The sequence below is a fragment of the Asaia sp. As-1742 genome (assembly GCF_011753235.1).
Classification (GTDB): Bacteria; Pseudomonadota; Alphaproteobacteria; order Acetobacterales; family Acetobacteraceae; genus Asaia; species Asaia bogorensis_B.
Window position 1 is genome coordinate 1 of record NZ_VWWA01000015.1, and the last position, 56718, is coordinate 56718.

54 protein-coding genes and 8 pseudogenes are annotated in these 56718 nt (G+C 63.5%); 16 read left to right on the plus strand and 46 right to left on the minus strand.

The genetic code is table 11. The features are described 5' to 3' along the window. Both F3J08_RS14710 and F3J08_RS14715 read right to left on the minus strand, forming a co-directional pair. Positions 1 to 434 (minus strand): DJ-1/PfpI family protein (locus F3J08_RS14710; protein WP_166930987.1); only part of this gene is annotated, 434 nt, incomplete at its 3' end. A 58-nt stretch (positions 435 to 492) separates the two neighbouring features. Further along, positions 493 to 1320: a cupin domain-containing protein gene (locus F3J08_RS14715; protein WP_205207051.1), complete on the minus strand. Its 828-nt coding sequence runs from the start codon at positions 1318 to 1320 to the stop codon at positions 493 to 495. 209 nt (positions 1321 to 1529) lie between these two features. On the opposite strand from F3J08_RS14715, the gene F3J08_RS14720 reads away from it, so the two are divergent. Next, positions 1530 to 1988: an ATP-binding protein gene (locus F3J08_RS14720; protein WP_304488588.1), complete on the plus strand. Its 459-nt coding sequence runs from the start codon at positions 1530 to 1532 to the stop codon at positions 1986 to 1988. Positions 1989 to 1990: 2 nt separating this feature from the next. Here F3J08_RS14720 and F3J08_RS14725 read toward each other — a convergent pair. Continuing rightward, positions 1991 to 2256: pseudogene (locus F3J08_RS14725) on the minus strand (IS21 family transposase); the annotation flags it as partial. 65 nt (positions 2257 to 2321) lie between these two features. Here F3J08_RS14725 and F3J08_RS14730 point away from each other — a divergent pair. Then, positions 2322 to 2528, plus strand: a pseudogene (locus F3J08_RS14730) (transposase); the annotation flags it as partial. A gap of 86 nt (positions 2529 to 2614) precedes the next feature. Here F3J08_RS14730 and F3J08_RS14735 read toward each other — a convergent pair. The 14 genes from F3J08_RS14735 to F3J08_RS14795 all read right to left on the minus strand — a co-directional run bounded on the left by F3J08_RS14735 (position 2615) and on the right by F3J08_RS14795 (position 11896). Next, positions 2615 to 4357 (minus strand): VirD2 family relaxase/mobilization nuclease, encoded by a 1743-nt coding sequence (locus F3J08_RS14735; RefSeq protein ID WP_166930990.1) that lies wholly within the window; start codon positions 4355 to 4357, stop codon positions 2615 to 2617. Positions 4358 to 4604: 247 nt separating this feature from the next. Next, on the minus strand, positions 4605 to 5192 hold the full coding sequence (locus F3J08_RS14740) for a lytic transglycosylase domain-containing protein (RefSeq protein ID WP_205207061.1): 588 nt from the start codon (positions 5190 to 5192) through the stop codon (positions 4605 to 4607). A gap of 74 nt (positions 5193 to 5266) precedes the next feature. Then, entirely contained in the window at positions 5267 to 5863 is a 597-nt protein-coding gene (locus tag F3J08_RS14745) for a hypothetical protein (RefSeq protein ID WP_166930994.1), read from the minus strand. Beyond that, complete coding sequence (locus F3J08_RS14750; RefSeq protein ID WP_166930997.1) at positions 5860 to 6201, minus strand: DUF736 domain-containing protein; 342 nt, start codon at positions 6199 to 6201, stop codon at positions 5860 to 5862. Before F3J08_RS14750 ends, F3J08_RS14745 begins: the two co-directional genes overlap by 4 nt. A gap of 54 nt (positions 6202 to 6255) precedes the next feature. After that, positions 6256 to 6885 (minus strand): S26 family signal peptidase, encoded by a 630-nt coding sequence (locus F3J08_RS14755; protein ID WP_166930999.1) that lies wholly within the window; start codon positions 6883 to 6885, stop codon positions 6256 to 6258. Continuing rightward, the gene (locus F3J08_RS14760; RefSeq protein WP_166931002.1) at positions 6882 to 7358 is read right to left on the minus strand and encodes a DUF2840 domain-containing protein; all 477 of its coding nucleotides are present in this window, start codon (positions 7356 to 7358) and stop codon (positions 6882 to 6884) included. Before F3J08_RS14760 ends, F3J08_RS14755 begins: the two co-directional genes overlap by 4 nt. Beyond that, positions 7355 to 8098 carry a site-specific DNA-methyltransferase gene (locus tag F3J08_RS14765; protein ID WP_166931004.1) on the minus strand — a complete coding sequence of 248 codons (744 nt, stop codon included), beginning with the start codon at positions 8096 to 8098 and terminating at the stop codon, positions 7355 to 7357. Before F3J08_RS14765 ends, F3J08_RS14760 begins: the two co-directional genes overlap by 4 nt. Positions 8099 to 8354: 256 nt before the next feature. Then, a complete protein-coding gene (locus F3J08_RS14770; RefSeq protein ID WP_166931007.1) occupies positions 8355 to 9170 on the minus strand; it encodes a replication initiator protein A in 816 nt (271 codons plus the stop codon). An 8-nt stretch (positions 9171 to 9178) separates the two neighbouring features. Continuing rightward, a complete protein-coding gene (locus F3J08_RS14775; RefSeq protein ID WP_166931009.1) occupies positions 9179 to 9445 on the minus strand; it encodes an AlpA family transcriptional regulator in 267 nt (88 codons plus the stop codon). A gap of 154 nt (positions 9446 to 9599) precedes the next feature. Continuing rightward, the gene (locus F3J08_RS17005) at positions 9600 to 10154 is read right to left on the minus strand and encodes a DUF2285 domain-containing protein (protein WP_370458749.1); all 555 of its coding nucleotides are present in this window, start codon (positions 10152 to 10154) and stop codon (positions 9600 to 9602) included. Positions 10155 to 10200: 46 nt separating this feature from the next. Continuing rightward, positions 10201 to 10413, minus strand: a complete 213-nt coding sequence (locus F3J08_RS14785; RefSeq protein ID WP_166931012.1) for a transcriptional regulator domain-containing protein — start codon at positions 10411 to 10413, stop codon at positions 10201 to 10203. Between the two features lie 133 nt (positions 10414 to 10546). Then, entirely contained in the window at positions 10547 to 10870 is a 324-nt protein-coding gene (locus F3J08_RS14790; RefSeq protein ID WP_166931014.1) for a hypothetical protein, read from the minus strand. A 258-nt stretch (positions 10871 to 11128) separates the two neighbouring features. Then, a complete protein-coding gene (locus F3J08_RS17425; protein ID WP_255493494.1) occupies positions 11129 to 11254 on the minus strand; it encodes a hypothetical protein in 126 nt (41 codons plus the stop codon). 315 nt (positions 11255 to 11569) lie between these two features. Next, positions 11570 to 11896, minus strand: a complete 327-nt coding sequence (locus F3J08_RS14795) for a DUF736 domain-containing protein (protein WP_166931017.1) — start codon at positions 11894 to 11896, stop codon at positions 11570 to 11572. Positions 11897 to 12820: 924 nt separating this feature from the next. Between F3J08_RS14795 and F3J08_RS14800 the strand changes: the two genes are divergently transcribed. Further along, the gene (locus tag F3J08_RS14800; RefSeq protein WP_166931020.1) at positions 12821 to 13228 is read left to right on the plus strand and encodes a nucleotidyltransferase family protein; all 408 of its coding nucleotides are present in this window, start codon (positions 12821 to 12823) and stop codon (positions 13226 to 13228) included. Then, positions 13221 to 13685, plus strand: coding sequence for a HEPN domain-containing protein (locus F3J08_RS14805; protein ID WP_166931023.1), 465 nt, complete (start codon positions 13221 to 13223; stop codon positions 13683 to 13685). The genes F3J08_RS14800 and F3J08_RS14805 overlap by 8 nt, the downstream gene beginning before the upstream one ends. 32 nt (positions 13686 to 13717) lie before the next feature. Here F3J08_RS14805 and F3J08_RS14810 read toward each other — a convergent pair whose 3' ends face one another. From F3J08_RS14810 to F3J08_RS14845, 8 genes and pseudogenes are all read right to left on the minus strand, one after another. After that, the gene (locus tag F3J08_RS14810; protein ID WP_166931026.1) at positions 13718 to 14641 is read right to left on the minus strand and encodes a DUF2493 domain-containing protein; all 924 of its coding nucleotides are present in this window, start codon (positions 14639 to 14641) and stop codon (positions 13718 to 13720) included. Positions 14642 to 14978: 337 nt separating this feature from the next. Beyond that, on the minus strand, positions 14979 to 16016 hold the full coding sequence (locus F3J08_RS14815) for a toprim domain-containing protein (RefSeq protein WP_166931028.1): 1038 nt from the start codon (positions 16014 to 16016) through the stop codon (positions 14979 to 14981). 14 nt (positions 16017 to 16030) lie between these two features. Then, the gene (locus tag F3J08_RS14820) at positions 16031 to 17215 is read right to left on the minus strand and encodes a DUF932 domain-containing protein (protein ID WP_166931030.1); all 1185 of its coding nucleotides are present in this window, start codon (positions 17213 to 17215) and stop codon (positions 16031 to 16033) included. Positions 17216 to 17334: 119 nt separating this feature from the next. Continuing rightward, the gene (locus F3J08_RS14825; protein WP_166931033.1) at positions 17335 to 17685 is read right to left on the minus strand and encodes a type II toxin-antitoxin system PemK/MazF family toxin; all 351 of its coding nucleotides are present in this window, start codon (positions 17683 to 17685) and stop codon (positions 17335 to 17337) included. Further along, on the minus strand, positions 17672 to 17899 hold the full coding sequence (locus F3J08_RS14830; RefSeq protein ID WP_166931036.1) for a TraY domain-containing protein: 228 nt from the start codon (positions 17897 to 17899) through the stop codon (positions 17672 to 17674). The genes F3J08_RS14825 and F3J08_RS14830 overlap by 14 nt, the downstream gene beginning before the upstream one ends. 143 nt (positions 17900 to 18042) lie before the next feature. Next, positions 18043 to 20106, minus strand: a complete 2064-nt coding sequence (locus tag F3J08_RS14835; protein ID WP_166931039.1) for a ParB/RepB/Spo0J family partition protein — start codon at positions 20104 to 20106, stop codon at positions 18043 to 18045. Positions 20107 to 20278: 172 nt separating this feature from the next. Next, positions 20279 to 20878, minus strand: coding sequence for a glutathione S-transferase family protein (locus tag F3J08_RS14840; RefSeq protein ID WP_166931042.1), 600 nt, complete (start codon positions 20876 to 20878; stop codon positions 20279 to 20281). Between the two features lie 619 nt (positions 20879 to 21497). Next, a pseudogene (locus F3J08_RS14845) lies at positions 21498 to 22491 on the minus strand (IS630 family transposase). 44 nt (positions 22492 to 22535) lie between these two features. On the opposite strand from F3J08_RS14845, the pseudogene F3J08_RS17255 reads away from it, so the two are divergent. The 4 genes and pseudogenes from F3J08_RS17255 to F3J08_RS17260 all read left to right on the plus strand — a co-directional run. Next, positions 22536 to 22783: pseudogene (locus F3J08_RS17255) on the plus strand (IS110 family transposase); the annotation flags it as partial. A 483-nt stretch (positions 22784 to 23266) separates the two neighbouring features. Then, the gene (locus tag F3J08_RS14850) at positions 23267 to 24139 is read left to right on the plus strand and encodes a hypothetical protein (protein WP_166931045.1); all 873 of its coding nucleotides are present in this window, start codon (positions 23267 to 23269) and stop codon (positions 24137 to 24139) included. Between the two features lie 7 nt (positions 24140 to 24146). Continuing rightward, complete coding sequence (locus tag F3J08_RS14855; protein ID WP_166931048.1) at positions 24147 to 25394, plus strand: MFS transporter; 1248 nt, start codon at positions 24147 to 24149, stop codon at positions 25392 to 25394. A gap of 239 nt (positions 25395 to 25633) precedes the next feature. Beyond that, positions 25634 to 25946 (plus strand): annotated as a pseudogene (locus tag F3J08_RS17260) (IS481 family transposase); the annotation flags it as partial. Positions 25947 to 26044: 98 nt separating this feature from the next. On the opposite strand, the gene F3J08_RS14860 reads toward F3J08_RS17260, so the two are convergent. The 11 genes from F3J08_RS14860 to F3J08_RS14910 form a co-directional block, all read right to left on the minus strand. Beyond that, positions 26045 to 26308 carry a DUF2274 domain-containing protein gene (locus F3J08_RS14860; protein WP_166931051.1) on the minus strand — a complete coding sequence of 88 codons (264 nt, stop codon included), beginning with the start codon at positions 26306 to 26308 and terminating at the stop codon, positions 26045 to 26047. Further along, complete coding sequence (locus F3J08_RS14865; RefSeq protein ID WP_166931054.1) at positions 26301 to 27533, minus strand: TrbI/VirB10 family protein; 1233 nt, start codon at positions 27531 to 27533, stop codon at positions 26301 to 26303. Before F3J08_RS14865 ends, F3J08_RS14860 begins: the two co-directional genes overlap by 8 nt. Next, a complete protein-coding gene (gene trbG, locus F3J08_RS14870) occupies positions 27530 to 28534 on the minus strand; it encodes a P-type conjugative transfer protein TrbG (protein WP_166931057.1) in 1005 nt (334 codons plus the stop codon). Before trbG ends, F3J08_RS14865 begins: the two co-directional genes overlap by 4 nt. Next, positions 28531 to 29214: a conjugal transfer protein TrbF gene (gene trbF, locus F3J08_RS14875; RefSeq protein ID WP_166931060.1), complete on the minus strand. Its 684-nt coding sequence runs from the start codon at positions 29212 to 29214 to the stop codon at positions 28531 to 28533. The genes trbG and trbF overlap by 4 nt, the downstream gene beginning before the upstream one ends. 5 nt (positions 29215 to 29219) lie before the next feature. Further along, complete coding sequence (trbL, locus tag F3J08_RS14880; protein WP_166931063.1) at positions 29220 to 30605, minus strand: P-type conjugative transfer protein TrbL; 1386 nt, start codon at positions 30603 to 30605, stop codon at positions 29220 to 29222. A gap of 5 nt (positions 30606 to 30610) precedes the next feature. Then, entirely contained in the window at positions 30611 to 31345 is a 735-nt protein-coding gene (trbJ, locus tag F3J08_RS14885) for a P-type conjugative transfer protein TrbJ (protein WP_370458750.1), read from the minus strand. Then, entirely contained in the window at positions 31342 to 33777 is a 2436-nt protein-coding gene (gene trbE, locus F3J08_RS14890; RefSeq protein WP_166931069.1) for a conjugal transfer protein TrbE, read from the minus strand. The genes trbJ and trbE overlap by 4 nt, the downstream gene beginning before the upstream one ends. A gap of 11 nt (positions 33778 to 33788) precedes the next feature. Continuing rightward, positions 33789 to 34064 carry a VirB3 family type IV secretion system protein gene (locus F3J08_RS14895; protein WP_166931125.1) on the minus strand — a complete coding sequence of 92 codons (276 nt, stop codon included), beginning with the start codon at positions 34062 to 34064 and terminating at the stop codon, positions 33789 to 33791. Between the two features lie 2 nt (positions 34065 to 34066). Next, positions 34067 to 34351 carry a TrbC/VirB2 family protein gene (locus tag F3J08_RS14900; protein WP_240149389.1) on the minus strand — a complete coding sequence of 95 codons (285 nt, stop codon included), beginning with the start codon at positions 34349 to 34351 and terminating at the stop codon, positions 34067 to 34069. A gap of 68 nt (positions 34352 to 34419) precedes the next feature. After that, positions 34420 to 35439: a P-type conjugative transfer ATPase TrbB gene (gene trbB / locus F3J08_RS14905; RefSeq protein ID WP_166931072.1), complete on the minus strand. Its 1020-nt coding sequence runs from the start codon at positions 35437 to 35439 to the stop codon at positions 34420 to 34422. 174 nt (positions 35440 to 35613) lie between these two features. After that, a protein-coding gene (locus F3J08_RS14910) for an IS630 family transposase (RefSeq protein WP_166931075.1) occupies positions 35614 to 36671 on the minus strand; the annotation gives its coding sequence in 2 pieces (ribosomal slippage) (positions 35614 to 36176 and positions 36176 to 36671; 1059 coding nt in all). A gap of 166 nt (positions 36672 to 36837) precedes the next feature. Here F3J08_RS14910 and F3J08_RS14915 point away from each other — a divergent pair. After that, a pseudogene (locus F3J08_RS14915) lies at positions 36838 to 37707 on the plus strand (winged helix-turn-helix domain-containing protein). A 219-nt stretch (positions 37708 to 37926) separates the two neighbouring features. Here F3J08_RS14915 and F3J08_RS14920 read toward each other — a convergent pair. Next, the gene (locus tag F3J08_RS14920; RefSeq protein ID WP_166931078.1) at positions 37927 to 38643 is read right to left on the minus strand and encodes an SDR family oxidoreductase; all 717 of its coding nucleotides are present in this window, start codon (positions 38641 to 38643) and stop codon (positions 37927 to 37929) included. A 120-nt stretch (positions 38644 to 38763) separates the two neighbouring features. On the opposite strand from F3J08_RS14920, the gene F3J08_RS14925 reads away from it, so the two are divergent. The 5 genes and pseudogenes from F3J08_RS14925 to F3J08_RS14945 all read left to right on the plus strand — a co-directional run. Then, the gene (locus tag F3J08_RS14925) at positions 38764 to 39705 is read left to right on the plus strand and encodes a LysR family transcriptional regulator (RefSeq protein WP_166931081.1); all 942 of its coding nucleotides are present in this window, start codon (positions 38764 to 38766) and stop codon (positions 39703 to 39705) included. Between the two features lie 11 nt (positions 39706 to 39716). Beyond that, complete coding sequence (locus F3J08_RS14930; protein ID WP_166931084.1) at positions 39717 to 40607, plus strand: LysR substrate-binding domain-containing protein; 891 nt, start codon at positions 39717 to 39719, stop codon at positions 40605 to 40607. Positions 40608 to 40754: 147 nt separating this feature from the next. Further along, positions 40755 to 41543, plus strand: coding sequence for an SDR family oxidoreductase (locus F3J08_RS14935; protein ID WP_166931087.1), 789 nt, complete (start codon positions 40755 to 40757; stop codon positions 41541 to 41543). Between the two features lie 41 nt (positions 41544 to 41584). Continuing rightward, a complete protein-coding gene (locus F3J08_RS14940) occupies positions 41585 to 42985 on the plus strand; it encodes an acetolactate synthase large subunit (RefSeq protein WP_240149385.1) in 1401 nt (466 codons plus the stop codon). Between the two features lie 41 nt (positions 42986 to 43026). Next, positions 43027 to 43905, plus strand: a pseudogene (locus F3J08_RS14945) (IS256 family transposase); the annotation flags it as partial. A 136-nt stretch (positions 43906 to 44041) separates the two neighbouring features. On the opposite strand, the gene F3J08_RS14950 reads toward F3J08_RS14945, so the two are convergent. The 5 genes from F3J08_RS14950 to F3J08_RS14970 all read right to left on the minus strand — a co-directional run bounded on the left by F3J08_RS14950 (position 44042) and on the right by F3J08_RS14970 (position 49466). After that, on the minus strand, positions 44042 to 44320 hold the full coding sequence (locus F3J08_RS14950) for a transposase (RefSeq protein WP_166931089.1): 279 nt from the start codon (positions 44318 to 44320) through the stop codon (positions 44042 to 44044). Positions 44321 to 44407: 87 nt separating this feature from the next. Continuing rightward, the gene (locus tag F3J08_RS14955) at positions 44408 to 45130 is read right to left on the minus strand and encodes a 3-keto-5-aminohexanoate cleavage protein (protein WP_166931092.1); all 723 of its coding nucleotides are present in this window, start codon (positions 45128 to 45130) and stop codon (positions 44408 to 44410) included. A gap of 165 nt (positions 45131 to 45295) precedes the next feature. Continuing rightward, positions 45296 to 46015 (minus strand): Fis family transcriptional regulator, encoded by a 720-nt coding sequence (locus tag F3J08_RS14960; protein ID WP_166931095.1) that lies wholly within the window; start codon positions 46013 to 46015, stop codon positions 45296 to 45298. After that, entirely contained in the window at positions 46012 to 49056 is a 3045-nt protein-coding gene (locus tag F3J08_RS14965; RefSeq protein ID WP_205207057.1) for an N-6 DNA methylase, read from the minus strand. Before F3J08_RS14965 ends, F3J08_RS14960 begins: the two co-directional genes overlap by 4 nt. Positions 49057 to 49115: 59 nt before the next feature. Beyond that, complete coding sequence (locus tag F3J08_RS14970) at positions 49116 to 49466, minus strand: hypothetical protein (RefSeq protein ID WP_205207059.1); 351 nt, start codon at positions 49464 to 49466, stop codon at positions 49116 to 49118. Between the two features lie 563 nt (positions 49467 to 50029). Here F3J08_RS14970 and F3J08_RS14975 point away from each other — a divergent pair. Then, positions 50030 to 50817, plus strand: a pseudogene (locus F3J08_RS14975) (IS5 family transposase). Positions 50818 to 51096: 279 nt separating this feature from the next. After that, the gene (locus F3J08_RS14980; RefSeq protein ID WP_166931101.1) at positions 51097 to 51768 is read left to right on the plus strand and encodes a MucR family transcriptional regulator; all 672 of its coding nucleotides are present in this window, start codon (positions 51097 to 51099) and stop codon (positions 51766 to 51768) included. 19 nt (positions 51769 to 51787) lie between these two features. Here F3J08_RS14980 and F3J08_RS14985 read toward each other — a convergent pair whose 3' ends face one another. The 4 genes from F3J08_RS14985 to F3J08_RS15000 all read right to left on the minus strand — a co-directional run bounded on the left by F3J08_RS14985 (position 51788) and on the right by F3J08_RS15000 (position 56320). Next, positions 51788 to 52240 (minus strand): CopG family transcriptional regulator, encoded by a 453-nt coding sequence (locus tag F3J08_RS14985; protein ID WP_166931104.1) that lies wholly within the window; start codon positions 52238 to 52240, stop codon positions 51788 to 51790. Beyond that, a complete protein-coding gene (locus F3J08_RS14990; RefSeq protein WP_166931107.1) occupies positions 52237 to 54258 on the minus strand; it encodes a conjugal transfer protein TraG in 2022 nt (673 codons plus the stop codon). Before F3J08_RS14990 ends, F3J08_RS14985 begins: the two co-directional genes overlap by 4 nt. Before the next feature lie 166 nt (positions 54259 to 54424). After that, positions 54425 to 54988: a TetR/AcrR family transcriptional regulator gene (locus F3J08_RS14995; RefSeq protein ID WP_240149386.1), complete on the minus strand. Its 564-nt coding sequence runs from the start codon at positions 54986 to 54988 to the stop codon at positions 54425 to 54427. 219 nt (positions 54989 to 55207) lie between these two features. Then, positions 55208 to 56320 (minus strand): iron-containing redox enzyme family protein, encoded by a 1113-nt coding sequence (locus tag F3J08_RS15000; RefSeq protein ID WP_166931113.1) that lies wholly within the window; start codon positions 56318 to 56320, stop codon positions 55208 to 55210. Between the last annotated feature and the right edge of the window lie 398 nt (positions 56321 to 56718).

Genomic DNA, 56718 nt, shown 5'->3' on the forward strand with positions numbered 1-56718 from the left:
ACGTTCGCACCCGAGTTGACCATGTCGTCTTTCAGACCGACATAGGCACAAGCAAGCTTGTCGCGCATGATACCGGCCGAGATCATGATCCAGGGGCCATGACAGAGACCCGCGACGACCTTGCCCGAGTCATACATTGCCTTTACGAAAGATTTGACGCGCACGTCCTGCCTTACCCGGTCGGGAGCTTCGTGGCCGCCTGTCAGGATGACCGCATCGAAATGGTCGACAATCAGGTCGTCGAACGAGATATTATCGAGCGATCTCTTGTCCATGGGCACCGTAATGCCGTACTTGCCGGTGACCGGCGCACCATCTTTGGTCGCGATGCGTACATCGTCGCCCTCTTCGATGGTACGATAGTATGTATAGACGATATCATGGTCCTGAAATCCGGGCCCAGTGATGATGACGAATTTACGACCATTGGACATAGATATTCTCCATTTTGTCTATGATGTTACCTTGGCGGCCTTCACCCTGATGACGAATTCAGGACGGAAATATGGCCAAGTACGTATGTTTCCGGCGGACTTGAGCCTGTCCGTTGGAATTCATGAGACGAATGCGGCCATCAACGTGATGGCGTAGATCCAGGGAGATGACAGATATCGGAGCTTCGAGCAGAGGGGCATATATTCCCTCGAAGAGTTGAAATCGGAACTTACGTTCCGTATCCTGTCGCCGCATGAACCGCCCCGGACCGAGCCCCTCCATCGGCTCGATGCCGGTTTCAGCGTCATCGTCTCCCTCATAAGGAGCAAGTTTTCGGCCATAGGGATCCGAAATACGCAGCAGATCGAATTTATTGCGCGGATTCTCGACCTCCACGAGATGGAGTGCGTTACCGCGATCTGCCGCCGTCTGATGGAATACTCCCCGAGGGATGTAGATGTGCGACCCTGGGGTGACATAGTGAACCGCCCCGTCGATGAACGTCGTGGTACCCGTCCCTCCGAGACAAAGAAGGACGGTATCCTTGTGCAAGTGGCAATGCATGGATGTCGTTTGTGCTTGGTCGATTCGCAACTTCCATACGTCAAACATTGAATCGCAATATACTCGATATTCGTGCCCCCATGGCTTTTTAATAAAGTCGTTCAGATATGTGTCTTCGTCGAATCTTTCGTTGCCATTGATCTGCCTCGCCAACGTATAGCGAATTGCATAAATGTCTTGCGAACATGGTGTTTTGACAATTTTCTGCATGACTTCCTCCGCCTTGGGCAGGATCGACATAAAGATCGAGAGATTTGCCTTACGGCCTCGCATAATACGTATCGGTACGTCGTATATGGAAATAAACTTTTCGGCGATCACCCATCATCTCTTTTATTTCTGAATTGTCGTTCGAAGGTAAGCGTCCGATCACCTCGGCCTTGGACAGGCCAATGATCGTCTCGCCTACAGTCTCACAGTCGTACAGGTTCCCGACGCTGCCGCCGGAGGGCCCAATGCCCGCCTCGGCGACCCGCGCCGACCACGAGAGGCGCCTGCGCGAACGCATCCGCTACCTGTGCCGCACGCAGATGCTCATCATCGACGAGATCGGCTACCTGACCTTGGGCGCCGCGGCCAGAGACCTGCTGTTCCAGCTGGTCAACGCCCGCTATGAGCGGGGCGCCATGATCCTGACCTCCAACCGGGGCTGCTCGGGATGGGGCAGCCTGTTTGGCGATCCCGTGACCGCCACCGCCCTGCTCGACCGCCTGCTGTGCACCATGCCGTCGTCGTGCAGATCGAGGGTTCCAGCTACCGCATGCGCCAGCACGCCGAGCTGCTGTCCCAGGCTCAGCGCCCTCCGCCATCCCCGTCGATCCGCAGCCACGGCGCCGCGGACGACCACCCAAAACAGCGACCAGCACCAGCCAGGCAAACTGACAGGCTGCGGACGCCCTCATTCGCCTCCTCCCGAATGCCCTGCACCAGACGGCGATGAGTGGAGAAAATTACTCCGCCCAATCCGGGGAAATTGCAGGCGTCGTTGACAATTGCCGCCCACCGAGATCATGCCGTCGCGCGAGATGCGACGTTCCAGCGCCAGCACGACGTCGTAGGGGCCGACCGGCAATGGTCGCGGCGCTGGCTTCTCCTCGGCGAAGTGCTCTGCCACAACCCGGTGCGTAGTGGCGTGGGCGCGCGCGTTGGCAACCTGATCGAGCCATTGGCGGGAGTGGCCGTTAAGGTCGTCGAGGCGCGGAAGCTGCGCGCCAGGAAGAAACCCTCCCGCACGTACCGGAACGGCCGCTCGACTTTTCTATCCGGCATGATGACTTCGGTGCCCTGACGTTCTTGCTGCTCCATGGTGGAGCGGCGCTATGGTGAACAAGGAGGTGAAGCGCCGGGCCGATGTCGTCGGCATATTCCCCAACGAGGGCGCCATCGTCCGCCTGATCGGCGCGGTGCTGCTGGAAGCCAACGACGAGTGGCAGCTCCAGCACCGCTACATGCAGACCGAGGTGATGGCCGAACTCGCACCACCGCTGATCGACGTCGTTCCACCACAGATCACCACCGTGGCGGCCTGATCCATGGCCACCTCAACTACACCGCAGATTCCACCACGTTGACGGACATGACCCAATTTCCAAACGGGCTCTATCAGCGTCCGGGTTCATATCGAAATGCCAGACTGCCGATGACGCGAAAACTCCCAACCAACAGACCCTGTGCTTTGAACGACGCCCGAGACTGCTTTTCCGACATGCTTATCCAAAGGCGGCGTCCATAGCACAAGCTGGAACCCCAGCCCATTATCAATCATCGCATATCGTCCGGACGCGAGCGTGACGCGCTTGCGATAGACGCCGGCCACGTTGTCACCCGACGCAACGGGATCGAACGTCTTGCCCTCCTGCCGTGCGAGCTTCTCCCCGGCAGCCCCTACCTCGCGCTCACGCAACGTGGACAGCAAGCCACGCTCGAACCTCACACGTTCCCCGTCCCGCTGCGCGATCCCTTCCCGCACGAGATGATCCACACGCTGGCGCATCGCGTCCCGCACCTCCGCCCCGAAGCCGCCACCCAGTTCTGGCGGTTCCTTGGCCAAGGCCTGCCGGTCCAGCCATGTGGAACCCTGTGCTTCTATCTGCTGCTCCAAGGTGAAGTCCGACCGCACCGCCAGCGCGACACGCTGGCGACCCTTCGCGTCCTCGAAGCGGCGCAACTCGACGATCGCACCCATCAGGGCGTCCGTGGTCGCTTCCAGGCTGGGGAGATGGACGTGATGCGTACGCCCATCGATCCCGTCCACGACTGCAAAAGCCGTGCCCTTCAGTTCATCGTCAAGCCCGCGCCCGACCAGCCTGCCGATGACGGGATGCTCCGTTTCCTCGCTCGCCAGCACCCATGACGCCTGCGACCGCTCGACGCCCTGCTCGGCAAGACCACGGTGGATCCGCTTGATGATATCGTTGCGCTGTCCCATCTCGCGCAATGTCGCCTCGGCATGCTCCTCCAGCGCCCAGCGGCCCGGCTCGATCTGCCGCGCCAACCCGAGCCCTTCCAGGCGACGGAGACGGCCGACCTTGAGCACTTCGAACGTGTCGGGCCGCCGATCCGGTGAGGGACGCATATCGATGATGCCATGTTCGCCCGCATCGCGCTGAATCTGCCGATCAAGCTGCGTCCAGCGATCGGCCTCGATCTGGCGCTCGACGGCGCGCCGGATCTCGACATCGTTGCGGATCCCAAGTTCGCGGGTCACGAGTTCCTGCGCACGCCCCCGCATACCTTCGCGGATGTAATCGCGCGCGATCACCAGGTCTTCACCGTCCTGGGCCTTACCGCGCACGATGACGTGGATGTGCGGATGCTCGGTGTTCCAATGATCCACGGCCGCCCAATCGAGCTTTGTACCCAGATCGTGCTCGGCCTGCGTCATCAGGTCGCGCGTGAAGCGCTTCAGATCCTGCATCTCTACGGCATCATCCGGGGAGACGATGAAGCGGAAATGATGACGATCATCGGCGCAACGCTCGGCAAAAGCTTTGGGATCGACCTCCTCCTGCTCCAGACCGAACAGCTTCGCCTTCTCGCCATCCTGCGTCACACCCTCGCGACGCAAATACCGCAGGTGGGGCGTCAAAGGTGCCACGCGCGGTCCATGCCTCACCACGCGCGCCTTGATCACCACCCCACGCGAGCGGCTGGTGAGGAAACGATTGGCATGCGCGCTGGCGACGCGACCGCGGCCGAAGGTCGAGCGACCACCGCCGCCGCTTCCCTGGCGCCCCCGTCCCATGCCACCGGCCCGCTGGGTGGCGGCCAGGGCCTGGGCGATAAAGGGACGCGCCCGCTGGGCACCAGACGAACGGACACGGCCCGGTCGAACCCGGAAATCATCGTCTTTCGTCATGATAACCCCCGCGAGGTGCGCAAAGTGGCGGGAAACCGCCAGAAACGGGGAGCCGCAGGCCTCAGAGCGGCACGCACCTCGCAGAGGGAACCAGAAATCTGCAGAAATCCGCCACAAAACCACCCTCGACCGTGCCGCACCTCGCGGCTTTTATCCTGCCTATCCGCTACCCCCTCCCCCAGCGTCCCCCTGCGTCCATCCAAACCCGGAACCTGCAGCCCGGCGGGGCTCGACACGGCGGACCCGTTCATGGTTCGTCCCTCCAGCCGGCCGGGACGAAAAGTCCCTTGGGTGCAGCCGGGACCAGACCCTCGCCAGCCAGAGCCACACCTCTCGCGGGGCTCTGTGCGGGGCTGGCGAATAGTCTATCGGCGGATACACGGGCGACCGGTGCGGTGTCCGGCGACTGACGAGGAGAGGTCGGGACAGCGTCGCCCCCCATCCTCCGTACGACCGAGGCCACATAGGCCCGCGTCTCGTTGGGCAGCGGTCGGCCGGTCGCCAGATGGTCGTCATACCGCCCGGGACCGGCGTTGTAGGCGGCCAGAAACCCGGCATCGCCATAGCGGTCGTACAGCCAGCGCAGATAGGCGGCGCCGGCGACGATATTGTCATGCGGGTCGAACGGATCGGCACCGAGATCGAGGGCATGGCGCAGGTCACGCCAGGTGCCGGGCATGAGCTGCATCAGCCCCATGGCGCCCGCCGACGATATGGCCTGCCGATCGCCGGCACTCTCGGCACTCAGCACGGCTCGGATCCACGACGGCGGGATAGCGGCCTCCCGGGCGGCCTCCCGCACCAACGCGTCGACATCCTGGGCGTGACCGCGCATCGGCGAGAGCGCCAGCCCAAGACCGATCCACACGGCGACCAGCGCCTGCCGAGGACACAATGACCGCGAGGGCATCACAGATCCTCCGGTATCAGCACGTCCAGCGGCGAGTCGTCCGGACGATGTATCGGCGGCGAGAGGGAGCGCTGTGGCAGGACGAATTGTCGACGCCACGACTCCCATGCCCGGGTCACGGAACCGGTGCCGGGGTAGAGATCGTCCAGCCCGTCGTCCGGGCGGGCGCCCAGCAGTTCGAACGCCCAGTGGCACACCGCCTCGGGCTTCGCTCCGGTCAGTCCCCGACGCAGGGTGATGCTCTCCAAAATCCAGTCCCGCATGACAAGACGACGGCTGACGACAGGACGACGGGCTGCCTTGATAATGACCGGCTCCCACGCATAGGCGACCGGAACATTGCGCTTGAAAGCGGCGAAGCCCTTGACCCAGACCATCCAGCGCGCGCCCGTGTCCATGACGAGCGGCGCCAGCGTGGCGATCGACGCCGGTGTCGCGGCGGCGTGCAGCACCCAGCCATCATAGGTCGCGTCGAGTTGTCGGATCAGCGCCGCATGATCGACCTCGTCCGCGTAGTCCGGCTGTCCGCGATAGAGCCGGGCGCAGTTCACGTAGGGCGGATCGGCATAACCGAGCCGGAAATGGACGCGCGTCATTCACGGCCTCCCTGACGCCTGACGGCGCGCGTCCAGACGAGGTTCCAGACACGGCCGCCACGACCGGCCTGGAACAGGGTGGCGCGGATCGGCTGGGCGAGCGACGGATCGTCCAGCAACACCGAGACGTATTCGCCGGCGCGTTCCCCGGTACGGGTCCACCCTGCCCCGATCTCGGGCGCCTCGGCGTCGTCACCGAGATGGACGCGATAGTCGGGCGCGTTCTCCGCATCCGTGTTCTCGACACGCGCGAAGGTCAGTTCCGCGTCGAGGGAGAGTGTGCGCAGGCGACCGGCGAAGCCGTTGGCCGTACGCGTGAAGACACCGATCTGACTCATGGTTCGAGAGCTTTCCTGTCAGGGATTGAGAGAATGGATGGCAGCGTCACGACGTCACTCCAGCGGCGGGCCGGGCGGTCCCTGAACAGCGTGACGCACCGGCATGGTCGGTGGCCGTGGATGCAGTTCCGGCATTTCTGGGAGTGGTTGGAGACGCGGGAGTGGCGGTTCGGCGTCACCCATCCGCAGGTAGACGGGGGTGGCGCGGCCGATCACGGCGTCGGCCGAGAGGACACCGAAATAGCGCCCGTCGAGACTGGCCGGGACCGCCGGGTTCATGACGAAGACCTGCCCCGGCGCGAGATGATGGCACCCCCGCCACGCCGGTAGCGGACGCCCCCTATGGTCGACGGCTTTGGCATCGCCGACCGCCTTCCCGTCGATGGTGACGCGCAGGCCGAGACGACAAACGGTCTGACCGGAGAGTGCTGCAACCGGCTTGAGCAGCGGCACGCCGAAGGGCAGATAGCCGCGCATCGCCAGCAGCGTCGTGTCGCGCTCGGGCAGATGCAGCGCGACGATGTCACCGACATGCAGGGCGCTCGTTGGCGTCAGGCGATACAGCCCGACCGGCACGCTGGCGGTGGCGTTCCACACCCAGTGCGGGGCGGGTTCGACGCCTGTCGTCGCCAGGGTCGCGAGTGCGGCGACATAGGTGGTGAAGAACCAGGCGCGGCGGGTCATGACGCGGCCCTCCGCCAGAGCCATGCCTCATGGCGGGCGCGGCCATAAGGCGGCACGGGCCGACTGGCCCGCAGCCGCGCGTCGAGATCGCGCCAGTAGTCCGGGCAGACGGCGCGGGGATCGAGCCTTTGTCGTTCGATGCGGGTGATCGTGTCGAGCACCGCGCGAACCGGCCCGTCGCCGGTCTGACGCAGTAGCCGGTCGGCGGCCCCCGTGATCCAGGGCAGAACGGTCTCTGGTCGGTCGGAGGGCAAGGCACGGATGATATCGATCGATACGGTGACGGCGCCGGTGTCGCTGGCGACCCAGCGCATCAGGGCAAACACGTCGCCCGGCGCGAAGCTGACGCGACGGCGGTAGCGGTCGATCGCGACACTGGTCTCGGGAGCGCCGAAGCGCAGCCAGTGCTCGATGCGGGTCTCGATCCAGACCAGATCGAGCTGCGCGCCGGCGGGGGAGCGAAGATCGTTCATGACCGTTCTCCGACGGGAAAGGGAAGGATGGCGGCGAGGCGATCGCGGGCGCGCCGCGCCATGTCCGGGTCGATCTCGCAGCCGATGTAGCGACGGCCGGCCAGCCGGCAGGCGACGCCGGCTGCGCCGGACCCGGCGAACCAGTCGCCGACGAGGCCATCGGGCGGGCAGCTCACGCGCACCAGCAGGTCCAGCAGCGGCACCGGCTTCTCGGTGGGGTGGATGGCGCGCCCATGAACGTTGCGGAAACGCTGGACCGAGCGGGCGAGCCGCGGGCCGCCGTCGAGGCTGCGATAGGTGCCGGACGCGATCGCACCGGTATGCGGCGGGCGGCGCTTGCGGCGCACCGTCCGTGCCCTGGCGTCGTCCGTGGTGGCCACTGCGTTGTAGATGTCCTGCCAGCGGGCGGTCGCGGGATAGAACTGCACCACCAGTTCATGGACGCGCCGGAAGCGGTCGGCGTGAAACACGCTGCCGTTCTGCTTCTCCCAGACGATCTCCTGCGCGTGCCGCAGACCGGCCGCCCGGAAGTCCGCCTCGGTCGCCATGAAGCTGCGCAGGGAGCCGAACACCCAGAGCGAACCCGACGGCGTCAGGGCTTGTGCTGCCAGCGCCAGCCAGCCCTCGACGCGCCGATCCCACGACAGGGAGGTCTCGCCGTAGGGCGGGTCGGCGAGGATCAGGTCATACGGACCATGAGCCGGCATGAGGTCGCGGCAGTCGCCGCGGAGCAGCGTCATAGCCGCGCCTCCCCGACCGTCGGTCGACCCGACACCGTCATCAGGCGAGCTATCCGGGGATATGGAGCGCTGGGATTGCAGACGTCGCCCGGGAGTCTGGCCTTTTGGCAAATGCCCGATGGCACGCGGCATAAGGGCGCCGACGCGGTCTTCCTGGACAAGGAACCGCGCACGCGCGCGCTCGCGGTATTCAAGTACAAAGAGTCTTTCTTTAGACTCTTTAGAAAGGCTAGTTTTCTCATTATTCACCAATGCCTTATCGATCGTTTTCGAGGGCGATAGGCGTGGATTCCCGCAGCGATAGGCGTGCGGCCATGAAGTTATCGACAGGGATGTCCACGGAATTATCCACAGAGCCGTCGATAACGGGGCGCATGCGCACCCTCTCGGGCCAATTCCCGCCAGACAGTTCGATCCGGTATCCGGGCAGACGATGGCTCCGGGCCAGACGACGCAGGAAAGCCATGAAGGCGGTCAGCGTCTGGGTCGTAGCGGTCTTGCGATGGAGATGGGCAACCTCGAAGATCCACCCGCCCGGTTGTCGTCCCGCATGGCGCCGGGCGACCAGATAGAGCAGGCGCTCAAGGCCACTCGTCAGGGTGAAGTAGGCGGGATCGAGAGCCAGGACAGCCCGTGGCGCGAGGATGGCGTCCCGCAGCCAGGGCGCGAGACGGATCTGCACGTAACCTGCGGCAATCCGCCAGTCCTCGATCCACGGCCCGGCGTCTTGTTCTTCGGTCCAGGGCGTTCGGCTCAAAACGACGCGGGTATGGCTCAGACGCTCGAGACTGTCAGGCAGACGCTCGTAATAACCACCCGACACGTGGCGGCCGGAAAAGCCCAAGATCTCGTGGCGTTTGCCCTGGAGCACGGCGGGAACAGGCGCACCACACCGTCTGGCCGCCACCATGGCCGACGTCGCCCAGATCAGGATATCGGCGTCCCAGATCGTCGCGATCGCCCTGGGAGAGGAGACCAGAATGTGCTGGCCCCCTTGCTTGAAGCGCAATGGTCCCCGGCGACGCCCCTTTCCCAGCGCAAAGAACGCATTCGACATGAGCAGGTGTGGCATGCAGGGGGTCATGACCGCCCCTTTCCGCGCCGTGCGACGCCGGCCCGCATCAGGATATAGTTCTGCGAGAAGATCGACTTCGAAATGCCGTTCTCAACCCACTCTCTCAGATCGGCGACCGTATAAGTGACGCGATTGCCGAGCTTATGAAAGACGGGACCACCTCCGATGACGCGATAGCGCTCGAGTGTTCTTGGTGAAATACCGAGCCATTCGGCCGCCTGGGGCGTTCTCAGGTGCCGGGCGGGTTTTGTCCTGAGCCTTTTCGTGACCATGACTGTTCTCCGCTGTGGACGAACACGGCGTAGCGCCGCGTACGGGGGCGGAGACTGGCGGAGAAAAGCCGCTGGGGTGGTGGACGAAGACAGGGGGTGTTCCAAGGAATCGTCCACCCCTCATGCCCGTGACCTCGCGACTTCACGCGGACGGTCAGCCGACGGGCGCGGACCGAGGCAACGGTCGATGACCATATTGCAGGAGGGCCAGATATCCGCCGCCAGCCAGATGTTCCGCGAGCGTCAGAAGACGTTCCACGCGGGCGCGCTGGTGCGCATCCTTCCAGATCGAGCCGCTCAATGTCCTGACACCCGCATCGGTCAGGGCGGCGATGTCGCGCACGTTCGCACCCGCGCGCTTGGCCGTCAGCGCCTGCAGGGCGCACGCGAGCCGCGTTATCCTGTATCGTGTGGGGCGGAACGTGTTGGGCAGCGGCCCGACGACGCGTCCGTAGAGCCGTTCGAGAAGCCGCCGCAGATGGTGGAGGCGGATCCAGCACGCCTCGTCGAGCGGGATGACCACGGCGGCGCGCTTGTCGGCGCCCGTGGCGATCCACAGGCGCATCGGTCCGCTCCTGTCACCGATGACGAGGTGGAGACCGTCGTCGGCGAGCCCCCTGTTGAGCTGTGGCGTAAAGCGCAGCGGAAAGAACGGCGATGTGCCGTAGATTTCGGGAGCCGGAATGAGAGCAATGATGGCGGAAAGCACGTCCTGCGCCCAAAGCGCGGGCACCGACCAGGCCGGTATGTTTGGGTCAACAGGGAAATCGCAGCCCCCAAGGTCGCGCGAAGGTCGCGAAATTTCGCTGGCGCGCTGCCGCGTCCGTGTCGTCCTGGCTCACGAGAGCCTGATAGCCACGCACATAATCATCGTTGAGAGACAGGAACTCCTGCGCGAATTGGGAAAGATCGAGCGAGAGCGCCTTGTCGAGAAATCCCGGTGCATACCAGTCGAGCCGTGTCTTCATTATGCATCTGCCTCTCTGCCTTGATGTCGTTGCGCCGGTTGGTCCGGCAGACGGACCCGCGACCGTGTTTCAGTGATCCGGCGCGCACGAGGCGGCAACGACCCGCGTGTTATTCATGTCGATACAAGAATGTTCAGGTCTCTCGAGACATCTCGGGGGCGAGACGCGCGAACGACGCCGCGCCCAAAGCGCCCGCGCCGATGACGACCAGGACGTGCTGCCGGATCGGTGATGGTATGCCTACCCGGGCAAAGCCGAGCGTGGCTGAATACCCGGCGATGAGGGCAGGAAGACAGAACGCAATCACCAGCGCGAGTCTGACCACGGGCTGCCGGCTTGCCGTCAGGCCCATGCGGAATAACCAGAGCGCGAGACTGCCGGCGACGACGCCGAGGAAGACCGACGCCAGCCCGGCTCCCACGCGATACGCCCAGAAGAACACGATCAGCCCTGCCATGGCGGGCACGACGGATCGATAACAACGTAAAGCAGACCCGACAGAGCAGTCCGATCCCCACGACCCAAGAGGTGAGTCCGAGCACGATCATCGCCACCTCCAGCATACAGGCGCAATGTTACACTACGTACTGGTTTGTATTCTTTTCAAGAAGAATCACGCTTGGGTTGTGGACGGGTTCGTGCCATCTGCCCTTCGAATGCGACGAAGCGAGAAACCTCCCGCCTTATCCGGCGGGAAGTCCGGTTTCGCGCCGTGCTACTCGTCGCGTCGCGCAAGCGCCTCTTTCAATTCGCGTTCGATCTGCCTGCGCTCGCAACGGCTGAGGTGATAGCTGGTCAGTTCGGCGCGCAGCATCTGGATCTGGTCGTGCAGCGTGGTCATCGTCCTGCTCCTTTCGTTTGTCGAAGACAGGACGCCGCCCGCATGCACGCGGAAGCCGGGTCCAGGATCGCCGCAGGCGACCGGCCTGCCGGCGCGCGGAGGTGCCGAAATGCGCAGCATTTTGGAGGGGCCGCGCGTCCTTGAGGCGGCTTTCGTGGGCATGGTACAATGGAGAGACTGAGGAAAAGCCCCTCTCCCCAGCCCGCACGTCTGCGGCCGGCAGCGCGATAGGCACCGACCGTCATCTGTCTTTCGGACAGAAAGAATACGCCGCAGGCCCGCCCGGGCGAACCCGGGCGGGTGATCGGGGAGCCCTCAGTCGCCGTTGCGGTTGGTGCGGGGGCGCGTCCAGATCAGGGTGTGGCTCTCGCCGTCCTCGTCGGCGAAGAGGTTGGCGAAGATCGGCGCGGCGAAGGACGGATCGTCCAGCTTCAGGCTGAGGTAATTCCGCCCCTCGTTGGAACGCCGGGACCATGCCGCTCCGAGTTCGACCCGCCCGAGATACACGCGGTAGTCGGGAGCGTTGTCATTGCTACGGTTGGTTTCGGGCACCAGGCGGACGTTGCGAGCCTGGAGTGCGAGGGTGATGATCTCACCTTCGAAACCCTCACCCGCCTTCTTGAAGGAACCGATGTTAGCCATTGTCGTCTCTCCTTGCTGTATCGGGCCGCGACTACCGTGGCCTCGATGGCGATCGACCAGCCGGAGGCGAGCGGCAGAGCACCCTTCAGGGCCGCAGCGAAGCGGAGGACGGCAGGGCCGGAACTTTCTTGCCGCGCGAGGAATGACGGCGCCCCCGGAGCCCCCGCGCGACTTGTCGCGTGGGGTGGGGGTCCGGCAGGGGAAGAAAGTTCTGGAACGCCGTCGCGACAGCCGGGCAAGGCATCGCCGGCCTGCGGCTAGATCAGCCATCCGACAGAGGCCATGGTGTGCGGCACCGTCAGCGCAGGGAAAGACAGGGATGCAGCATACGGTCCCGTGGCGGGTTGTGCGAAGACTCAGCGGGCACCCTGACGCCGGACTCAGGCGTTTATGCCGCCGCACGGTGAGGACGACCGGAGCCCCGTAACGCTTCCGCACGGAGCCTGCTTCGCGAACGGGGTTGATCGGCGATCTGGCGGTCCCGGCATCTCCATAGGGGCGGATTCGCCTCAGAGTCACTGCGGACCGGTCCGTCTTCTTGCGTGATACTGCAAGAGTTTCGTAATAACGGGTTGCGTACCACCCGGTCATGGCGGCCCATGTACCGGATTGAGAGACCGTAATTTCCGGCCATTCCTCCGTTTCGCCGGGCGGTGCTTCGGCGTCGCGCCCTCGGCAGGCGGAGCAGGGATGGCCATGGCCAAGCGCATCCGATGCATTGGCCTTTTCCGACGATCTGCACCATGACAAGGGAATCAGTCATGACCATGATCGACGGCAGCATTTGGGAGGACCCGCGCAACATCGGCGGCGGCCGGATGTCGGCTGGTACGATGAGAGACGACGGCGTGGACTATCGTGTGCTATAAATGCGCGCAGTGCAGACACAGGCCAAACAACAGGCCTTCCAGTATGACGGAGCTGATGATCGACAGGCCTGCCAGCCGACGGGAACCGGATGACGGCAAGTACGCGTCGATACGCCGCGACTGGCGCCGTGACCACAGGACGCGTGCGCTTCTCGCCAGCGAGCCCAAGCTCAGGACCGTGGTCAGCCTTGCCAGGCAGAAGCTGCGGGCGAAGCAGGTCTGGGTCTTCGGCAGCCGGGCGACCGGGACAAACCGCCCGGACAGTGACTGGGACATCCTCCTCGTGCTTCCCAACCAGGCCACCGATCAGGATCTCAACCCCGTGACCGCCTGGTCCGTCGGGAGAGAGGCAGGTCTGGTCGCCGATGTCGTGGCCGAGCGGGATCTCGACGTGCGTTCAGCGGTCGATGTTCCCAACACGCTGTCCTATGTGATCCACCGCGAGGGGGTGCGCGTTGGCTAAAGGGTCGGACCCGACCGCCAAGAAGATCGGGGCACAGGTCTGGTTGGCCAACAATTTTCTCAGCGATGCCAGATTGCTTCATTCCTGCGGCAGCCGAAACGCGGTCAATCAGCTGTTCTACGCGGTCGAGGCTGCGCTGATCGCGGTCATGACAGCGGAAGGAGTCCATGTCGGGGCACAGCATCGGCACCAGCTCGCCGCGATACTCGACGACATGCCCGACGAGAACCCGCTGAAGGCGGATTTCCGCAAAGTCGAAGGGCTGACGAGTTACGCGACCACCTATCGCTATGCGACACCCGGTGGCAACGTTCCCCGCGCGCCGAAACGAGACGATGTCGACGGCTGGCTGGATACGGCCACCAGCATTATCGGTATCGTCACGAGGCATTTCGGGGTGGATGTGACGCCCGACGAATTCAACGCGGTCACGACCATCACCGCTCCGCCGCGCTGACGCACGGCGGACGTCGTGACGGAAGCGGGCGTTCACCCGACCGCGAATCGCAGGACCGGGATACCGAGCTTCCTGGCCTTGTCGGCCAGATTCTCCTGAATCCCGGTCCCAGGGAAATGCAGGACGCCAATCGGCAGCGTGTCGAGCATGGCATCGTTGCGGCGGAAGGGCGCTGCCTTCTTGTGGCGCGTCCAGTCCGGCTTGAAGGCGATCTGTGCGATCTCACGGTGATCCGCCCAGCGCGAGGCGATGAACTCGGCGCCCTTCGGCGATCCACCATGTAGCAGCACCATGTCGGGGTGCTTGGCGCGAACCTTGTCGAGCCGGTCCCAGATCAGCAGGTGATCGTTGAAGTCCAGGCCGCCGGTCACGACCACCTTGGGGCCGGGCGGCACCAGCAACTCGCCCTCGACCTTGCGGCGGGCGTTGAGGAAGTCGCGGCTGTCGATCATCGAGGCCGTCATCGTGCGGCGCGAGACCAGCGAGCCGGTCTTCGGACGCCAGGCGCTCATGGTCAGGCGTTCGAACTGCTCCTGCGCCTCGTCGCGGAAGATCTCGTAGGCGTTCCTGCGCTCGATCAGGGTCAGCCCCTCCGCGATCAGCCGCTCCAGCTCCACCGAGCGGATCTCGCTGCCGTCCTGCTCCTGCTGCCCGCGCTTCTGCGCCTGCTCGTTTCGGTCCAGCGCGCGCTCGACCTGTCCGACCATACGGTGAAAGATATTGACTGCGGACCAGAGAAGCTCTTCGAGATCGGGCTCGAGCCGCGTGTCGGTCAGCGTCGCGGCGATGGCATCGAAGATGTCGGCCACCGCGCCGCCGATGCGGTCGGCTTCGGGCAGCATCCTCGGGTCCGGCTCGTCCTCGAACGGACGGTAGCCGTAGGTCTGGATTTCGGCCAACACGCGGGCGGTCGGGGATTCGGCGTGCGGCGGTTCGTAGTCGTCGGTGCGGGTCATGGCCCGGCCCTCCTGTCGTCCGGCCGCGCCCTTCGCGGCCTTCCGGGCGTCGAAGCCCACGGGCGGGACGGCCCGGAACCGCGCGGCACGCGCGGCCGAAGTGAAGCGGAGGATGGCGAGGGGCCGGCTATTTTGCTTCGCGATGCAAAGCGCGGCCGGAAGCGGCAACGGAAGGGCGCGCGGCGGAAAATAGCCGGACCCCGCCATTGAAGGGCCGGACCGCTTGTGGGCCGATCGCCCTCTTGAAGGCCGGAGGCGCGGACCCACCGAGCGGGAGGGCACGGGCAGGCGCGCCACCGGAAAGAAGCCGAACCGCCCGCTCCCCCTTCCCGGCCCGCTAAAGGGCAACAGTATCCAGAAACCGCGCCACGTCCGGCGGGGCCAGCTGGGGATGCAGGATCGCCCGCAGCGCCCCGCGTCCGAGATGCCGGAGGTCGTCGTTGAAATCGCCCAGCCGAGGCGACAACGCGATCAACTCGATCCCAGCTTCCCCAGTCCGCGCGTCCAGCGTCGCCACGGCGTGGTCGCCAGCGGGATCGTCGTCGCGCAGAACGTAGAGCCGGCGCAGCAGCGGCGGGAAGATCAAGGCGGCAAGATGCGTCGAGGACAGGCAGGCGGCGAGCGGGAGATCGGGCAGGACCTGCCGCAGCGACAGGACCGTCTCAATGCCTTCGCCGGCGGCGAGCACGTCCGACGCGACGCCAAGGCGCACAGCATGACCGCGCAGCTTGCCCAACGCGCGACGGGGATTCTCGACCGGCGCCTTGCCGCGCCCGTCCGGGGCCAGCCAGGTGCGATGCACGCCGGTCACGAGGCCGTCAGGATCCGTGACGGCGGCGATCATCGCGGGCCAGGTCTCGGCTGGGCCGTCCCCATCAGCGCGATAGAAGCAGCTTGGGTGGAAGCGCAGGGCGGCGGTTCCGTGCAAAGCTGTAAGGTCGCGTCGGCGGAGATACGTTTCTACGGGCGTTCCGGCGATCGGGCCGGCCATCGCCCAGAGCCGCCGCGCCGCCTCGGACGAACCGGCAGGACCGCGCTCGTGAGCCGGGCGACCCCTCGACGACGGTGCCGGATCGGGACGCGGCAGGCTGAGGAAGGCGCGCGCCTCCTGGGCCACGTCGCGGAAATCTGCGAGGCCGAGGCTCTCACGGATCACGTCGAGCAGGTCGCCATGCTCGCCCGACTGGGCATCGGTCCATTTCCCGGCCGCGCCGCTCGCGGTATCGCGCAGGCGAACGAAGAGCGACCGGCCGGGCGTGTTGCGGACGTCGCCGACCAGCCAGTAATTGCCATGACGGCGGCCGGCGGACAGATACCGCCGGCACACTGCCTCCGCGCTCTCCGCCAGACGGCGGGCCAGGTCGCCCGCGTCCATTCGGGGAGCGTCCGTCACGCCACCTTCTCCATCAGCCTGCGTGCCTTCTCCTCCATGTCAAGCCGAGCGTCCTGGTTGGTCTTCGTGCGGGCCAGTGCCGTGATCCCCTGCACGAAATCGAACACGCTCTCGGGTTTGCGCCCTTCCTCATGCAGCACCGTCTCGATGACCTTGGCGGTCTCAGCCTTCGAGAATCCCCGGCGACGCAGGAAGCTCTCCCGATCCTCGTCGTTCTCCGCGACCAGCGCCTGACGCGACGCCTGGATGCCGCTGACGAACCCGGCCGGGCTGGCCGTCGCGAAGTTTCGTAGCGCCGGAGCGGCCTGCTGCACGAAGCGCGACGCCGCGAACTTGCTGTGCCGGATCGTGATCTGCTCGAAATTCTCGACACCCCAAAGCATTCTGTTCTGGCAGACTCCACGCAAGTAAAACGACGCGATGCCGAGGCTCTTGCTGCCGACCTCGCTGTTCCAGGCATAGAATCCCCGGAAATAGAGATCTGGTTCGCCGTTCGGCAACCGTCCCGCCTCGATCGGATGCGTGTCATCCACGAGAAACAGGAAAACGTCGCGATCCGAAGCGTAGAGCGTGGTCGTCTCCTTCGTGATGTCGACATAGGGATTATGGGTCATGCTTTTCCAGTCGATGATTCCGGGCACCTTCCAGTTGGTATCGCCCGTGCCGTCACCCGCGATTCTGCGCACGGCGCCGACCAGTTCGTGGTCCCAGATGCGCCCGTAATCGGGACCGGTCACTGCGCGGAGTTCCACGCGGCCGTCCTCCGTCTCTAGCGTCTTGACCAGCTCGGCACGGTGCGACAGCAGCCCGTGCTGAAGGTTGATCGCCGCCAAGGGGGCCGGGAGATCGCGCAGATAGGAGGACGGCGCTCCGACCAGACCGCAGAGCTGGCCAAAAGACCAGTGCGTGGGGGCGATCAACTCGGCCTGACCCGGCACCGCCAGCGTCAGGCGCTCGGCATCGTCGCGTGACGCCTCCACGCGGATCGCGCGGCTCTCCACCGTGCGGGCGGTGGCGCGCTCGGCGCGGGCGAGCGTCGCGGCGTGCAGATCCCCCAGTGACAGATACCGCTCGTCGTCGGGACGGCTGAACCATTCGGACGACACGCGGTCGCTGCTTGCGCCGCGCGAGGGGTCGATACGAAATCCGGCGCGGCCGGAAGCAAGAACGGAAGCGGGCATGGAAACTCTCCTCTATGCCGGATAGTCGGCATCCGAGGCGAAGCCTCCCTCTCACTCCTTTCCGGCCGGCCCGGCACGCAAAAAGCGACTCCCGGAGACCGGAAGCCGCCTGCGATGCGTCAGAGCTTTCCCCAGCCGGCATAGCGGGAAAGGATGATGCCGATCGCGGCCATCGCCGCCGGAGGCAGCGTTCCGAGCCGTTCGGCGTGCCGCGCCTCAATCGTCGCGATCTTGGAGGGACGCACGACGGACGGGGCGGGCAACCCGGCCATGACCAGATCGGCGACAGCATAATCGTCGGGCCAGCGGCGATTCTCGGCGCTGGTGATCATCGCCACCCAGAGCAGGGGCTGGGCCTCGTCGCCGAGTTCCCCATGCGAAACGACCAGTGCGGGCCGGTGCTGGCGGGTCGCCTTGTCCGTATAGGGAAACGGTACCCGCACCACGTCGCCCTGCTCAAAGCCCGGCATAGGCCCTCCGGTCGGCGGCCCCGTCCCATTCGGAGAAAGCGCCAAACGGATCGTCCCCTTCCTCCGCCGCCTTCGCGGCCAATGCCTCGGTCTCGATTTCGTCGATATGCCGGACGATCGCCTGGCGCGCGTAGAAGGTCTTGGTGCGGCCCGTTGCCGCAGCCAGGGCATCAAGCCGCCGCTCGATGTCCTCGGGAAGTCTGATCGCGAGCATGATGATGATCCTCCGCGCGTGATATACGTGTATAGCGCAACGGTGAATGACGTGCATCTTCGGATCGCTCCGCGGCCCACGTCTTGCTGTTGCGGAAAGCGGCTCCCGAAGACCGAAAGCCGCCATGTCCGTCCGGTGACGCCCTATTCAACCGGCACAGCTACGACGCCGGCCGCCGCGCCGTTCGGTATCTCGTCACCTTCCGACGGAACCGGCAGACCCTTGGTCCGCAGCGCCTCGGGCAGCCAGCCGGAACCTTCGAGCAGCCGCTCGGCGGCTTCCGCCATCTCGCCCTTCCTGAGATGCGCGATACGAACGGCGGCCTCGTCGCCCCGCGCCTCGCGCACGGTTTCGAGGATGCGCGCCTTGGTGACGCGGCCGAGATAATTGTCCACCGTCGGCTGCCAGCCCGCCTCGACCAGATCGAGCCGGAGCGCGGTCGCCAGACGGTCGGCGCGCGCCAGACGCTCGGACACGCTGCGCTGCGATACCGCGCCATAGGGCGGCATACGCTCGTAAAGCGCATTGACGCCGAGGGACAGGCAATGTGCCAGCAGGGCCAGGCGGCTGGCGTCGTCCAGTTGGTCCAGCCAGATCCAGAGCGCATCCTCGTCCTCCGGCAGGTCGTTCTTCCATTCCGCGCCGCGCCGGCGCATCCCATGCGCGGGGATGCTGCCCGGCATGTCGGGAGAGTGAACGGACAGAACGACATCCCGCACGACCACTTGCAGGCAATCCGCGCCGGAGACCTGCCAGTAGAGGTCGCGGACCAGCGTGTGCAGCAACTCGGTCAGCGCGACGTGCGGGTTCGCCGCGAAGGCGTCGCGCAGGGCGAGCGTGCGCCAGGCCGTCAGTTCTGTCAGCAGCCGGTCGGGCAGCGGCTTCAGCCCATCTTCCTCCTCCGGTTCGGCGTCGCCGATCTCCTCGTCCGTCGCGACGTGCCCTTCAATGTCGCCGTCCTCCCCGCTGTCATGGTCGATCGCCCCATCGCCGCCGCCGGTCTCCTCCTCCAGGTCCGCCGGCATGTCCTCTGGCCTAACGAAGCCGCGCTCGACCAACAGCGTGCCGTCTGTGTCGAGGCTGACGAACGCTCCAGCGCGGGCGATGTCGGCCGGATCGTAGCTGGCGGCACGGTCTTCGATCGCCGCGATCTGCTCCTCGATCTCGCCCAGACGGGCATCGATCTCGTCGGGCAATTCGTCGGCCTGCGCGTGTTCCGCCTCGATCGTCTCCCGCTCCGCGCGCAGGGCTTCGAGCCGCGCCGTCTGGTCATCCGACAGGGGAACCGGCTTACCATCGATTTCATCGAGGCTGCGCGTGTGTTCCCAGGGGAAGGATAGCGCCGTTTCCACCCATTTCCACCCCTCGGCCCGGATGTCTTCCGCCGCCACGGCCAGCTTCTCCATGACCAGCCGGTCGAGAAGCGTGGGATCCTCCAGCCAGCCGCCATCATCAGTCTCGAACAGGTCGCGCAGGAGATGCCCGCCTGCGGCCACATAGGCGTCCAGCCCGACGAAACGCGCCCGGCGGTCGGAGGCGCGGACGGCCTTCTCCGTCAGCATCCGCCGGATCAGGTAGGGCTCGCGATTGTGACTCTGCGACAGGATGTCCCAGACCTGTTCCTGACGGGCATGATCGTCGCTGATGGAAAAGGCCATGAGCTGGTCCAGCCGGATTCCATCCTCCTCGTAGAGCGACAGCAGCTTCTCCGACACGGTGATCAGCCGCAGGCGCTGCTTCACCACGGCGGGCGTGACGAAGAACCGGGCGGCGATCTCCTCCTCGGACTGGCCCTTCTCCAGCAGCGTCCGGAAGGCCCGGAACTGGTCCAGCGGGTGCAGGTCCAAGCGCCGGACGTTCTCGGCCAGCGAGTCCTCCTCGGCTGGGATGGATGAGCCGACCTCGCGCACAACGCAGGGGATCGGCGCGGTCTTGGCGAGCTTCTTCTGCTTCACCAGCAGTTCCAGCGCGCGGAATCGGCGGCCACCGGCCGGCACCTCGAACGTGCCGGTCGCCGCCCCCTCGGTATCGAGAACAGGGCGAACGTTCAAACCCTGCAGCAACCCACGGCGCTCGATGTCGGCGGCGAGCTCCTCGATCGACAGGCCGGATTTCACGCGCCGGACGTTCGCCTGCGAGAGCGCGAGCTTGTTGAAGGGGATGTCACGCGATCCGTTCAGCGTGATCTTCTGAATGGCACTTGCCATGACAGGAAACTCCACGACGGACGGCCGGAAGACCCTCTCCCCGCCTCGAAATCCGTCGCGAAACCCCTCCCCTTCCCTCTCCCTTTACTGAACAACGCCCTGCACGACAGAAAACGGCTCCGAGAGACCCGGAGGCCGCAACGGAAGGACAATGTCAAAGGTGGAACGTCGTCTACGCGTCCACGCCGATATACCCGGGCAGCGCCTCGACCCGCCCGATCCACTGACGCAGAGCCGGATAGATATCCAGTGCGATGCCGCCTTCCGGTGCCAGCGTCAGATAGGGATAGGCGGCACAGTCGGCCAGAGTCGGCGCATCTCCCGCCAACCAGACGTGGTCAGCAAGATGCCGATCGACGATGGCAAGCGTCCGCGTGCTGGCGGCTATGGCATCGTCATACCGCAACGGATAGTCGAATTTTTTGACCAGTCGTGCATCCGCGGGGCCATGCTGGATTTCGTTGACGCTGACCGACAGCCATTCGACGACGCGGGCTCGCGCAGCCGGCTCGCTCGGCCACCAGTCGGCGTTGCCTTGTTTCTCGGCGAGATAGACCAGAATGGCCTGGGAATCCCAGATGACGGTTTCTCCGTCCTGCAGTACCGGCACCTGCTGCCACGGATTGAGCAGTGTGAATTCCGGCGTCTTGTGCGCGCCGGCGGCGAGATCGACATCCCGAATGTCGAGTTCGATGCCCGCCAGGGCCGCGAAGAGTCGGACCTTGTAGCAATTCCCGGAGGGCGGACAATTATAGAGTGTCGGTCGTGTCATAACCGGTCGTTCCTTTGTTCTCTCCGCTGGGGCACGCTCGCGCTTGTGCGGCGTTCCAGTCCTAGGTCAAAATAACATCAGCGTTCGACGCGAAGAGTGACCGGTCCGTACAATTGCATCTGCACGCGCTTGACCCGGCCCTTCCCTGGCGTCGGGCGGGTGATAACGTGTTTGCGAGAGGCATAGCCACGCCCTGCCTATTTCCAGCGATGAATAGCCAGGGCCGTTCACCGCGTGGACCATAGGTCCGGGTGTTGTATTCGGCAGGCCGCCCGACATAGGAGGCCGCCTCGTCGCAAAAAGGCGTTATCACGCGCCGATAGGCATCATAGCGACCACCCCGGTAGCGGCAAAGCCCGAACGTAGCGTCGACGGTGGTTCCTGGACGGGCATGTCAGGAATTTATGGAATGGCCCGCCCCTCATGAAAACGGCGTATGATGCCGTAGTCCGATAGGGGAAGGAGGATCCCGTGAAGATCGCGGCTCTGGGTATCGATTTGGACAAGAACAACTGCAGCGGTGTCGGTGTGGATGCAGCGGGGCGCGTCTTTCGCCGCCGCCAGCGTTCGTCATTGGTGCGCCTGGCGGCGGACTTGCCGCGATGTCTGATACCAACGGCTATAGTCTCTGACCTGTGTGAGCCCACTGCCTGAGACCAATGGATCGGATGGCGTCTGGGCGTGCGACGAGGTTGTTCCAAGCGGTGCATGCGGCGTCGATGATGTGCTCGATGCCGTCGAAGACGGTGTTGGACAGCCAGTTGGCGCGGAGGAACTGCCAGACGTTTTCGACGGGGTTCAACTCCGGCGCGCGTGAGGGCAGAAAGATCAGGCTGATGTTGCGCGGCAGTCTGAGTTTCAGCGTCGTATGCCAGCCGGCGCGATCGAGCAGAACGGCAGCGCCAACCCCGCCGCCTTGCCGCGGGCGGGGCAGATCGCGCCGAATAGCCAGGCATTCTCGTAGCGCTGGTCGGCCGGCTGGCGCGGTCGGGTGCCTCGTCTGGCCCACTGACGGACGATCCCGTTCTTCTGGCCGATGCGGGCCTCGTCCTGAAACCACAACTCGATCGGCTTGCCGCGCGGCAGATGGCCAATGTGGGCGCTCAGGATGGTCGGGAAGTTTTTTTAAACGCCTCCATGACGGACGGATCCTGCCCGGGGTGACGCGGCCGGGCGCTGACATGGCTGAAGCCCAGACGCTTCAGCAGGGTGGAGACGTGGCGCTCGTGATACGAAACGCCAAAGCGTTCTTCGATCACCCGCTGCAGATCCACTCGCCGCCAGCGCACCACGCCGTCCCGGGCCAGGTCGGGACCAGCCTCGATCAACCCTGCCAGCTCCGCCTGCTGACTCGCCGTCAGGCGGCAAGCTGGCCCAGGATTACGTTGGCCACGCAGTCCAGCGGGCCCCATATCGTTGAACCGATGCACCCAGTCGCGCAGCGTCTGCCGGTCCATGCCGCCGATCCGCGCGGCCTCCGTCCGACTGACCCCGTCACACACCGCCGCCAGCGACAGTAGCCGACGCGCGACATTCGCGTCCCGGCTGCGCGATGCCAAACGACGCAGCGCCGATGCCGAATAGTCCTCCCGCAATGATACCGCCGCCGTCATGCCCCGATCCTCCCCACAGCAAGAGAATCAGAGCCCGTGCCTAGCGTCACCTCACAGACGAGTCAGTGATCACACCCGTTGGTATGATTGCGATGGAGGCCTGCTTCGGAGCCCTTCATCTTCGGCGGGTTTTTGGGAGCAAGGGCACGAGGTACGTCTGACGCCAGCAGAGTACGTCCGGTCCTACGTCAAGACGCAGAAAAACGACGACCGGAATGCCAAGGCGATCGCTGAAGCGGCCGCGCGGCCGACCATGCTGGTTGTTCAGCTCGAGGAGGAGGAACAACTGGACAGGTAGGCAGGATCGGTAACCTTCGGCGCACGTTGGGACAGGTCGCGGGAGACGCCCGCGTTGGGGACCTTCGTGGGCTCGTAGAAATGGACGCTTCGTGGAAAATAGTTGATATCGGTATTTGGCCCCATCTTTGCAAGCCGAAAACACTCCGGGAGGTTTCCAATAGCGATCACATGCATCGCATACGGAATGAAACTCAATTCGGTGAGGGGGTTCCAGACCTTCCACGCTCGACGCCAGATGTTCCCCGGCCCCGAACGGCCGGTACACGGTCGCCGTTCTCGTAAAGGGGTCGATGCCAATCGGTGAGACGCTGTGCCGCGCATGCGCTGGTGGATATCGAAGGTAACTTTATGACTTGCCAATCGTACCGATCGGTGCCTATGGTGCTACATGCGTAGTCGTCATTCGACGCGCAGGTACTCTACGCAAACATGAGGGTTGCGGCGCCAAAGTTGTTATCCATCAGGAGCAACGATAATGAGACATTTCCTAGAGATCGTCGATAGCGAAATTGCATTGGTTGAAAACGAGGCAGCACGAACAGCGCTCCATCGCGGATATGATCAATCGACAACCGCGCTGAGTATCATCGAGGGTTTTTTTGACGAATTTGCCCGCAAGCGCTGGTCCGAGGACGCACTCTGTGTATTTGCCAAAAACTGGCGGTCTCCCGGCACAGGGGCTGCGAGTTTCTGCGCATTGGCCTTTCGTCTTCTCTCGTTAGCTGAGCAGACGCCCGACAGAGACAAGCAGTTTTTGCTGTTTCGTTCAGCAACCCGACTTGCTGAAGTTTCTCATGAAGATACTGGGATTGGAGGTATCGATCATCAGCAGCTTTACGAGCAATTTGCCGATGCATTATGTGGAACTGACGAATGGAAGAGAAACAGTTACCGCGTCACCGGTGCAAAAGACTTCATGGCCTCCGCTAATGCCTATCGCCAAAACGGACAGGACCTAGGGAAGGCAATCACCATTTCCTTGCCCGAGGAATTGTATAACTTCGGCGAATTCACGTTCGCAGCGCCCTATTTTGGACGGTGGCATAAAGATGTGATTGGCAAGCCTGTATCGTCTCTCAAGGCCGATCTCAAGTTCGTCTATGATCACCTCGGCTCGACTGAGAGTGGGCATTTCGCCTCCGTTGTTATGGGCCTGGAGGACTATTGCAACGCGACAGGACAAGCCCCCGATTGGGGTTTCCTAGAAACAGCGACGTCTGAACTACTCTTTAGTTACGGAAGATTTTATGAGTCTCTACTAGACGCCATGAAAACTGCGGACGGACCAAAACAGATAGACGTCATCGCCAATGTCTCGAAACCGATGCAGCAGCAACCCCGACTTTGAACAAAAGATGACGACGGTTCCAGATCGCGCCGGGTCAGGAGCAAAAGCCCCATATCTGGGATGGGTTCTCCTGGTAACAACTTTGTGTCAACTTGGCGCGGGTACGCTGAGCCAGGGGATCGGAGTTTGGGGTGCGGCTGCAAAGCCGCGTTTTCACTTGTCCGATGCGGCGGTCGGTATATTGGCAGGGCTGTCAAGCATCGCGACCATTTTCGGACTCTTCGTAATAGGAAGGATCCTCGACCATCGCGGTGAACGAGGCCCGATCGCGGTTGGTCTCTGCATTCTCTCGCTTGCCGCTATTATCATGGCCGTGAGCCCAGATTGCTTCGCCTTCGGCTTCGCTATGATCCTGATCGGTATCGGATATGTCCCGATCCAGCCGGGAGGCACAAAAGCCGTTCTAGGCTGGTTTCCCCCAAGGTCGCACGGGTTGGTTGTGGGAGTGCGTCAAGCCGCACTGCCACTATCTGGCGCGCTGATCGCCTATTTCTTGCCCCGTGAACTGGCGGCGATGGGCTGGAAAACATCGGCGCTCCTAATCGCCGCTTTCCTAACTTTCATTTGTAGTCTGTTCTGGAGCAGTTACAGGAATTACCATGTCGCGCAACCTCCTCTGGCAAGAAAGGGATCACTATATAAGTCGGCGAAGCAGATCATGCGGATCCCAGGCTTTTCCAATGCAACAGTGCTGGGGATATCGCTTGTGTCCATTCAAACCACAGTAAGCATTTTCTGGGTCATCTATTTGCAGCGTAAAGCAGCGCTTTCACTTGCACCCGCCGCTGACGACTTCTTTAGAATCCAGATGGCCGGAGCAGCGGGAAGAATCATTTTATCATGGGCAGCATCTCGTTTCCATCGAGGGCCGAGGAGAACAGTGATACTGTGCTGCGTTGGCGTAGCCTGTCTGCTGCCTCTGACCATGGTGCTTTCGGTAGCGAGTTGTTTTCCTGCGCGAGTGGCGTTCGGTATCGTCCTGGGATTCTTTGTTTTCGGCTGGTATGGGCCATGGGTCACATGGCTGGCGGAACTAGCACCCCCGCACAGTGTTGGCGAGATGCTCGGTTTGGCGATGGCGTTCAATCAGATCGCAATTGCCGCAACCCCCTTCGCAATGTCCGGTCTTATATACTGGTCGAGCACTTATATTACGGTATGGTTGGTTGCAGAAGTAACAGCAATCATGTCTCTGGCCTTCATATTCGTATGGCCGACGCCAATAGATAGAGCGCCCGCAAATATTTATCATTGATTAGGGCGTTAAAATCACCCGAATGGACACAGTCGTGATCCGACAAACGGCCTTCAGTTTTCCAGTAGCGAAGCATTTATTGGGATAGGCCTCGGCAGGCATTCACAGAGAATGCTTGGCGCTTCACTGTATCGCGCCGGCCTGTTCTGTCCCGGAGTAGCCGCTGATGCTGGCCATTCATCCGAATACCGGCACATGCCTTCCGGGGGGTTGAGATCGCTTGGTCCGCCGAGCGCCCAGGCGTCCTGGCAGCCCGCTATGACGTCTTGTATGTCGCCATCAGCTGCGCTTCCCGCTACGTGCACCTGGCCGTCAGGGATGACGAGACTACGGTCTCGGCGGTGACCTACTTGACAAAGCCACTTGGCGCGTTCCCGTTCCGGATCACGCACGTGCTGACCGACCGAGGGTCCTATTTCACCGTCGATGCCTTTCAAACCGCTTGCGCCCGGCACGGCATGCAGGCACCGCAAGACGAAGCCTTACACGCTGCGCACGAACGGCATGGTCGAGCGCTTCAACGGCCGAGTACGGCAGGAGGTGCTCCGCATCATCGAGAACACCAAGGGAGTCTCACAACCAGACACACAATCAGCAGTGGGACGCGACCCCAACCCGACACACTGCTAGAGGCACCGAATACCGGCCGGTCATATCCTTCCGAGCGGGCTCGCCGACCCGCCTGTGGCAATGTCCTTGCGCTTCCTAAGGAACACCCGGTCGCGCTCGATGAAACGTGCGACCATGATCGGGACCAGACGAGCCGGGTTCTTGCCAACATTCCCCTCCGCGCCACTCTCCTCCACGAGGAACCGGGCGTAAAGCAGGAGGTCTCGGTGTATCTCGGCGGGAAACGCCACGGTCATCCGCACCGGACGATTGTCGGGAATCGCGGTGATGCGGAGCTTATCCATGATGGTGATTTCCCTGCTCGACATAGGGTTTCAGGATCAGATCCCGCGAGACGATGAGGGTGAACGGCAGTCCCGGCCGGTCGGTCAGCGTCGGCTGGACGTTGAGAGAACGGTCGACAAGGCGATTGCCGACCATCGAGAAGCCGTTACTGGCCCCGCTGCGGATCGCCTGGGCCAGGTTGTTCTCGCTCTGACTGGTCCCCGCCTCCGAGCCGACGCTGAGCAGCGTGGTGACGAGCGCGGCCTTGAAGAGCTGCCCCCAATGATTGTTCACCTCGTCCGACAGCCCCGACTGGCCGATGGCGTCCGCGCCCGGGAGCTTCTCCAGCACGAGACTTTCGCCATTTGGAAAGATCAGCCGGGTCCAGATGATCTGGGTGCGTTGCTGCCCGAAGGAGACGCCGCTGTTATAGGCTCCGAACAGGGTGCTGCCCTGCGGGATCAGGAGATACAGGCCGGTCGGGCTGTCATAGACGTTCTGGGTGACGTGCCCCACGATCTCGCCCGGCAGGTCGGAGCTGATCTTCGTGTTCAGCGCGCCGGCGATCACGGTTCCCGCCTGCAGCACGTAGGGTGACGCCACCGGCATGATCCGGTCGGAACTGATGGTCTGCCGATCGGGCTGACCCGCGAGGAAGGCAAGATTTCCGGCCTGGACCCCGTTTCCGACGGGATCTTGCCGGCGATCGGCGATCGGCGCGGGAATGACCTGACCATCGTGCGGATCGCGTGCCTCGACCGAAGCGAAGAGCTTGCTACCGATGGCGGCGTCGACCTCCTGCTGTGCCCGGCGCGCATCCTGATCGCCGATCGCACCGGTGGGGACCGACTTTCCGCGTTCCTGCGCATGCAGGATCGGTCGTCCGAGATCGCCGGGCAATGCCGGTCCCAGTTTCGGGACGCCGGCATAATCTTTCGGGAGATTGTCCAATCCGGCCGCAGCGGGCGGCGAGGCGCTGTCCGGGCCGGCTGACGCCGGCGGCGGACGATGGCTCGCTTCCAGGGCATAACCCAGCGCGAACGCGACGGCGATGACGCCGACCCCGCCGAGCGACCAGATCACGCTGCGCGACAGGCGCACCACGCCCGGCCGCTCGGCGCGTAGACGCAGGTCGGGCGGGGAGACCGAAGCCGGAGATGGCGACGGCGCACCGCCCGACGCCAGCCCCTGCCCGGCGGGAGGGATGCCGTCCGGCCCCTCCGGTGCCTCCTTCTCTTCGCTCATGACGGCTGGCCATCGGTACGCACGATGCGCACCCGCTGCTCGCTGGTCTTGTCGCCCAGCCGCAGTTCGGCGGCCGCGAACAGACGATCGACGATCATCCAGTTCTGGCGCACGCGATAATTGACCAGTTCCGGCCCGCCATCCGCCCCCAGCACGAAGAGCGGTGGCAGATCGCCCTGCCCGATCCCGCTCGGGAACGCGATATAAACCTTATGCCCGTCATCGAAGGCCCGGCTAGGCAACCAGGGCGGTGTCCCTCCTTTCACAGGCTGGATGGCATAGCGGAAATGCAGGTCGTCGAGATCCAGATCCGTCGCCACCGGAGTCTCTTCCTCGGCTTCGCTGTCCTGGCGGTGCAGCGCAATCAGATCGTCCTCGGGATAGTCCCACGACACCGAGGCCATATAGGTCGCGGGCGTGGCGCGCAGCTCGGCCAGATAGGTCCGCCGGTCGGTGTTGACGATCAGGTTGGTGGTGAGGTCCGGCCGCGTCGGCTTGACCAGGATATGCACGCGTTTCGTCGTGCCCGCCCCGCTGCTGGTGTCGCCGATGATCCAGCGCACGGTGTCACCGGCGGCGACGGGGCCGCTGCCCACCAGTTTCTCGCCCGGCTGGAGCATGATGTCGGTGATGTCGCCGGGCGAGGCATAGACCTGATAGAGCGCCCCCGCGCTGTAGGGATAGACCTGCACCGCGTTGATGAACCCGGCCCGCGTCGGCTGGATGCGTGCGGCCAGATTGGCCTGCGTCACACGCGCCGTCGGATCGGCCACGTCCGGCACGGCGTGTCTGGATCGGCGTGAGGGCAAAGGCTTGAGTTGCCCCGGCAACGGCAGCGGCTGCGGCACTGCGACCACCTGAACCGGCTTCGGCGGGTCCGGCAGGCGCGTGGCCAGGACCGCGTCGTCATAGCGAATGACGGGGGGACGATACTGCCCGGCGCAGGCCGAGAGCAGAACGAGCATCGCCAGCGGCAGGGCGCGCATGAGCAGCCGGATCATTGTCCGAGTTCCTTCGACCAGTTGATGGCAGAGACGTAGATCCCGAGCGGGTTCTTCCGCAGGCGGTCGGCGTCGTGCGGCGGGGCGATCACCACCGTGACGATCGCCGTCCAGCGCTCGGTACCGGTGAAGGCCCCGTCGCGATAACGGCGTTCGGTCCAGGCGACACGGAAGCTCGACGGCGAGGCCCGGATCACAGACGAGACATCCACCTCGACCTGTTCATGCCCGATCCGGGAGAAGGGGTCGTTCAGGCGGGCATAATCGTTCAGCGCCTGCGCGCCGGGGATTATGGTGAAATCATAGGCACGCAGCCAATTCTGCCGGACCACGACCGCGTCGGCGGAGAGCCCGCGCACATCCTCGACGAAACGCGCGAGATACCAGGCGATCTGCGGATCGGTCGGCGTATAGCCCGCCGTTGCGGACGCGACCACCTGGGCCTGCCCAAGCCGGTCGACCTGCACCACCCAGGGTACGATCGTTCCCCGCGCCGACTGCCAGACCAGCCCCATGCCGAGGCCGGCGGAGAGGACCAAGGAGCCGAAGGCCATCAGCCGCCAGTTGCGGGCCTGGACGCGGGCGGAGCCGATCCGCTCGTCCCAGACCTGCGCGGCCTTTTGGTAAGGCGTGACGGGTTCGGGCGTGGTGCCGTAGCGGGTGGTGGAGCGACGGAACATCGTCCTCATTCCTTTTCCGAAAGGTCGATCGAGGCGGAACCGCCGCCGCCATCCGCCGCGCGGATGATTTGGGCCGCCTCGGCGGCGTGGGTCGCGGCGTTGCGGCGTTTCATGGTCCGCGCCCAGCGCGGGGGCTTGCCGTCCGGGGCGCCCCCATCGCCGCCGGAAGCACCACCGCCCTCACCGCCACGTCCCGCCTCGCCAGCCGACCCGCCCGTGAAGCGGCCGCCGGTCGCCGTGAAGGCCCCACGGCCCCCGGCGGCATAGCTTTCCTTCATGGCGGACGCGGCCGACGACGCCTTGGTCTTCACGGCATTGGCGGCGGCACTCGCCGGAGCCCTGGCGACACCGCCCAGACCGGCGGCCATCCGTGCCCCGGCGCTCCCGCCCGCGGCGTTCATGGCGCCCATCGACCAGGCCGTGGATGCGGCTCCGGCGGCAGCGGCTCCGCCTCGGGCGGCGGCGGCCGTGGCGGCCAGCGCCGCGCCTCCCCCGGAGATCGCCGCGCCGACACCCGCAACGGCGGCAGCGCCCATGCCACCGACGGCCATGCCCGTTCCCACGGCAGCACCCGCGCCAAGCTGCGGGGCGCCGGAGATCAGCCCGTTGGCCAGCGCGCCGCCGAAGATCGCCAAGCCCACAATGCACAGCGAGGCCAGCACGACGGACAGCGACTGGCCGATGGTCGGCGTGGCGTCGCCATAGGAGGTGGTGAACTGCTTGAACAGGACGGAGGCGATGGCGGAGATCACCGCCAGCACCATGATCTTCACGCCGGACGACACGACGTTGCCGAGCACCTTCTCTGCGAGGAAGGATGTGCGGTTGAACAGGGCGAAGGGGATCAGCACGAAGCCGGCGAGGCTGGTGAGCTTGAACTCCACCAGCGCGACGAAGAGCTGCACGGCCAGGATGAAGAAGGCCGCCAGCACGATCAGCCAGGACAGGCAGAGCACGAGAATCTGCACGAAGTTGGTGAAGAAGGCGACGGGACCGAGCAGGTTATGCACCGCGTCGAGCAGCGGCTGCGCGGCATCGAACCCGGTCGAGGCGAGACGGCCGGGGCGGAGGAAGTCCCCCAGCGCCAGGCTGCCGCCCCCGGCCTCGAGACCGAGCCGCGCGAAGCTGTCGAACACCACCTTGGACAGATCATCGAACTTGTCGATGACGAAGGCGAAGAAGCCGATATAGAGCGTCTTCTTGACCAGCCGCTGGATGATGTCCTCGTCCGCCGCCCAGGCCCAGAACAGCCCGGCCAAGGCGATGTCGAGAACCGACAGCGATCCGGCGAGCGATACGACGCTGCCCTTGAGCAGCCCGAAGCCCGAATCAATGGTGGTCGTGAAGGTGTTGAGGAACGAGTCGATGATGCCTAGATTGTTCGTCGCCATCGCGGTCAGTTCCCGCCGCCGAACATGCTGACGGTGCCCGGAACATAAGCGTCGTGCTGAGAGAAGTGCTGGTACTGCGCCTGTCCTTCCGCCTCGGTCGCCGCTTCACGCGCGCGATCCAGGTCCTGCGCCCGCCCGTTCGCGGACAGGACCGCGATCACGTCGGAGAGCTGCCGGGACTGGAGGGCCAGAAGCTGATTGCCCGCCTGCGCCGCCTGGAGCGCGCCGCTCGAACTCTGGCTGGCCGAGACGAGCTGGGTCATGGCGCTGTTGTCGGAGGGGATATTCCCGACCACCGTGGCCTGCGTCTTCAGCGCGTCTTCGAATCCGCCGACCGCGTTCTGCCAGCGTGTCCGCGCCTGGCTGAACAGCGCGCTGTCGGAGAGGGAGGACGAGATCGACGTGTAGGCCTGCTGGTATTGCTGCTCGACCGAGGTGACGCTGTAGGCGATGTTCTGCGCCTGGTTCAGCAACGCCGTGGTTTGCGCGATCGTCGATTGCAGCGTCGAGAGCGTGGAGAGCGGCAGGCTCGCCAGATTCCTCGCCTGGTTGACCAGCATCTGCGCCTGATCGGCGAGCGAGGAAATCTCGTTGTCGATCTGCTGGAGTTCGCGCGCGGCGATCAGCACGCTCTGGACATGGTTCGCCCCGTCATACACCGCCCACTGGGCGTGGGCCGTCGGAACGGCGACGGTCGACAAGATGCCGGCAAGAACAATGGGGATCAGTTGCTGTCTCACGGCACGTCTCCATCCCTGAGAAGCTCGGCCGCCCATGACACGCCACGCGCGTCGAACCAGGCCGGGAGGAACCCGTCCCGCCCATGTTCGGCCAGGATTCGGTCGATCAATTTGTGATCGTCCTTGCCGGACGCCGCGCACAGGGCCAGCGCCACCGGCCCCAATCCCAGTTCAAACAGGCGATTGCCGCGCTGGGTCTGGCAGTAATACTCCCGCTTCGAGGCGGCCCGCGCGATGATGGCGATCTGGCGGTCGTTCAGACCGAAGTCGCGATAGATGGCCGCGATCTGCGGTTCGATCGCCCGCTCGTTCGGCAGGAAGATCCGTGTCGGGCAGCTTTCCACCACCGCCGGGGCGATGCGGGAGTTGGCGATGTCAGACAGGCTCTGCGTGGCGAACAGGACGTTGGCATTCTTCTTCCTGAGCGTCTTCAGCCATTCGCGGAGCTGACCGGCGAAGTCGCCGTCATCGAGCACCAGCCACCCCTCGTCGATGACCAGCAAGGTCGGTCGCCCGTCGAGACGGCCCTCGATGCGATGAAACAGATAGGACAGGACGGGCGACGCAGCGCCCGACCCGATCAGCCCCTCGGTCTCGAAAACCACCACGTCGGCATCCCCGATGCGTTCGGCATCCGCGTCGAGCAAGCGGCCCCAGGCACCACCCAGGCAGTACGGCGCCAGCGCCTGCTTGAGCGCCTTGGACTGGAGCAGCGCGGCGAGACCGGAGAGGGTCCGCTCGTCGACCGGGGAGGACGCCAGCGAAGTCAGCGCCGACCAGAGCAGCGCCTTCACGTCGGGCGACAGCGCCATGCCTTCGCGCGCGAGAATCTGCCCGATCCATTCGGCGGCCCAGGCGCGTTCGGCGGGATCGTCGATCCGCGCCAGCGGCTGAAGGGAGACGGCGGGATGATCGTTGTCACCCTCGTCCGTCAGCCCGCCACCGAGATCGTGCCAGTCCCCGCCCATCGCCAGCGTCGCCGCGCGCATGGACCCGCCGAAATCGAACGCGAAGACCTGCGCGCCCTGATAGCGCCGGAACTGCAGCACCATCAGCGCCAGCAGCACGGATTTCCCTGCCCCGGTCGGCCCGGCGATCAGCGCGTGACCGACATCGCCGACATGGAGCGCAAACCGGAACGGCGTCGCCCCGGCGGTCTTGCCGTAGAACAGCGGCGGCGCCTTGAAATACGCGTCCCGTTCCGGCCCAGCCCAGACGGCGGACAGCGGAATCATGTGGGCGAGGTTCAGGGTCGAGATCGGAGGCTGGCGCACATTGGCATAGACATGGCCGGGTAGAGAGCCGAGCCACGCCTCCACGGCATTGACGCTTTCCGCCATGCAGGTGAAATCGCGGCCCTGGATGATCTTCTCGACAAGCCGCAGCTTTTCATTGGCGATGGAGGCGCTGCCATCCCAGACCGTGACGGTGGCGGTGACGTATGCTTGCCCGACGTCATCCGCGCCGAGGGACTGCAAGGCCAGATCGGCGTCGGTCGCCTTGTTGGCGGCATCATTGTCCACCAGCGCCGAGGCCTCGTTGGTCATGACCTCACGCACGATGGCCGCGATCGATTTCCGCTTGGCGAACCACTGACGCCGTATCTTCGTCAGCACCTTGGTCGCGTCCGTTTTGTCGAGCAGGATCGCACGGGTGGACCAGCGATAGGACATCGCCAGACGGTTCAGGTCGTCGAGGATTCCAGGAAAGGTCCGGGACGGAAAGCCGGTGATGGTCAAGGTCTTGAGGAAGGCAGCGCCCAGTTTCGGTTCCAGGCCACCGGCGAGCGGCTGGTCCACCAGCAGCGCGTCGAGGTGCATGGGGATCTCCGGCACACGAACGCGCTGGTTCCGAACCGAGATGGTCGAATGAAGGTAGGTCAGCGTCTCGCCGTCATTGAGCCAGGAGGCGTCGGGCATGAACCCGTCCAGCAGGGCCAGCAGCCGGTCGCTCCGATCCACGAAAGAATGAAGCATCCCGTGTGGATCGGCGCCCTCGCGCTCCCGGCCCTCGTACAGAAACCGGGCCGCCCGGCCCGAGGATTCCGCCGGAGGCAGCCAGACCAGCGTCAGGAAATACCGGTTCTCGAAATGCGCCCCCTCATCCTCGAATTGTTCGCGCCGTTCCAGATCGACCATCTGGCTGGCGGCATCGGGAAAATCGCCCTCGGGATAAAGAGTCTCCGGGACGCGCTGCGCTTCCACGAACACCGCCCAGCCGGAGCCGAGACGACGGAGCGCATTGTTCAGGCGACCAGTCACGCCAACCAGTTCGGCTGACGTTGCGCTATCCAGATCGGGGCCGCGTATTTTAGCGGTACGCTGAAAAGACCCATCCTTGTTCAGGACGACACCTCGTTCGACCAGCGCGGCCCAGGGCAGGAAGTCGGACAGGAGGGAATTACGATTACGATACTCGCCAAGGGACATCATGGCTGATCTCCCTATGCCCGCAGCCAGGCGGGGTAGCGCAGATGCCGCCGCCCCACCTCGATGAAGAACGGGTCGCGCTTCGCACCCCAAACCGCGAGCGTATGTCCGACGATCCAGAACCCGGCCCCGATCAGCCACAGGCGCAAGCCCAGCGCGATCGCAGCCGCCAGCGTGCCGTTGGCGATGGCCACCGCGCGGGGCGCGCCGCCGAGCAGGATCGGATCGGTGAGCGAGCGATGCACCGGGACATAGAAGCCCGCCACCGCGTCATCGTCGTATCCAAGCATCATCAGATCAGCGCCCCGCCGCTGAAGCTGAAGAACGACAGGAAGAAGCTGGACGCGGCAAAAGCGATGGACAGGCCGAACACGATCTGAATCAGTTTCCTGAAACCACCGCTCGTCTCGCCGAAGGCCAGCGTCAGGCCGGTGACGGTGATGATGATGACGGAGATGATCTTGGCGACCGGACCCTGGACGGATTCGAGGATCTGGTTGAGCGGCTCCTCCCACGGCATGCCGGAGCCGGAAGCCCAGGCGGAAGACGTCGCCGCGAAGAGGGCGATGCCGGCCATGCTGGCGAGACGGGACAGGGGGCCGGGGGGCGTGCGCGCGATCACGCGCGCGGACAGAATCTGCGACATCATGGCGTTTCCTCGGTATCTGACAGATCGAGTGGATCAGGATGTCCGGCGCTGGCAGATGCGGCGGAATAGCCAAGCCGATAATCGCCGGTCAGGAGATCGAGCCCGTCGACCGTGGCGAGTTCGGTCAGGCGACGGGCGTTGCCCCTGCCGGACAGGACCGCGATCATGTCAATCGTCTCGGCGATCAGGGCGCGTGGGACGGTGACGACGATTTCCTGAATCAGTTGTTCCAGCCGCCGCAACGCGCCGATCGCGGTCCCCGCGTGCAGCGTGCCGATGCCGCCGGGATGGCCGGTGCCCCAGGCTTTGAGAAGGTCCAGCGCCTCGGGCCCGCGCACCTCGCCGATCGGGATACGGTCGGGGCGCAAGCGCAGGGCCGAGCGCACCAGTTCGGACAAAGTGACGATGCCGTCACGTGTGTGCAGGGAGACGAGGTTGGGTGCCGCGCATTGCAGCTCCCGTGTATCCTCGATCAGCACGACACGATCGTTGGTCTTCGCGACCTCGGCCAACAGCGCGTTGACCAGGGTCGTCTTGCCGGTCGAGGTGCCGCCCGCGACCAGGATGTTCTTCCGGACCGCTACGGCGTGACGCAGGAAATCAGCCTGCGCTGCCGTCATGATGCCCGTCGCAACATAATCGTCGAGCGTGAAGACCGCGACAGCAGGCTTGCGGATTGCGAAGCTGGGGGCTGTGACGATCGGTGGCAACAGCCCCTCGAACCGCTCCCCGGTCGGCAGTTCGGCCGAAACGCGCGGGGCGCCGTCATGCACCTCCGCCCCGACATGATGCGCGACCAGGCGCACGATCCGCTCAGCGTCAGCCGCCGTCACGCGCTCGTCCGTATCGGACAGCCCCTCGGACAGCCGGTCGATCCACAGCCGTCCATCCGGGTTAAGCATCACCTCGACGATGGCGGGATCGGCCAGCAGCGATGCGATCGCCGGCCCCATCGCCGTACGCAGCATCGAGATGCCGCGCACGTTGGCAACGTTCTGAAGTGCGGCTGTCCGCATGTTGATCCCCATTTGCGCATGCTGTCCGACACTCCGGACCACAACGGGGCAGATAGAAGAGGCACGCATTTCCAGATCGCAACAAGAAAATCGATCGCGATCGTAAGGGGGCGTACTCGGGAGTACACAAACTGGCAGGAGCGTATTTGCGGATATTATACCAATTCTGGTTCGTCAGAACCCATGCGCCCACGTGCGTAGTCCGATGGACATGATCCTCCAGGGTTGATCGAGGAGTTGTCTCCAGGCGTCGCAGCAGAGGTCGACGATCTGTTCGTAGGAGCGGAACACACGGTTCGACAGCCAAGTGTTGCGCATGAACTGCCAAAGGTTCTCGACCGGGTTCAATTCCGGCGAGCGGGGTGGGATGGGCAGGATGGTGATGTTGGGCGGGATCACGAGCCGGGGGCTGGTGTGCCAGCCGGCCTGATCGAGCAGCAGCACGGCGTGGGCGCCCGGTGTCACAGCCTGTGCGATGGCGGCGAGATGGTGGTTCATGGCCTCGAGGTTGCACCAGGGCAGAACCAGCCCTGCTCCCTTGCCCAGGGCGGGGCAGATGGCACCGAACAGGTAGGCCGAGGCGGTGCGCTGGTCGGCCGGCGCGCGCGGCCGCGTCCCACGCCGCGCCCAGCGGCGGGTCAGCTTGTTCTTCTGGCCGATGCGGGCTTCGTCGCTCCACCAGAGTTCGATCGCGGCATCCGGATGCCGGGCCTGGATCGCGGCGAGGGAGGCCGGGAGGCTTTTTTAAAAAGCGCCTGCGCGTCCGGGTCCTGCGCATGGTGGCGCGGCCGGGCGGTCAGCAGGCGGAAGTTCAGCGCGCGGAGGATCTCGCTCAGTCGCGCCCTCGACAGCGAGATGCCATGCTCCTCGAACAGCCACTGGCCGAGATCGGCCTGCCGCCACCGCACCACCCCATGCACCGCGGGAATGGGCTCCTCCTCGACCCGTCGGCGCAGCGCTTCCATGACCGCCGGCGTCATCCGAGGCGCGACACCGCCGCCGTGCCGGTCACGCAGCCCATCCGGACCGTCGACGTTGAACCGCACGACCCAGTCACGCACGATCTGCCGGTCGGTGCCCGCCAGCCGCGCCGCGTCCCCGCGCGAAGCCCCATCGTAGATCGACGCCAGCGCCAGCAACCGCCTCGACTGCCCGGCGTGCTTCGTGGCCCGCGCCAGCGATCGCAGACCAGCCGCATCGAAATCCTCGCGCAGCGCCAGCGCCTTGCCCATCCCAGGATGCTCCTGCCAACCAGGCACCCTGCGAATCACGACACCCCACAACGCGCAACCCCCAGCACTCATGAGTCAGACCAACTCCATGAGAGGCTGACTCACGCGGGGGATTCCCAAGCGCGCACGGAGATGATTCACCGTAACCGGCTGTGGGAGGTTTGCGATGGCGGCGGCAATCGGTTTGCGGTTGGATTTTGATGGGGACGATCTGCGGCGACTGGCTCGGGTGAGCAAGGATGGCCGTCAAGTGCGGCGGCTGCTGGCGCTGGCGGCGATCTACGACGGCGGCACGCGTGGCGAGGCTGCTCGGTTGGGCGGTGTCGGGCTTCAGATCGTGCGCGACTGGGTGGTGCGGTTCAACGCTCGCGGCCCGGACGCGCTGATCGACGGCAAGGCGCCGGGGGCACCAGCGCCGCTCGGCGCGGAGCAGCGCCAAGCGCTGATGCGCATGGTCGAGACCGGCCCGATCCCGGCGTCGCACGGGGTGGTCCGCTGGCGCCTGGTCGATCTGGCGCAATGGGTCTGGGATGAGTTCGCCATCTCGATCAGCACGCAGACGCTGAGCCGGGAACTGCGCGGCTCGGGCTATCGCAAGCTCACCGCGCGGCCGCGCCACCACGCGCAGGATGCTGACGCCATTCCCGCTTTTAAAAAGCTTTCCCCGCGCAGTTGGCGGCGATCCGGGCAAAGCTCCCACGCGGCATACCCATAGAGGTCTGGTGGCAGGACGGTCGGGCGCAAGTGACGCCCGACCGGGTTGGCCAGAAGAACGGCATCACCCGTAGGTGGGCACGGCTCGCGCGACCTCGTCGTCCCCGCCAACATCACGCTGCTGGCGCTGCCAGCAAAGTGCCCCGAGCTCAACCCAGTCGAAAACGTGTGGCAGTTCATGCGCGACAACTGCCTGTCGAACCGCATCTTCCTGTCCTACGACGACATCCTCGATCATTGCCGCTTCGCCTGGAACAGGCTTGCCGATCAGCCGTGGCGCATCATCGCCATCGGCCTACGCAATTGGGCCCATGCGTCGTAATCAACGGAAGGTGGTATGAATCCTGCGACACGAGAGGACGCCCGGTCACGCATGAAAACCCCGGCCCTTATTTGGGTCGGGGTTTTTGCGTTTATGCCTGGATTTGTTTGGTTGCGGGGACAGGATTGCTTCTCAAGTTGCAACAGTCGCCGTTTGAGAACAAAGCGTGGTTTGACAGCTGTTTTGGCGAACTCTTTTCTGCTTGCGCCTGAGGGTTCTCTATACCAGCAAGCCACCCCCATCGATAACGAAGCTCTGTCCCGTCGCGAAACGCTGCTTCATCAGGAACACATAGGCGGCGGCCAGATCGTCCGGCTCACCGATACGCCGCACAGGCAGCTTCTCACGGACAGTCGCGTACATCGCCTCACGGTTTTCCTCCGGAATGTCGTTCCAGAGCGGAGTCTTCACGAAGCCCGGTACCACGATATTGACCCGGATCGGCGCCAGTTCGATCGCCAGCGCGCGCGTCAGCCCTTCCATCGCGCTGCAGATACTCGCGCCCAATGCCCAGCCAGCTTGCGGCGACCGCGCACCCGCGATGCCGGAGGTAAACACGATGGAACCTCCTGGTTGGATCAGCGGCGCCGCATATTTCGCCGCCGTCAACGCGCCCCAATAGCGCAACTCAAAGAACTGTCGTGCAGACGGTAACGCCATGTCCGCGATTGGCCCGAGTTGCAGGCTTTCTCCTGCCGTGAAAACCAGGTGATCGAAGGGCCCGATCGTAGCGAAAAATCTGCTCACCTCTGCTTCATCACGCAGGTCAAGCGCGTGTCCGTCCGTTCCGTCCGGCAACCGTGCCAAAGCGGCGTCCACGCTGGACCTGCGGCTGGAGGCGATCGAAACCCGCGCGCCTTCGCCTGCCGCCCCCTCTGCAACCGCCAATCCGATTCCCGATGTCCCACCCAGCACCACGACGCGTTTGTCTTTCATGTTCATCCGTCACACTCCGCTCCGGGCGGCAGAAGCACCGCCTGTGCGACGCATATGCCTGCTGGACATCTCATGATTCGAGCGCAATCCTGTCATTCCAATGATGACAAGAAATCAACCATGGCTATCGATACAAGGCTGTTGAGCGGTATCGAAACGCTGATCGCGGTGGCGGAGACCGGTGGTTTCACTCGTGCGGCCGCGACAATGGGCCTGACGCCATCGGGTGTCAGCCGAGCCGTCGCGCGCCTGGAATCCCGCCTCGGCGTCCGGCTGTTCGACCGCAATGCCCGCTCAACGACATTGACGGAGGCCGGGCATCGACTGGTGACCGAGGTTGCGCCCCTGCTCGCCGGGATCGAGGAGGCAGCAAGCAGCGCCGCCGGTGCGTCGGCGACAGTTTCCGGACGGCTGCGCGTCAATTGCGATCCATGGTTCGCCAGTCTCCTGCTCGCGCCAAAGCTTCGATCATTTCTCGACACCCATCCTGCATTGACACTGGATTTGGTGGCACGCGACACTCTGGGCGATCTCGTCTCCGAAGGGTTCGATGTCGCGATCCGCTTCGGAGAGCCACCGCCCTCCGGTCTGATCACACGCAAATTGCTGGAAGCGCGGATCGTGACCTGCGCGTCTCCCGCCTATATCGCGCGTCACGGTCGTCCCATCCATCCGCGAGATCTGGAAACAGGCACGCATGAATGTCTGCTGTTCCGGGAGCCGGCGACCGGACGTCCTTTCGACTGGGAATTCCACCGGCAAGGCGAAATCCTGAATGTCTCGGTGCGCGGACGCCTGATCCTGAACGATGTCGCAACCGGCCTGGCCGCGTGTGTCGCAGGGCTGGGCGTGGCGCAGCCCATGACGCTCGGAATCGACGAGCTTCTGCGAAGCGGCACCCTGATCGACCTTTTTCCGGACTGGTGCGATGAATATTTTCCGCTTCATGTCTATCATCCGTCGCGTCATCTTCCGCCCGCGAAAGTGCGGGCGTTTCTGGATTTCATTTGTAATGATGTCACGACAGCCCAAATAAAACACGATGGATTTACCGGTCTGTAAGGGAGGACATTATGCGTCGACGTCTGCCCCTGACGGCTATGGAAGCGTTCTGCGCGGTCGCGCGGCATCTCAGCTTTCGCGGCGCCGCTGAATCTATCGGCATTTCTCAAAGCGCGCTCACCCGTCATGTCCAGAACCTTGAACGGGATCTGGGCGTGCCGCTTTTCGAGAGACGTGGCAACACCATTAAGCTGACGGAAAAAGGCCGTCTGCTTTTCGAGAAGGCAGAACAGGCTTTCCAATGGCTTCACGACGGTCTGTCTCAGGTCACCGAGCGCGCGGCTTCCCCGCTGCGTGTGAGCGTTCTACCCTCCCTGGCCGCGTCATGGCTTGCCCCTCGTCTGCCTGTTTTCACGACGAAGCATCGGGATATCACCGTCGATCTCGTGCCGGACTACCACCTCACTGACCTTAATACCGGATCGACGGACCTGGCGTTGCGTTACGGAATAGGCCCATGGCGGGGAACATGGTCTCGCATGTTCATGCGAGAGGAACTGGCTCCCGTCGTCGCTCCGACCGCTTGGCAAGACAGCACGGACGTGGAGCAGATATTCGCAGGCAGGACATTATTCGGCGCGGCGCAACCTTTCGAATGGGATCGACTGCTCGACGTGCTTGGCCTCCCCTCCAAGCCCGCTGTCACGTCGCTGAATGACTATAATGTGGTCATCAGCGCGACCTTGGCGGGCCAGGGCATCATGGTCGGCAGACGCTCCCTGATCCAGTCTCATTTCGACGATGGACGTCTGGTGCGTGCTGGCGCGCCCTGGATGGATTGCGGAACCGCCTATCATGTCGTCACCCGACCCGGACGCCAGCATGAACGCGAGATCAGCGCTTTCATTGCGTGGCTAACGTCCGAAGGAGCCGCCACAAACGACCTTTGGGACCCTCATTGATTGCCTCACGTGATGACCTGACGTCATCAACCCAGTCAAACGAGCATTGGCTCCTGTGGCCCATCAGCACGTAATTTTCCTGTCCAGAAAACCTGAAAAGTGGCGGCGATGCCATGTCGCCTGGTTCAGGGAAAAGAGGGACACGGAATGGATCTTCAAATATCGGGCCGGACGGCCATTGTCATGGGCGCCAGCAGCGGCCTTGGCCTCGGAATTGCCCATGCCCTTGCAAGGGAAGGCGTGCATGTCGGCCTGCTCTCCCGCGACCCGTCACGCCTGGAAGCGGCGGCGGCAAGTCTCCGTGCTGTTTCGTCGGCAAAAATATCATGCATCGTGGCCGATCTGGCATCGCAGGACGCAGTTCATGCGGCGATCAGCACGATAAAAGATGAGGTCGGTGTTCCTGACATTCTGATCGGCAATGGTGGTGGTCCGCCGCCCAGTTCCGCCACCGTCTTCGAGGCCGCGCTCTGGGAGGCCCAGGCGCGGGCGATGCTGTTGCCCGTGATGACCATGACCGACGCGTTCCTGCCGAACATGCGCGCGAACGGTTTCGGACGCCTCATCATGGTCTCGTCCACCAGCGTCGTCGAACCGATCCCGGGTCTTGTCCTGTCCAATGCCCTGAGAGCAGCGCTCGCCAATTGGGGGCGCACTCTGGCCCGTGAAGTCGCGCGTGACGGAGTCACCGTCAATACGTTGATGCCTGGCCGCTTCGATACCGCTCGGGTCCAAAAACTCAACCAGTCACGCGCGAACACCGAAGGCGGCTCCGCCGAGGACGTACGGCGACAGGATCTCGAAACCATACCAGCAGGCCGCTATGGGACACCCGAGGAATTCGGCGCCGTCGCCGCCTTCCTCGCCAGCCCTTTGGCCTCGTACGTGACCGGCGCGCTCATCCCTGTCGATGGCGGACTCCTGCACGCTCACTGAACGCTGTTTGCTAAATACGCTTACTCCCAAGGACCACAATCATGTCCGTACCATCGGAAAACGGCACGTCGCTTAGCGGTGCCGAAAGCCTTTTGCATACGCTCGTCGCCTGTGGCGTCGATACGTGTTTTGCCAATCCCGGCACGTCCGAGATGCACTTCGTGGCTGCCCTCGATGCTGTTCCCGCGATGCGCCCGGTGCTTTGTCTGTTCGAAGGAGTCGCAACCGGAGCGGCCGACGGATATGCCCGAATGGCGGGGAAACCCGCTTCGACACTGCTGCATCTCGGCCCGGGCCTCGCGAACGGCCTCGCCGGCCTGCACAACGCACGACGCGCACAATCGCCGATCGTCAATATCGTTGGGGACCATGCCACCTACCACCTCCAGTATGACGCACCCCTGACCTCTGACATCGCGGGCTTCGCGCGCCCTGTATCCGACTGGGTTCGTCGATCGGCCTCGGCCCGCTCTCTTCCGGGAGATGTCGCCACAGTGGTCGCCTGCGCCCGTCGTTCACCTGGGCAGATCGCGACGCTGATCTTACCCGCTGATACCGCTTGGGCTCCTGCCGAACGGGTCGGCCTGCCTGAAACCGAGATATTGCCGGCGACGATCCCCGAAAGCACGCTTGAACATGTTACTGGCCTTTTACGCGGTCCCAGCCGATCGGCAATTCTCCTGCGTGGCGATGTCCTACACGGGCAAGGGCTACAGTGGGCAGCGCGTATAGCAGCACGAACAGGGACGAAGTTGTTCTGTGATACCTTCGCACCTCGAATCCGCCGAGGAGGACATCATCCCGTCATCGAGCGACTACATTACCGTGGTGACGAAGTCATCCGGCAATTGGCGGCGTTCGACCATCTGATCCTCGTCGGCGCGGAACCGCCGGTGGCGTTTTTCGCCTATCCCGGCCGGCCGAGTTGGCTCGTCCCGCCGGGCTGTGCGCTGCATACGCTCACGCGCCCCTGTGAGAACGGGCCGGACGCCCTCGCACGTCTGGCTGACCGTCTCGAGGCAAAGGCATATTGCCCTCCTGCTCGGCTTACCGTGACCGCTCCGCAGTCCGATGAACCGCTGACGCCTGAAACCATCCTACGTTGTGTCACCGCAGACTTGCCGGAAGACGCGATCGTCATCGACGAGGGACTGACCTCGACCTTTCCCTATTACGATCTCCTGGACGCGGCATCTTCCCACGATCATCTGAACCTGACGGGAGGCGCCATCGGAAGTGGCATTCCGCTCAGCGTCGGGGCTGCAGTCGCCGCTCCTACGCGCAAGGTCGTCTGCCTGCATGGCGATGGGGGCGCGATGTACAGTCTTCAGGGGCTATGGACACAAGCTCGCGAGCACCTCGATGTCGTCACCATCATCTTCGCCAACCGGGCTTACGCAATTCTGGAGCAGGAGTTGGACCCGCGTCGCGGCCTATCCTGAATTTCGTGTGTCTGGTGTGATGCGGCTCAAGGAGACGCCTGATGGCTCGACGAAAGAAGCCCCTCATTCCTGACGACGTAATGGACCAGGTCCTGGCGGGCCGTGTGGTCCGCGACATGGCGGATGCCGATGCCCTTTTGGGCGACATGAAGAAGATGCTGGCGGAACGGCTGCTCAACACCGAGATGGACCACCATCTTGGCGGCGAGAGTAGCGCGGGTCGGAAGAACTGCCGCAACGGCTATGGCAGCAAGACGGTGCTGACCGAGGCAGGCCGCGTGACACTGGAGATCCCGCGCGATCGGGCCGGCACGTTCGATCCGCAGTTGATCGCGCGCTACCGACGGCGGTTTCCCGGCTTCGACGAGAAGATCATCTCGATGTATGCGCGCGGCATGAGCGTGCGGGAAATCCGCGGGCATCTCGTGGAGATCTATGGCGTCGATGCCTCGCCTGACCTGATCAGCGTGATCACGGACGCCGTGCTGGACGAGGTCGCGGCCTGGCAGAACCGGCCGCTGGAGACGGTCTATCCGATCGTGTTCTTCGATGCTTTGCGGGTGAAGATCCGCGACGAAAGCGTGGTGCGCAACAAGGCGGTGCATATCGCGCTTGGGGTGCGGGCGGACGGGAAAAAGGAGGTGCTCGGGCTCTGGATCGAACAGAACGAGGGCGCCAAGTTCTGGCTGCGCGTGATGAACGAGCTGCGTCATCGCGGCGTCGAGGACGTTCTGCTGGCCGTGGTCGACGGGCTGAAAGGCTTCCCGGACGCGATCCGCGCCGTTTTTCCCGAGGCGATGGTGCAGACGTGCATCGTCCATCTATTGCGGCACTCGCTGGATTTCGTGGCCTACAAGGACCGGAAGTCCGTCGCAGCAGCCCTGAAGGATATCTACCGGGCGATCGACACCGATGTCAGCCGCTGCTCGTCAGCATCGTCCTTCGACGGATGACGCTGGGTCGAGCGGTGCTGATCGAGCACCTGACAGGCCCGCCGCTCCGACACCGGCAGTACGCGGCGGAGCTGCTCGATCGCTTCTCAGCGGCGGGAGGGGCTTAAAAAGTCAGCTTCGACGCCTCTTGCAGGATCGCCTTGTCCAGCGCCAGGTCCGCGACCAGCTTCTTCAGCCGCACGTTCTCGCGCTCCAGATCCTTCATCCGCCGCGCCTGGTCGACCTTCAGACCGCCATACTCCTTGCGCCACCGATACAGCGTCTGCTCCGCGATGCCGACCTGTCGGCACGCCTCGACCGCTGTCGCGCCTCGGCCGACGAGCACGTCCACCTCACGCAACTTCGTGATGATCTGCTCCGGCGTAAACCGCTGACGTCCCATGCCTTCCTCCATTCCATCTGCCCATCGCGGGCTCTCTTCAGAAATGGACCAGTTTTTACAGGGCAGACCAAAATACAATGTCGGAGATTATACCGGTATGCTGCGCATTAAATGCACCGCATCAGCAACCAGTTCAACGTTTGAGCCTGCTAGACTTCCGTCTGCGCGCAAACGCGTGTCCTCGAAGCCAACACGCGTTGACCACAAGCGATCCCTAGCTTGTTCGATAAACTGCCATACGGTGGCATCAAGCCCGTGCAGTAGCACTGGACGGCTGATTCCTGCTCTGACCAGCGTTTCGTATATTTGGTCTGACACACCGGCGGCTTCTCTGGCGTTTTGCTCCTCGATCTCAATGAGAACACGTAGCACACGCTGGCAGTCGGACAGCGCAACAAATCGCTCGACATCAGCGATCGATGCTAACCCAGCCTCAACGCCAACGCCCACATTCCGAAGCAGACTCATGATAGCGGGAGCATCAGGTTCGGACAGGTTAACAGAGGCATAGTCCGGGCCGACGCGCCAAGCCGCGATTTTACGACGGGTAGCTTCTCGGTCGTGTTCGATCCATTCCCCAGTCGACACGCCAACAAGGGTCCCTGGGCATGCACGACGTATCGCAATCATGAGATCATCGACTGCGGAGAGGCTTTCATACCCCCCAGTGTCACGGGGGTGAACATGGATTTCCGAAGCTCCAGCCCCAATACAAGCGAGCGCATCTCGGACCATGGCCTCAATTGTTAGAGGTAGCTGCGGATGGTAGTCTGCCGGGCGAGCGCCGTTGAGGCATGCCTGTACGATCATTCTGTTCTCCCGATCAACTCACCGGTAGAATGCCACGAAACGACCCCTTCGTCCGAAGCTTCAGGCTTCAGGCTTCAGGCTTCAGGTCGGGAGCTTTCAACAAACAATCACCCAAGACTGCCGTTCCATAAATTTGTCGCTGAAAGGACGCTTCCTGGGATTAAACTACGGCGTCGCTGCCTTCTTTTTTGGTTTCAGAGTACTCGTCGGATAGCCAAAAGCGAAGAAGAAGTGCGACACTCGGATCGTGCCGTGATTAGGCGCCAAGGCAGTTTCTCGGTCATGTTCCGTGTCAAAATCTGCGGCCGAAAACAAGGATGATGGCCTGACGTAAGATGCGCCCATGGCGGTTGGACGCAATCGTAGCGAGGTGGCCAAAGCCGCGTCTCCGAGCGCATCACGGATCGGCGGCACGATCTCGGCTTCCGGATCAAGCAGCACACCCACCATCGCCGCGACCGCCTGACGTCGACTGTAGATACCAGTCACGAAGCGTCCGAGCCCCTGCTCGCGCAGATAGTGATCGCGATGTTTCTTCTGGCGTCCGAGGCGCTTGAATTCGAAAACCAACTTCATGGCCTGAACGTCACTGTTCCAGCCATAGACGACATCCGTGCGGCGTTCTTCAATCAACTCGCCGGTCAGCGGATCAATCTCGCCAATAATGTCCTCGGCCGCCCACATTCCAAGCAAGCCGCGCTCGCGCGCAACATGGTTCTCAACATAAATTTTGAGATGCTTGGTCAGGGCGTCTTCTTTGGTCTTAGGATTAAAGTCGGCTCGCGGCCGAGCCGCCAATTCTGTCCAGCCTTGGCATAGCGCTTCGACGGCCTCGATTGCCGGCTGCAGGGGGAAAGCCGAGAGCCAGTCGGCAGTTCCCGTCACGCAACCACCGCCGATTTGCCCGAGGCGGCGCGAGACTGGACGGTCCGGACGATATGTTCGGCATCGCGCAGTGCCTGACGGATTGTCCAACTGCGTTGGCTGAGCGGCCGGACAAGATAGAGGCTGCTATCGACCCACAGATGCGCGTCGGGGACGAGGGAGAGGTAATCTCCTGATGGTATAGTGCGCAGGCCCGCCTGGCGGAGCGCGGCAAGGGTCATAACCACCGCCTCATCGTTGACCGCCGAGGCAATATCTGGCGCGGCGTTAGCTTCGTTGACATAGCCGATCTTGACGATCCCCGACGGACCGGCCCGGCTCGGATCGCTTGCCACGACATCGACGTGGAAGCGGCCGCGCCCGCCCGTCCGGTCTCGCCAAGTGGTCAGGGCGTCGGCCAGGGCAGTCGCATAGATGCGGAAATCGTCGGCATCCGCAGTGCGCTGGGCGGGGGTGTCGAGACTCTTAAAGCTGCGCGGCCGGATCGAGGGCATAAGAACCTCGACCGTTTCGGTGACGAGCGTCTGTTCCTCTGCCGTCAGCCCGAAATAGCGGAACACAGCCGCATCTAGATCGCCTTTGATAGCGTCATACTGGGAAAGCTGAAGCAGTTCGGGTTGCGCCGCGAGTGCATCGACCTGGTCAGCGACCGACGCCAGTGCGTTTGCCGCCGCCTCCGGATCGGGCGCGTCTTCGGGCGGAAAGAAAGGGAAGGTGTCGACATCAGTCAAGTGAATGCCGTTGCGTTCACACAGCATCTTCCAACCGCGCATCATCAAAAAGTAACGCGCGAGCGTGGAGCGCAGATAGACCGCTGTGAACTGCAGGAGAGACGCATCGCTCTTCGGACCGGCGATCACGCCGACGCTGTGGGTAAAGCTTGCTGGCCCCGCATAGTAGACTGCGCGGACATTCTGCTGTTCACGCGAGAAACCGTCGGGGAAGATCACGCGGGGGCCGTTGAAGACTCCTAGCACGGCGTCGTTGAGTCCGACGACGCTGTCCTTCATGACCGGCCATGGCCGGAGTAGATCGGGATGCAGGACCGGCACTCCGGCGCTGAGCGCGGCGATCGGTACGTGCGGCATCTGCCGGAGAGGGCCGGGGTCGACCGGGATTCGGCTCCTGTCTTCGAGATGGATGCCCTTACGGTAGGTCCAGCGCCGGAATTCGCGCGGCCCCCTCCAGAAATTGGCGAAAGTCCCGCGCAGGCTAAGCCGGGTCCAGATCGCCAGATCATTGGCGTCACCCCACATCATGGTGACGAGTAGCTGTGGATCCTCGGCGACGGACCGGGTCTGGAGCGCATGGCGATCGGCCGATTGCATGGTGAGCCGGCCAAGCGCCAAACTGAGATCGGCCTTGGGAACCAGATAATCGAAGGTCTCGCCGAACGGGATACTTTTGGACACGACCTTGCCACGGCGTTCCCCCAGGAAGACATGACAGGTATTCTCGGCGGTTGGAAAGAGAAGGCCTTGAAGATCTCCGAAATTGATGATCCGGGTGGGGCGATAGGCGCGCAAAAGGTAGGAGACGAATGCTTCGCTCGACGCACCGAGTAGTTGGCCGATCGGCAGAATGAAACAGGCTCTGCCACCCTCTTCGAGGAAATCGAGCGCGCGCAACGCATAGGCACCGGCGATCTGCCGGCGGGCAAACGGCACGGTGGCGCGGTCGGCCCAGGCATCGGCGGTGGTATGGGCCTCGCCTTCAGGTTCGGCCCAGGGCGGATTCGAGATGATCAGCGAGAAACGGCGACCATGAAAGCTGTGCGTATCTTCAAAGAAATCGGCATGATCGCGATCATGGGCGAGGTTGCGACCCTTGAGCGGCGGCAGCTTTGTACCGTCGCGCTCCTGCGCTTCGATGATGTCGGCCGGATCCAGCCCCTCGAGCAGTGAGAGATAGAGGCTGAACGCAGTGACGCGGCAGGCCATGAAGTTAATGTCACCACCGAAAATACTGCGCGTCAGGAGATCGCCGCGCTCGGCAAAGCCGAGTTTGCGGCCTTCCCGGGCCTCTGCCAGTGCGATCAGGCGACGATAGGCAGTCGTGAGCAAGATTCCGGATCCGCAGGCTCCATCGAAGATCGTCTCGGCCAATGGATCAGGCGATGCCAGCAGGGCCTGATCGACAGCCAGCATGGCGAGGTTGCGGGGCGTGTAATAAGCCCCCTCTTTAGCTTGCTGCTCGGGGGTCAGAAACTTCTCGTACAGCCCCGACAGCAGTTCCACGGGGATATAGCTGAAATCATAGTTCCAGAACTCGCCCTGGCCGGTGCGTATATCGGTACGGCGCAGGAACTGGTCGAGCACGGAAAAGCCATCGGCCGACAGCGCAGTCCAGGGAGCGTGCCGGTCATCACCGAGGAAATCGCCGTTGAAATCTGAGCGAAGCAGATCAATCAATCTGGCGATGCCGTCGCGATCTTGCTGCGCCACCAGCTCGGGAAGCTGGCGAACCTCCCGCCGCGCACGATAGGTTTCACCCACGATCTCGCGATGCTCAAGGTAGGAGATGAAGAGCACCTGCCCCATGAGCAGTTCGGCAAGTCGGCGGCGCACGCGCTCATCGCCGCTTCCATCAAGCCCCCCTTCGGCGAGCTGGGCGACCGCGGTGGACAGGTTTGACAGCAGCTTGCGATCAACTCGCGCCTTGACGTCGAACCATTTCGGCATACGGCGCGACAAGTTGGCTGTAGAGACGTCGATAGCTGAAAAGGGCCCGTCGGGCCGCGCCTCGTCAAGACGCAGGCGCTCACCGGCCTGCTTGAGCTTGCGCGCTGGAAGCGCGGTAGCCTCATCGCCCCGCAGATCGATGACGATCGTCGCGAGGTTTTGATTCCAGATTCTCTGACGGGTCTTATCGAGATCAGCGTCAGAGAGCGGAATGCCGCCTTCCGCCACAAACACGACAGTCGGAACACCCTCGACATCGAAAACGGCCTGTGCGCGGACCGTACCGTCCGGTTTCAGGAGCGTCTTGATCTCGAGTGCATAGGGATGGGTATCGGGAACCCCCTTTCCACGCAGGTGCAAGACTCCTGGCTCGGCGGAGTAGCCAAGCTTCTCAAGCCAGTTCTGGACTGTAGCGGCGGTCACGATACCCGCCGGGTAGGTGTTTGGCGCGCGATAGGTTTCGTCTGCAGTCGGCCATGAACAGATGGGAGCGAGAAGAGGTCGAGTTGCTCCTGTTCGCGGGCACCCGGAAGCGCGAGGCCATTACGCAGAACTATTAAATGCGGGTCGAGCGCAATCAGCAATGCGTCGGTGCTTAATGAAGGCGCACCGTCGTCAATGAAAGACCAAGCTCCGCTCGGCCCTAACGCCAATCGCTTTCCCCAAAGCGCGATGAAGGATTGCGCCCGCAACTGCTTGCGCAAATCCATGAACGCCTTTTTGTGGGCCTGCAACTCCACTTTGAACTGATCGCGCAGCAGCACCGCCACCCGGAGAACGAGTAACGTTTGCCAGCTAAACTTGGCGGGCGATCCCTTGCTCTTCGGACGGATATCAGCAGGAATCAGCGCACGCCGACTAGTCCACTCGCGGAGCTTGTCCGTTGAGAGCCCCGTCAGATGGCACGCGATAGGGGTTGGTACAAAACGCAGGCAGCACCTCCTCAAAGTCGGGTATGACACCCGACCTTACCAGAAGAATGGGTAACATACCCGACCTGAATCGTAAAGAACCTCGTGGACTCTCAGTGGCGAGAACGTTATCGCTCCCTCCTCGTTACGGTAGGCTGCTCCGATGGAGGCATCCTAAGCGTTACTTCGGTTGACGTAGCCAAATCAAAAAGGGTTTACGCTACATTGAACGCCGGAAGCGGACCTTCTGCTCACCCCGCCTTTCCGAATAATTCGAACCAAATCATCAAAGACTAAAAACTCGGTTTCAAGCTTATCCCCTAACCCCGACATCCCAAGGTCGTTAGGATACTAGGGCCTGTTAGTGTCTGAACTGAGGGGCGGTTTTGGAGTTCATCTGGCCTTTGAGTGGGATGGCCGGGATGCTGACGGACGTGCAGTGGGCGGTGCTTGAACCTTTGATCGAGGCAGTGCGGCCCCCTGCCAAGGTGCCGCCCAGCCATCTGCGCCGCACGGTGGGCGCGATCCTGTGGCGACATGATAACGGCGCGAAGTGGCGCAGCCTGCCCGCCGAGCACGGCCCTTGGTGGATGGCGGCCCAGACCTTCATCCGCTGGTCGCGCCTGGGCGTGTGGGACCGCCTGCTGGCCCTGGTGCAGGAGCGTGGCGTGCAACTCGGCATGACGTTCTTGGACGGCACCAGCATCCGCGCCCACCACAAGGCGGCAGGCGCGGCCAGAAAGCCTGCACTGCAGCACAACGAGACGGTCGTGAAGCACTTGGCCGATCACGTGGCGGCTATGGCACCAAGGCTTGTGTGATCTGCGATGCCGTTGGCCGGGCCGTGGCGTTCATCCTGGCGCCAGGCCAGGCGCACGAACTGCCGCACGCGGTAGCGTTGCTGGACCGGCTTCCCGGTGTGCCGGGCTGGGTCGTCGCCGACCGCGGCTACAGCAGCCACGCGTTCCGCGAGCATATCCGCGATCTCGGTGCCAGGCCTGCCATTCCGCCCAAACGCAACGAAGCGGCGGTCACCTGCCCGGACTGGATCTATATCCACCGCAACCAGGTCGAACGACTGTGGGCACGATTGAAGGGCTGAGCCGCGAAGCGGATCGGCCGCGCCGTCGCTACCCGATACGAGAAAACCGCCCGCTCCTACATGGGCGTCCTCGCACTCGCCGCAGCCATGGATTGGATCAGACGCTAACAGGCCCTAACGGCGCTGAATACCATCTTGTTGACGAAGGGATGACTTCGATGACCCGAAGCGATTGAAAACAGGAGCCGTTCCGTCTCAGCAGCGAGCCAAGGTCTTCGGGCATGCAATGATGATTGGACCATTTCGTACTTCTTCGTTCATCAATTATTGAGATTTGCTCTCAAGGTGCTGGCGTGCTTGGCTTGGTATCAGGAATCGGGCTAGGCGCGACCCGTACCTTGCCCGATTCCGAAAATGAGCGACTGCAGTTTATTGAGGACTCCCCGATTGAGCACCGACAAGGACATCATCCTCGGTCGCCTGAGTGCGACGGCCCAGATCGTCACCGCGCACCTCGCCACGACCAAGGTCGAAACCGATCGGCTCCCCGAGTTGGTCCATCAACTCTATGCGTCGCTTTCCGTCGAAGCACCGACAGTGACGAATGTCGCACCTGTGCTGCGTACGACGCATCCGGAGGTGCCGAAAGCCTCCGAAAGAACGGAGCAGTCGGTATCTCCCAAGGAAGCTGGCGTGACGACGCCCACGGTTCGGCCCAAGGAAACGAAGCCGGAACCCGCGATACCCGTCGAAGAGTCGGTCCTTCCCGATTATCTCGTCTGTCTTGAAGACGGCAAAAGGCTCAAGTCGCTCAAACGCCATCTCATGTCAGCGTTCGGCATGACGATCGAGGACTACAAGGCGAAGTGGAACCTGCCGGACACGTATCCGACCGTGGCACCGAATTACGCGGAGATGCGGCGCAAGGTCGCGCAGCAGATCGGACTTGGGAAACGCTCGTCGCGGAGTGAGGTCACCGACAAGGGGGCTACCGCGTCGTCTCAACCCACCGAAGGGGAACCGTCGGCTCCCTCCCGGCGGGCGCGCCAGGGACAAAAGGCAGGGCGCCCGAGGAAGAGGGCCGACGAACTCAGGCTGGCCAACGCCTTTTCCCGCTGAGGGCGAAATAGCGGGACTGTCAGTCTTTCGCCGTGACGGCACCCGCAGCGTCGGATGGCTCCAGTTCGAGATCGGTGCGGAACCGCCTGTCGCCGGCGAGCCGCCGCCCAAGCGTTTCGACGAACCGGTCGTAGCGCTCCGCGCCCTGGGCCCGCGCCGCGGCGGCCACGCTGTCCGGCAGACCCGGCATGCTGGTGAACCAGAGACGGATGAACAGCGCCAGCGTCTCGACCGATATCGACAAGTCGCGCTCGATCCGTGCCTGACGCCGGTCGAGGCGTTTTATGGCAGCCTCCAGGGACGCCCTGGGATCGCCGCCAGCGGCCTCCGGATCGAGCCAGGCCGCGATCGCGGCCTCGGCCAGCAGGGAGTCGGACATCGACCGCCGCGCCGCCTGGGTGCGCAAGCCCTTCCACAGATGCGGCTCGAGGTAGACCGACAGGCGCCTCTTCTTCGCGCGTGTGCTGGTCATGATATCCCCAGATCATTGCCGGGATCGAGCATCGCCTGACGGGCCTTGCGGGCCAGATCCGCCGCCAGGACCGCATGGAGATCCTCATCCTCGGCCGGATCGCGCCTCGGGCCCTGGGCATGGGGGTCACGGAACGGATCGTCGTCATCCCGCGGGGGCGGATCGGGTTCGGCCGTCACATCCATTTCCGGCTGACGACGCGCCTCGGCGCCAACGGGATCCTTCTCCTCACCCGCCTCGTCGACCGCGTCCTGGGGCGTGTCCGGTCTGACATCCGGCTTCGATGGCTGGGGCCGTCCGGTCCAGTCGTCAGGTGCAACCGGCAAACCCCGCGTTCCCGTCTCGGGGGCGGGGAGCAGCCGTTCACGAAACCGGGGATCGGAAAAATACCGTGCCTTCTTCGCCCGGATCGGTGAAATACCCGACACCAGGACCAGCTCATCGGTGTTGGGCAGTTCCTGGACCTCGCCGACCGTCAGCAGCGGCCGCGCGCTTTCCTGCCGCGACACCATCAGATGGCCGAGCCAGGGCGAGAGGCGATGACCAGCATAATTCTTCTGCGACCGAATTTCGGTCGCCGTGCCGAGCGCATCCGAGACGCGTCTGGCGGTGCGCTCGTCATTGGTCGCGAAGCTGACCCGGACATGGCAATTGTCGATGATCGAGTTGTTCTGCCCATACGCCTTTTCGATCTGATTCAGCGACTGCGCGATCAGGAACGCCTTGATCCGGTAGCCCGCCATGAAGGCGAGCGCCGACTCGAAGAAATCCAGCCGCCCCAGCGCCGGAAATTCGTCGAGCATCAGCAGGAGCCGCTGCCGCGCCTCGGCCCCGGAGAGGTCTTCGGTCAGGCGGCGGCCGATCTGGTTCAGCATCAGGCGGATCAGAGGCTTGGTGCGACTGATGTCCGAGGGCGGGATGACGAAATACAGCGTGGTCGGCCGCGCGGCATCGACGAGATCGCCGATGCGCCAGGCGCTGCGGCTGGTCACCTCGGCGACGACCGGATCGCGATAGAGGCCGAGGAACGACATGGCGGTGCTCAGGACGCCGGAGCGCTCGTTCGGGGATTTGTTCAGCAACTCGCGGGCGGCGGAGGCCACGACCGGATGGACGCCGCGCTCGCCGAGATGACGCGTGCCCATCATGATGACCAGGGTTGCCGCGATCGAGCGTTTCGGATCGGACAGCAGATTGGCAACACCGCGCAATGTCTTGTCTGGTTCGGCATACAGGACGTGGAGGATCGCTCCGACCAGCAGGGAGTGGGATGTCTTCTCCCAATGGTTGCGGCGTTCCAGCGATCCTTCCGGATCGACCAGCACGTCGGCGACATTCTGGGCGTCGCGGACTTCCCATTCGCCGAGGCGGATTTCCACCAACGGATTGTAAGCGCACGATGCCGGATTGGTGGGATCGAACAGGATCAGACGCCCGAAGCGTCCGCGGAAACCCGCGGTGATCGACCAGTTCTCACCCTTGATGTCATGAACGATCGCCGAGCCCGGCCAGGTCAGCAGGGTCGGAATGACCAGGCCCACTCCCTTGCCGGAACGGGTTGGCGCAAAGCACAGCACGTGTTCCGCGCCGTCATGCCGGATGTAGTCGCTGTGCCATCGGCCCAGCACCACGCCATCCGGTCCGAGAAGCCCAGCCCGTTCGATATCATGGCGGTCCGCCCAGCGCGCCGATCCGTAGGTGGCGGTACGCTTGCGCTCCCGCGCGCGCCAGACGGACATGGCCACAGCGATCAGGAACGCCAGCACCCCACCCGATCCCGCGATCCACGCGCCTTGGACGAAGATGTGCGGCGCGTAGGCGTCGAACTCGTACCACCACCAGGGGAACAGGAACGGCGCGTAGACCGGCCAGCGCCCGACGAGCAGAGTCCACGGGGGACCCAGCTCAGGCTGGAACGCCAGACGCCAGGCGACCCATTGCGTGGCTGTCCACCACGCCATCAGGACGATCAGAAAGCAGAGGCAGAGCTGCCCCCAGAGAATACGAGAACCGGACATGGCGCCCTCCGTGCCGACGGAGGAACTCTGGGCGACGGATGTCCGGCGGATTCAAGAGCTTTGCGGGTCGATCGACGGCAGGGGCGTATCCAGGCGTGAACAAACTGGCAGGGGCGTACTTATCGTTCCGTCCGCCAGGGAGCGCAGGTCGGGCGCCTGCCGGGTGTCATTTTTTCCGGGTCAGCGATCGTTCGACCTCGCTGTCCAGGAGTCGCTCGGCGGCGCTCCACGCCCGGTCGGCGGCGTCTTTCTCGTCGAGCACGTTCGCCGAGACGACCGCTCCGTCGAGAAGATAGATCATGTGATGCGCCAAGTCGTCCGATCGCGCACTCGGGACGCCGTTCGCTTCCAGGAGCGCCCGGACGGCATGACGCAGGCTGCGTTTCTGTAGCCGCGAGATTTCGGCGATCGCATCCTGCTTGCCCTTGTACTCCTCCATCGCGCGGGAGAACACGCAGCCCGCGAAATCCGGCTGGCGAAACCATGTGGCATGCCAGTCGAAGACCGCGCGCAGACGCTCTCTCGGCGCACTGCGCGCGCTGACCGCCTCGATCAGCGAGGCCTCGAGGTTCTCGACGTGTTCCTCCAGGAACTCGGCCACCAGCCCCTCTTTGTTGCCAAAGTGGTAGTAGATTGCCGTCTTGGCGATCTTGGCGTTGTCGGCGATGTCGTCGACACTGACCTGATGAAACCCTGAGCGAGCAAAGAGGGAGCCCGCTGTCGTCAACAAGGTGGCTCGACTATCCACCCCCTTCCGCTTTGCGCGGAGTTTTTGCTGCGGCACGTGCATGACCTCGAAGCAATTTGCATCAACCCGCTCGCAGCCGTAGTCGGAACGTTTGGTGCGTCAAAAACTTTAAGTGCGGATCAAGCCACAACAGAAGGCCTGCGGCAAGTCAATAAACGGGCATTTCCTGTACGGCCCGTTCGGACGATATTCCGCAGCCGGTCAGGCGACGGTCGCAAGGACGGCACGTGCTGCCGGCATTATCGACTTCATCTCCGCCAGCTGCCAGTCCCAGTAGGCCTTGCTGGAGTTCAATCGCATCATGGCCCCTTCCAGGACGGCTTTCGCCTCACTGGGATGGCGCCTGAGGACCGGGACGATCACATTGTCGATCCAGCCATCGCCATGAAGGGCGTCGACCTCGACGTGCTCGCTATAATAATCCAACACCGACGGCCGGTCGGAGCCGATCCCGACACGCCGACAGCCGGTCAGCAATTTCACGTATTGATCAGGATCGGACAGTTCGGTGACGGCCAAGGCGCCGATCGAGTGGAAGTATTCCCTGCGATTGAACGCGAAGTAGAGCAAAAGATTATAGCCGGAAAGCCCCTCCCAGCCCAGCATATCGACAAATTGCTCCGGCGCGTCGACGATCCCGAGATAGTCCAGCAGATCCCGATAGAGGCGCACATGCGTGCGCGCCGGATTGCCCTGCCCCATCTCATCCCAGAAATTATGCGCGACTTCCGTCCGGACGTCTTCATCGATCCCGACCAGCGACAACACGATCAGGTCGTAGAAACGCATATTGAGCGCGTAATCGGTGGTAAAATACTTGACGATCTGCGGGCGGCAGGCTTCGTTTTTCATGAAGTCGAAAACGGCGTGGTCGTGTCCGACGTGCCCTTTCCAAAGCGACTTGATCGCTTTCCCGATTGTCTCGGGTTCCACTACGGCCGGGATCACACCCACCCTCGCGAGCTCCCAGTCCATCCATGAGGACTCGATCGCGCGCCGGACGCGCAGGAGTTCGATACTGTACTGGTTGGGGCCCAGGCCTGAACGAGGTTTGCACAGATGCAGCCCATACAGGTCGTGCAGGACACGATGCACTATCTTCCTCGCCGCCATATCGCCCCCTGCGAAGGCCAGGTCACAGCAGTGAGAGACCAGAGCCTGCAGGTCGCCGATGGCGCCGCGAGACGCAAGGAACAGGTCGGCATCCGCATGCGCGAGAGCCTCGTTGACCATGCGCCGCAATGACCGCGGCTTATCGTCGACTGAATTGAAATGAGGTCGCGCGGAGGCGGCCGCGCCAGCTTGTGTCGGCATGAAGCAGTTCCTTGAATCGTGTCATCGACGGGAAAACAGCTCGCGACCTGTTACAACTCAGAGTGACGAAACGGTCCGTTTTCTGTCAAGCAGATTCAGGCGGACGACACTCATTCGTCATTGCGCAAGTCAGTGTTGAAAGCAGCCCCTACCTCCGAGACGCCGCTCTTACGACCGTTTGGTACAGACTCCTATTTTCGCACACTTTTCATGATGAGTTCATCAGAGTAGAAGCACAGGTGAACAGTTCGACGAAGCACGACGAACGTCTTGAATACCTGACACCAGGAAACTCACGCTCACCAAAACGTGAAAGAAAGCACCGAATAATAGTACGCCCTAACAGACACCACTACTCCCGTTTACGCGCCCATACTCCGCAACAGACCGTTCTATTG

Coding starts and splice junctions, on each gene's coding strand:
- F3J08_RS14720 (WP_304488588.1), top strand. CDS start 1,530: ATGCTCATCATCGACGAGATCGGCTACCTGACCTTGGGCGCCGCGGCC.
- F3J08_RS14735 (WP_166930990.1), bottom strand. CDS start 4,357: ATGACGAAAGACGATGATTTCCGGGTTCGACCGGGCCGTGTCCGTTCG.
- F3J08_RS14740 (WP_205207061.1), bottom strand. CDS start 5,192: ATGCGCGGTCACGCCCAGGATGTCGACGCGTTGGTGCGGGAGGCCGCC.
- F3J08_RS14745 (WP_166930994.1), bottom strand. CDS start 5,863: ATGACGCGCGTCCATTTCCGGCTCGGTTATGCCGATCCGCCCTACGTG.
- F3J08_RS14750 (WP_166930997.1), bottom strand. CDS start 6,201: ATGAGTCAGATCGGTGTCTTCACGCGTACGGCCAACGGCTTCGCCGGT.
- F3J08_RS14755 (WP_166930999.1), bottom strand. CDS start 6,885: ATGACCCGCCGCGCCTGGTTCTTCACCACCTATGTCGCCGCACTCGCG.
- F3J08_RS14760 (WP_166931002.1), bottom strand. CDS start 7,358: ATGAACGATCTTCGCTCCCCCGCCGGCGCGCAGCTCGATCTGGTCTGG.
- F3J08_RS14765 (WP_166931004.1), bottom strand. CDS start 8,098: ATGACGCTGCTCCGCGGCGACTGCCGCGACCTCATGCCGGCTCATGGT.
- F3J08_RS14770 (WP_166931007.1), bottom strand. CDS start 9,170: ATGCCACACCTGCTCATGTCGAATGCGTTCTTTGCGCTGGGAAAGGGG.
- F3J08_RS14775 (WP_166931009.1), bottom strand. CDS start 9,445: ATGGTCACGAAAAGGCTCAGGACAAAACCCGCCCGGCACCTGAGAACG.
- F3J08_RS14785 (WP_166931012.1), bottom strand. CDS start 10,413: ATGAAGACACGGCTCGACTGGTATGCACCGGGATTTCTCGACAAGGCG.
- F3J08_RS14790 (WP_166931014.1), bottom strand. CDS start 10,870: ATGGCAGGGCTGATCGTGTTCTTCTGGGCGTATCGCGTGGGAGCCGGG.
- F3J08_RS17425 (WP_255493494.1), bottom strand. CDS start 11,254: ATGACCACGCTGCACGACCAGATCCAGATGCTGCGCGCCGAACTGACC.
- F3J08_RS14795 (WP_166931017.1), bottom strand. CDS start 11,896: ATGGCTAACATCGGTTCCTTCAAGAAGGCGGGTGAGGGTTTCGAAGGT.
- F3J08_RS14800 (WP_166931020.1), top strand. CDS start 12,821: ATGATCGACAGGCCTGCCAGCCGACGGGAACCGGATGACGGCAAGTAC.
- F3J08_RS14810 (WP_166931026.1), bottom strand. CDS start 14,641: ATGACCCGCACCGACGACTACGAACCGCCGCACGCCGAATCCCCGACC.
- F3J08_RS14815 (WP_166931028.1), bottom strand. CDS start 16,016: ATGGACGCGGGCGACCTGGCCCGCCGTCTGGCGGAGAGCGCGGAGGCA.
- F3J08_RS14820 (WP_166931030.1), bottom strand. CDS start 17,215: ATGCCCGCTTCCGTTCTTGCTTCCGGCCGCGCCGGATTTCGTATCGAC.
- F3J08_RS14825 (WP_166931033.1), bottom strand. CDS start 17,685: ATGCCGGGCTTTGAGCAGGGCGACGTGGTGCGGGTACCGTTTCCCTAT.
- F3J08_RS14830 (WP_166931036.1), bottom strand. CDS start 17,899: ATGCTCGCGATCAGACTTCCCGAGGACATCGAGCGGCGGCTTGATGCC.
- F3J08_RS14835 (WP_166931039.1), bottom strand. CDS start 20,106: ATGGCAAGTGCCATTCAGAAGATCACGCTGAACGGATCGCGTGACATC.
- F3J08_RS14840 (WP_166931042.1), bottom strand. CDS start 20,878: ATGACACGACCGACACTCTATAATTGTCCGCCCTCCGGGAATTGCTAC.
- F3J08_RS14850 (WP_166931045.1), top strand. CDS start 23,267: ATGAGACATTTCCTAGAGATCGTCGATAGCGAAATTGCATTGGTTGAA.
- F3J08_RS14855 (WP_166931048.1), top strand. CDS start 24,147: ATGACGACGGTTCCAGATCGCGCCGGGTCAGGAGCAAAAGCCCCATAT.
- F3J08_RS14860 (WP_166931051.1), bottom strand. CDS start 26,308: ATGGATAAGCTCCGCATCACCGCGATTCCCGACAATCGTCCGGTGCGG.
- F3J08_RS14865 (WP_166931054.1), bottom strand. CDS start 27,533: ATGAGCGAAGAGAAGGAGGCACCGGAGGGGCCGGACGGCATCCCTCCC.
- trbG (WP_166931057.1), bottom strand. CDS start 28,534: ATGATCCGGCTGCTCATGCGCGCCCTGCCGCTGGCGATGCTCGTTCTG.
- trbF (WP_166931060.1), bottom strand. CDS start 29,214: ATGTTCCGTCGCTCCACCACCCGCTACGGCACCACGCCCGAACCCGTC.
- trbL (WP_166931063.1), bottom strand. CDS start 30,605: ATGGCGACGAACAATCTAGGCATCATCGACTCGTTCCTCAACACCTTC.
- trbE (WP_166931069.1), bottom strand. CDS start 33,777: ATGATGTCCCTTGGCGAGTATCGTAATCGTAATTCCCTCCTGTCCGAC.
- F3J08_RS14895 (WP_166931125.1), bottom strand. CDS start 34,064: ATGCTTGGATACGACGATGACGCGGTGGCGGGCTTCTATGTCCCGGTG.
- F3J08_RS14900 (WP_240149389.1), bottom strand. CDS start 34,351: ATGGCCGGCATCGCCCTCTTCGCGGCGACGTCTTCCGCCTGGGCTTCC.
- trbB (WP_166931072.1), bottom strand. CDS start 35,439: ATGCGGACAGCCGCACTTCAGAACGTTGCCAACGTGCGCGGCATCTCG.
- F3J08_RS14920 (WP_166931078.1), bottom strand. CDS start 38,643: ATGAAAGACAAACGCGTCGTGGTGCTGGGTGGGACATCGGGAATCGGA.
- F3J08_RS14925 (WP_166931081.1), top strand. CDS start 38,764: ATGGCTATCGATACAAGGCTGTTGAGCGGTATCGAAACGCTGATCGCG.
- F3J08_RS14930 (WP_166931084.1), top strand. CDS start 39,717: ATGCGTCGACGTCTGCCCCTGACGGCTATGGAAGCGTTCTGCGCGGTC.
- F3J08_RS14935 (WP_166931087.1), top strand. CDS start 40,755: ATGGATCTTCAAATATCGGGCCGGACGGCCATTGTCATGGGCGCCAGC.
- F3J08_RS14940 (WP_240149385.1), top strand. CDS start 41,585: ATGTCCGTACCATCGGAAAACGGCACGTCGCTTAGCGGTGCCGAAAGC.
- F3J08_RS14950 (WP_166931089.1), bottom strand. CDS start 44,320: ATGGGACGTCAGCGGTTTACGCCGGAGCAGATCATCACGAAGTTGCGT.
- F3J08_RS14955 (WP_166931092.1), bottom strand. CDS start 45,130: ATGATCGTACAGGCATGCCTCAACGGCGCTCGCCCGGCAGACTACCAT.
- F3J08_RS14985 (WP_166931104.1), bottom strand. CDS start 52,240: ATGACCAGCACACGCGCGAAGAAGAGGCGCCTGTCGGTCTACCTCGAG.
- F3J08_RS14990 (WP_166931107.1), bottom strand. CDS start 54,258: ATGTCCGGTTCTCGTATTCTCTGGGGGCAGCTCTGCCTCTGCTTTCTG.
- F3J08_RS15000 (WP_166931113.1), bottom strand. CDS start 56,320: ATGCCGACACAAGCTGGCGCGGCCGCCTCCGCGCGACCTCATTTCAAT.